Source organism: Massilia sp. S19_KUP03_FR1 (assembly GCF_036688685.1).
Taxonomy (GTDB): domain Bacteria; phylum Pseudomonadota; class Gammaproteobacteria; order Burkholderiales; family Burkholderiaceae_D; genus JALYUM01.
Genome location: NZ_JAQQPS010000021.1, coordinates 56,637 through 109,331, shown reverse-complemented (window position 1 = coordinate 109,331; position 52,695 = coordinate 56,637). Strand labels below are relative to the sequence as shown.

The following is a 52,695-nucleotide window of genomic DNA, read 5'->3' as shown; positions in this document are numbered from 1 at the left end:
GGCCCAGTTGGCGCCGCCGATGCCGCCAACCTGGTTGAAGACGCCAGCGTGTCGGGCAATCTGCTGACCAACGACAGTGATGCCGACGGCGACGCCCTGCGCGTTGACACCACGCCGGTCACGGGGCCTGCACATGGGACGGTGCTGATCGCTGCCGACGGCAGTTTTACCTACACCCCTGACGCCAACTATAACGGCGCCGACAGTTTTACTTACCGCGTCGTCGATGCCGACGGCGGTGTCGCCACGGCCACAGTCAGCTTGACCATTGCTGCTGTCAACGACGTGCCGCAGGCCGCACCGCTGGCTGATCACAGCGATACCACCGGGGTGGCCGTGTCGTTCAACGCCGGCGCCGCCTTCAGCGACGTCGATGGCGACACACTCAGCTACAGCGCCACTGGCCTGCCACCGGGGCTGACCATCGACGCAGCCAGCGGGGTCATCAGCGGAATACCTAGCGTACCGGGCAACTACAGCGTCACCGTCAGCGCAGCGGACGGGCAGGGCGGCGTGGCCAGCGCCGGCTTCATGTGGGGGGTGCAGGCGCCAGCCAACAATGGCCCAGCGCCTGTAGGCAGCCTGAGTGCGATGGCTGTGAACGACGCCGCCGTTCTCAGCATTGCCACTGCCGCCGCTTTCAGCGACGCCGATGGCGATACCCTGAGCTACAGCGCCAGTGGCCTGCCGGACGGAGTCAGCATCGATGCCGTCACCGGCGTCATCGCCGGCACACTGACATCAAGCGCCTCGAGTGTCGTCGCTGGTGGCGTGTACACCATCGTGGTCAGCGCAAATGACGGGCGCGGCGGCATCGCCAGCCAGGCCTTTACGCTCACAGCCAGCAATATCGGCCCGGTCGGCGCGGCCGATGCCGCCACCCTGGCGGAAGACGCCAGCGTATCGGGCAATCTGCTCGCCAACGACAGCGATTCGGACGGCGACGCCCTGCAGGTCGACACTACACCTGTCACGGGACCGGCACATGGCACGCTGTTGCTCGCCGCCGACGGCAGTTTTACGTATACCCCTGAAGCCAACTATAACGGTGCCGACAGTTTTACTTACCGCGTCATCGACGCCGATGGCGGCGTGTCCACGGCCACGGTCAGCTTGACCATTGCTGCTGTCAACGACGTGCCGCAGGCCGCACCGCTGGCTGATCACAGCGACACCACTGGCATGGCGGTATCGTTCAACGCCGGCGCTGCTTTTAGTGACGTCGACGGCGACACACTCAGCTACAGCGCCGCTGGCCTGCCACCTGGGCTGACCATCGACGCAGCCAGCGGCATCATCAGCGGTACACCTACCGTACAGGGCAATTACAGCGTCACCGTCAGTGGAGCAGACGGGCAGGGCGGCGTGGCCAGCGTTGACTTAATGTGGCGTGTGCAGGCGCCCATCGTTCCGCCACCTGCCGTGTCGGTTGCGGATGGCGGCCAGGCAGGCAATCCAAATGCAGGGGATAAGCCTGCATCTTCCGGGGTTTATCAGAGCGGCAACGTCGATATCGTCCTGCTCGAAGCGATCAACGCAGTCAAGACGCTCGATGGCCTCGTCGACCTTGGCAATAACCGTTCCCTGGTCGATGCGATTGGTGGCATCGAGTCGCTGGGCCGGGCAACGAGCATTGATGCTGCAGCGCGTCCGATTGCGGCGATCATAGGAGAACTTGGCGCGAGTTATCGAGATCCACTCACAGTTGGTTGGATGGGGGCAGATTCTGCCAGTGCAGCACCAGCCAGCGCTGCAGACGGTTCTCCCCCTGTCGCCGAACTTGACACGATTGGGCCGGTCCGCCCGTCCGACCTGGCGTCGTCCACACTGTTTGTACCGGAGCAGGTGCCATCGACGGGCACCACCGGAGCTAGCGTACAGCAGCAACTGTTCGAGATGCTCACTGCCAGACAGCGCGAGCTCGATGCGCTGAGAAACGCCTTGTTCGACACCTGATGTTGCAAAAAAATCCATGACAATCATGAACAGCACACCAATTCTTAATCCTTCGCTTCTTTTGTCGGAGAGGAAGCAGTCGCGTCGTCGATGTCTCGTGACCCTGCTGACAATGAGTGGATTGGGCCTGGCTGGCTGTTCTTCAGCCCCTGCGCGTGTTGATCTCGACGGCAACGCCAGCGCGTTGCAGGAGCGCTTGCGCGAACAGATTGAGTCCGAGGAAATGATCACGGCGCCCGTTTCGCTGTACGAGGCGATGGCCAGGGCGCTCAAATATAATCTTGATCAGAAGATCGAGCTGGCTGAAATCGCCATGCGGATAAAACAGGGGGAAGCGCGCAGCGCCGACATGTTGCCGACGCTGGTTGCCGGCATGGGCGGAACTTATCGCAGCAATGAGTCGGGCTCGCGCAGCAAATCGTTGCTTACCGGAAGGCAGTCGCTGGAACCGTCTACCTCCAGCGAACAGGCCAACACCAGTGCGGACCTGATGCTCAGTTGGGATGTACTGGACTACGGCCTGGCGCGCGCACGGCAGCGGCAGCAGGCCGACGAACAGATTATTTCAGTCGAGCGCAGGCGCAAGGTAATCAATCGTATCCTGGAAGATGTGCGCACCGCATATTGGCGTGCGGTCAGTGCAGACCGCACCTCGAAAAAACTGGCCAGCCTCGAGGTGATGACCAAGCGCGCATTGCGTCAGTCCGAAGAGCTCGAACAGCGGCGTATCGCTTCTCCCAGCATCCTGTTAGGCTTCCAGCGCGATCTGCTCCAGGTAAGTGGTGAAGTCCAGCGCCTCCAGCGGGAACTGGCAATGTCGAAAACCCAACTGGCCGCACTGATGAACCTCGCGCCCGATACGAGCTACCAGCTTTATCTGCCGGATCGCAGCGATTTTGTCCCAGGTTTGCCGGGTTCGGCCGACGCGATGGTGATGACCGGGCTGCGTTACAGGCCAGAGGTACGCGAATCGCTGTACCGCCAGCGTATCGTCAGGGGAGAAATTGATATTGCCTACCTGCGCGCCATGCCTTCCGTGCGCAGCGTACTGGGATTAAATCACGACAGCAACGACTTCCTTTACAACCAGCATTGGTTAAATATCAGCTCGCGCGTCAGCTGGAACCTGCTGGAGGCATTTCGCTATCCCAAGGTGAAGGCGGCAATCGAGGCAGAAAGCGCCGCCTTGCAACAGCGGGACCTCGCGCTGGCCATGGCAATCATGACCCAGATTTATGTGGCACGCTCGCGCTTCTTGCGCCTTTCCGAGGAGCTTGGCATTGCAAGTCGGGCGCAAATGGTGCAATTGCGCCTGGTCACGCAGGCGCAGGGAGCGTTCAAGGCGCGTGCGATCAGCCAGCAGCAGCTGGTGCGCGAAGAGATGAATTACATACTGGCCGAAATCCGTTATGACGTCGCTTACTCGGACGCACAAAATGCCTATGCAAACTTGTATGCATCGATGGGGCTGGATAATTTCGAAGTTGACACCAATAGTGACATTTCGGTCGCTGCCCTGGCGGCGTCCTTGCAAGAGTATTGGACCGAACGGACCTTCAGCTTGCCATCGCGCGACGTCCCCAAATCCTGATGCGCATACAAACGGAACAAGATGATTATTTTTAAGCGTATTAGTCGCGCTGTCCTGGCGCTCCATTTCATCATGGCGATGGTGCCGTTTGCCCGCGCTCAAACGGCGCGTAATAGCGCTGCGCTGGCGCCCGCCTCGATGGCCCAGGGTCCTGCCGTCGTCCGCAGCACCACACCGATGGGAGGGATTGCGCGCGGTGTGGTGCGCGCAATGCATGAAGCGACCTTGACTGCGCGCATCTCCGCGCGCATCGACGAGATGCCGTTTGCCGAAGGCATGGCGTTCAAGAAGGGCGCCAGGCTGGTGTTGTTCGATTGTGAGCGGCCGCTAGCCGAAGCGCGAGCGGCGTCGGCGGCGCTGGACGGGCAGAGCAAGCAAGTGGAGACGAACGAAGAACTCGACCGTTTCAATGCGATCGGTAAAAATGAATTGCAGATTTCCCTTTCCCAGCGCGACAAGGCCCGGGCGGAGGCGGAGGCGCTCGCCATTCAGGCGCGCCAGTGCGAAATTCTGGCTCCCTTCGCAGGGCGCGTCGCCGCCCGTCCGGCACGACAGTACGAATCGGTGCAGGCCGGCACGCCCTTGCTTAAAGTGGTCGACTCCGGCAGCACCGAACTTGACCTGATCGTGCCGTCGCAGTGGCTGGCGTGGCTGGTGCCCGGCACCGGTTTCCAGTTTCGCGTCGACGAGACCGGCGCGCAACTGGCGGCCAGGGTAACGCGTGTCTTGCCGAGCGTCGATCCGGTTAGCCGCACCATTCGAATCGTCGCCACGTTCACCAAGCCAGATGCCAGGGTGTTGCCTGGCATGAGTGGCACTGCGTCGGAATGGCAGGCTGCGAAATGAAGATTGCCGAGACAGCCCCCCCTAGCCAGCCGGCGCCATCTGCGAACGCGGACGCCGCGTTGCGCCTGCTGCAATTCGAGGCGGACGTGCGGCAGTTGCGGCAGGAGGGAGCATTGATGGTGCATCTGGTAAACGAAGTACGCAGCCTGGTACCGTATGACCAGGCCATCGTCTACCGCCGAGGTGCAGGCGGCAGCTGGCGCGCTGCTGCTGTTTCTGGCTTGCACAAGAGCGATCCCGACACGCCCTTGCTACATGCTCTCGGCGTGCTCATCGCCCGCCGCAGCGCGATGGACAGTGTCGGCGCGTTTGAACCCGCCGCGGCTGCCGCCGCTGTGGCACTGGCCGAGGAGCAACTTGCATCTATCCGGCAACTGCCGTTTTCACACGCGCTGTGGGCGCCGTTGCCGGACCTCGATGAACGGGTCGACGCGGGTGTTCTGTTCCTCAAAGAACTGCCATTCCAATCGGGCGCCCAGGTATTGCTCAAGCGCCTGGGCGAGACCTACGGTCATGCCTGGGTCGCCATTGCCGGGCGCCGGCGGCGCCAACTGCCGGCCATTCGGCGCCGCTGGACAGCCGGTGCGATCGTGCTGGTCCTGATCGCCTTGGGCGCCATGCCCGTCCGGCTCAGCGTGATGGCACCTGTCGAAGTGGTCGCCGCGCAGCCGCATGTGATGACCGCGCCGATCAGCGGGGTCGTCAAGCGTATCGCCGTTGCCCCTGGCACCATGGTGAAAGCGGGGGCGCTACTGGTCCATTTCGAGGACGTTGCACCGCGCAACGAGATGCTGCTGTCACAGCAACGACTGGCCGTTGCGGAGGCGCGCAACGCCCGCATCACTGCGGCTGCTTTCCAGGATCCCACGGCTGCGCACGAATTGGCGGCCGCGCGCGCCGAACAGGAACTGGCAAAGGTGACCTACGACTATGCCGTCGAAGTGCTGGCCAGGACTGTTATTCGCGCACCTGCCGACGGCGTGGTGTTGTACTCGGACCGGCGCGACCTGGAGGGGCGTGCGGTGCAGGTCGGGGAAGAAATTTTGCAAGTCGCCGCGCCGGCGCACGTGGCTTTACGCGCCGACCTGTCCACGTCGAACAGTTTGCCCTTGAAGGAGGGCGATCGGGCTGACGTGTTTCTCGAGAATGCTCCGCTGGGCGGACTGCCGGCGCGCATTCGCTACGCCACTTATACACCCAGGGTGTTGCCGGGGGGCGATACCGCTTACACGGTCATGATGGATCCCGAATTGGGCCAGGCCCCGCGCATCGGCGCTCGCGGCACGGTCCGATTGCACGGACCCGATGTGCCGCTGGCGGTGCAGTTGCTGCGCCGGCCATTGTCGGTTCTGCGCCAGACACTGGCACTTTGAGGCGAGCAAATCGAGCACAATCGAGATGGATAAATTCGACCAAGCCCTTACCGTTCTGCGACCCGAGCTCAGATTGACGCGCGTCGGCGCTGGCGCTGCCCTCAGCTGGCGGCTGGACGACCCGTTGCGCCAGCGTAGCTTTCTGCTCGCCGATGGCGATGCCGACATGCTCGCCTTGTGGCCGCTGGGCCATCGGGAAGCCATGCTTCGCGCCTGGCGCAAAAATTTCCCCGACCGTGATGGAAAACAATTTGTCAGTCAGTTCGAGCAATTGCGTGATTTTCTGCGCGAGCACCAACTGCTGCAGGCCCGGCCTGGCGACGATACGCGCGCGCTGATGGCAATGGCGCAGCGCGCCGGCAAGTCAAGCCTGGGGGGCTGGCTGCGCCGCTGGATGGGCTGGCAGATGCCCCTGATTCGACCCCAGTACTTTCTGTCGGGCGCGCTGCCACTGTTGCGCATGCTGTGTTCGGTGCCGCTGTTGGTGTTGTGGGCGCTGTCGTCCGCACTTGGTCTGTATCTCGTATCGCGCCAATGGGACGCATTTCTTGCTACATTTCAGGATTTTTCCCAGCCGGTAGACTGGCTGGTCTTTGCGGCAGCGCTGATGGGTTTAAAGCTGATTCATGAGTTAGGTCACGCTTTTGCCGCGGTTCATTATGGCGCACTGGTGCCAACCATGGGCCTGTCGGTGGCCTACGGGATACCCATGCTCTACACCGATACCAGCGACGCGTCGCGCTTGTCGCGCCGCGGCGCCCGCGTCGCCATTGGTGCGGCCGGCATGTTGGCCGAAACCCTGGTAGCTGGCCCCTGCCTGCTGGCATGGGCCGTGCTGCCGGATGGACCGCTGCGCGCTGCCTGTTTTGCGATCGCCACGTCGAGCCTGCTGACAACCCTGGTGGTCAATCTCAATCCATTAGGCAGGTTCGATGGTTACTACATCTTGTCGGACCTACTGCGCTACCCGAATCTGCAACAGCGTTCCTTGCAGTACGCCGCCTGGTGGCTGCAGCGCATCTTGCTGGGGCCGGCCGTGCCAGCGCCAGGCGCTGCACATGGCCCCGCGCTGATTGCACTGGTGGCGTTCGGGGTTGCGGTGTGGGTATTTCGCCTTGGCGCTGGCCTCGGGGTTGCCCAGGTCGCCTATGACTATTTGTTTCAGGCCGCTGGCATCGTGCTGGCAGCGCTGACCTTGTGGTGGACGGTGCTGGCGCCAATCCACGCAAGCTTGCTGGCGTGGCGGCGCGGTCCGCAGCACGCCTCAGCGCGCCGTCTGCTGGCACTCGGCGCCATGGCCGCACTGTCTGCGGCACTGCTGTTCATGCCGCTCGACCATAGCGTGGACGCGGCGGCAACCCTGGGCTGGGCGGACGAGCAAGTGTTACTGGCGCCGGAGATTGCGCTGGTCGAGGCGGTCCTGGTGCGACCCGGCGCCGCTGTCAAACAGGGGCAGACCCTGTTGCGCCTGCGCTCGACAGAGCTCGAGCGCAAAAGGCTGGAGGCCACCGCCCAGCAGACGCTCAACCAGGAGCGCGTCGAACGGATTGCGGGAGACGCCAGCGATCGCAGCCAGTTGCTGGTTCTCGAGCAAGAGCAAGGCGAGTCGATGGCCATGTTGGGCGGCATCGTTGAGCGTGAAAAACAACTCGAACTGCGCGCGCTTGCCGACGGCGTGGTGGTCGACATGATGCCGAATCTGACGCGCGGGCGCTGGGTGCGCAGCGATCAGCCCCTCGGACGGGTGCTGCAAGGCGGCAGACGGGAAGTCACAGGCTATATCGGGGACGCCGACCTGCTGCGGGTGCAGCATGGCGCGCGCGCCGTTTTTTATCCGGATGACATCAGTGTGGCGCCACTGAAATTACAGGTGCTCGCGATCGAGGCGGCGGCCGCCGAAGCAATTACCCCCTTCGCGCTCGCCTCAGTACACGGTGGCCCGCTGCCGTCGGCGCTCGATCGTCAGGGCCGCGCGGTGCCCAAGGCCTCGCTGCACCGCGTGCGTTTGAGTGCGCCCGCTGTGCACGGCGTGGCGGGCGATGTGCGATTGCAGCGCGGGCGTTTACGCATCGAGGCGGACCCCGAAAGCGTGTTCACCCAGGCAGGCCGCAGGCTGCTGCGGATCGTGCTGCGCGAGTTGCAAGGCTAAGGTCCGGACCACTGAAAAGCGCACGCATGCAGTAACGAAACAGGAGAACAGGATGATCCATCAGCAGTTTGAACGGCGCCGTGCGCTGCGCTTGCTCGGTGCGCTGGCACTGGCGGCGCAGATGCCGTCGAGCGCAGCACAAGGGGCGCCAGATGGTCGGCGTGCACGCATTCTGGTGGGCTTGCCGCCCGGCGGAACGGGAACCAAGATCGGCGACGGCATGGCGAAGGCACTGGGCCAACAGCGTCGTATCGACTACGTGCTGGAACACCTGCAGGGCAAGGACGGGCGGCGCGTGGTGGACGAACTGCGCCGCGCGCCGCCCGACGGCGGCACCTTGCTGGTGGCGCAGTCGTCCCTGGTGACGGTTTACCCTTCAATCTACAAGGATCTTGGCTTCGCACCCAAAACCGATCTGACGCCGCTTGCGGTGATCGCCGATTACACCTTCATGCTGGTGGTCGGACCGCGCGTGCCGCCTGAAGTGAAGAGCTTTGACAACTATCTTGAATGGCTCACCGAGAATCCGGCGTTTCGCCAGATTGGCGTCACTTCACGGGGCGGCGAGGGCTGGCTGATCGGTCAGCAGATGGGCTATATGAAGGACGCACCGCTGCAGGTAGTTGCCTATAGCGGGGCCGGGCCGATCATTTCTGACCTGCTCGGTGGGGCACTGGCTGCGGGAATTTTCATCACCGGCAATGCAGCCAATGCCAGGGCGGCGGGGCGCATCCGTGCGTTGGCTGTGAGTAGCGAAGAGCGTTGGCCTGGCTTGCCCGAGACGCCGACATTCATTGAGTTGGGTCTGTCTCAGATCAAGATTCGCGGCTGGTATGGCTTGTTTGGACAAGCCTCCTTGGACAATGCGCGCCGGCGCGCTCTCAGTGACGACGTCGAGGCGGCGCTTAACTCGGGCGGGATGCTCAGTGTGATAAAAGAGCTGTCGATGCAGTCCTCGCATCTCGACGCGAGGCATATCGCCGACAGGATCGACAGCGAAACCGCTTACTTTGCGGAGGCGGTGCGGATGGCGCGCCTGGAGCGGATCTGACAAACGTCTGAGCACGACCTGCGATGCGATCGCAACAGCGTTCTGCGGGTGCTGTTGGCACTGCCAGACAATTGCTTGCCAGACGCCGTCGTCGTTGGTATTTTGCTCGCGCAGGCTTGGATCACGCTGCCCACGGCGCGCCACCAATCGCGCGCCTGAACGATTCCTTGATGAATGCCTGAATCAGCCTGCCCTGCTGCGCACCCTGTGTGCATCAATCATGCGACTTCTTGGTGACCGGTTGCCGCTCACCCTCTATTTTTTTGCGTTCACTGGCGTATCCCTTGCGGTACAACTTTGCCAATGCAATGATTTTCTTTATCCCGATCGGCAGGCTGCGCGCTGCCGATGCGGGGGTGTCGTCTCGTTTCGATTTTTTTATGCCAGTCAACCAGGAGCTGGCAATGGGCATGATGAATCAGTTTAAGTAATTTGCAACGAAGGGAAATGTGGTCGACCTGGCCGATGGCGTGATCATCGGCGGTGCATTCGGCAAGATTGTCGATTCGCTGGTACAGGACATTATCATGCCGCCGATCGGGCGCTTGTTGGGCGGGCTGGACTTCGCGAATGACTAAATTGGGCTGAACGGCCATTCCGCTGGCTTGCCGCTGGCCGAAGCAAAGAATGCGGGCGCGGTGCTCGCTTACGGCAACTTTCTCACCATCCTGATCAACTTCCTGATTCTTGCATTCATTATTTTTCAGATGGTGCGCCTGATGAACCGCACGCGCCGCGCCGAGCCTGCGCTGGTGGTGGACGCGACGCCTCCCGCGGAACTGGTTCTGCTGACGGAAATTCGGGACGCGCTTCGTCAAAAATACTGACCATCGGCTTCCTGCATGACCGTTGCGCCAAATGTTGCGAGGTTCACCTTCGGTGGCGGTGATGGTTTTCCAGAACAGAATTCGGAGTAGTATCAGCAGTCGTGTGTGGGGCCATATAGATTCCCTTTGAAGGGTCAGGGGTAGTGTAGATCGTGCATATCAACCTTCGCAATTGCCGCGCTCGGTATGTGGTGCAGCTCGCCGCAGCCGCGGCGGTGCTGGCGAGCGTCGTCGGCGCTCTGATCACGCTGGCCGGCCAGCGCGAGCACGAACGTACCTTGGCCGCCCTGGCGCCTCGCATGGTGTCGTCGGCGCAGCTGCGCGCGGCGGCACTGCTGGCCGACATCGACGACCTGCGCAGCGATACCTTGTTTCTGCGCCAGGTGCCGCACGTTGCCGATCTGGTGCAGGCGGCCGGCGATGGTGCTGGCGACCGCGCCGGGCTGACCACCGACCCGCTCTGGCGCAGTCGGTCCCATGCCATCCTTGCTGCTTTCATGGAAAGCAACAAGGACATTCGCCAGATCGTCCTGTTCGGTGTGGCCAGCCCTGGCCCGGTCCTCGGCGGCGTGCGCCGCGCCCATGGCAGGATCGTCGCAGTGGAGGAGGGCGCAGCACAAGCGCCCGCACTGGTTGAAGCGGTCGCGGGTGCTTCCAGTCTGCGCGCCGGTCAGGCCTGGGTCTCGCCGCTGTCGGCGACCGTCTCCGGCCTGTACGCCGCCAGTCCGGTATTCGACGCGGATGGCGCGCGCGCGGGAACCCTGGCTGTCTCTTACGATAGTGCACCTGCGCTGGCGCGGCTGCGCACGGCGCTCAGCCCTGAATTCGTCCTGTACCTGCTCGATGCTCAGGGACGCGACTTGCTGACCAGCGGCGCCACTGCCACCGATCGCTGGGATCGTGCCCATCCGCCCCTGCCGCAAGACGAGCGCGAACCGGCAGCACTACGCCGGGTGGACGACGCGGGAACCATACTCCATGTGCGCACGGTTGCGCTCAGTTCGGGTATGCACGGTGCAGCGTCGCGCCTGATCCTGGGCCTGCCGGACAAGGCGCTGGCGCCGGCGGTGCGGCAGGCGCAGTTATGGGCCGGCTTCGCGCTTGGCGTGGCCTTGCTGCTTGCCGCCGCCTTGTTCATGGCGTTCCGGCAGATGCGCCGGCGTGAGACGGTGCAGCGCGCCGAACTGGCCGCCATCGCCGACCATGCCTACGACGCCATCATTGGCCAGGATGGGAGCGGGCGCATCACCAGCTGGAACCGTAGCGCTGCATGCCTGTTCGGCTACCCGCACGACACGGCCATTGGCCAGTCGGCCGATGCGCTGTGCGTGCCGCCAGCCCTGCGCGAGGAACAGCGGCGCGCACGTGGGGCGGTGCTGGCGGGTGGTGCCGCGCAGTCGTATGGCACGGTGCGCTGTCGCGCCGATGGCAGTCAAGTGCAGGTGATGACGACCCTGTCGCCGCTGCCCGGCGTGCGGGGGCGCATTGCAGGTGTCGTCGAAACGATCCGCGACCTCACTGCCGAGCAGGAATATGCACATCAGATCGAAGCGAACAACTTGTCGTTGGAACAGCAAGTCGTGCAACGAACCGCCCAGATCGCCAGTGCCATGGCGCTGCAGCGTGCCATTCTCGACCATGCCGGCCACGCGGTCATCGCGACCGACTTGCAGGGTCTGATCACGGTGTTCAACCCGGCTGCCGAGAGCATGCTCGGCTACCATGCGGCAGCGCTGATCGGACAGGCCACGCCGGCGCTGTTGCATGACCCGGCCCAGCTGCAGGCGCGCGCGAGCCTGTTTGCCGCCGAGCTGGGTGACAGCATCGAAGCGGGCTTTGCCGTGATTGTGGCCAAGTCGCTGGGCGGCCTGGCCAATGAACACGAATGGACCTACATCCGCGCTGACGGCAGCACGCTCACGGTGATGCTCTCGGTGACAGTGTTGCGCGGTGCCGATGGCGGCGTCAGCGGCTTTCTTTGCATGGCGGTCGACGTCAGCGCCCAGCGTGCGCAGGAACAGGCGCTCAGCGCGCGTCACCGCTTTCTCGACATCGTGTCACAGGGCTTGCCTGGGATGGTGGCGTACTGGGACGACGGACTGATCTGCCGTTTCGCCAATCACGCCTACCTCGACTGGTTCGGGCGTTCGCGTGAAGACATGCTGGGCCTGCACCTGCGCACCCTGTTGGGAGAGAAATTGTTTCTTGCCAACCAGGCACCGATCAGCGCCGCGCTGGCCGGCGCGGCCCAGCACTTTGAGCGCGAGCTGACCATGGCGAATGGCGAAAAGCGCCAGACCTGGGCGCATTATATTCCCGATATCGACCAGGGCAAGGTGCGCGGCTTCATCGTGCTGGTATCGGATGTCACGGCGCTGAAGTCGGCGCAGATGAAGGTCGAGGCGCTCAATCGCACGCTCGAGGCCCGCACCGAACAGGCCGAAAGTGCCAGCCGCGCCAAGTCGACCTTCCTGGCCAACATGAGCCACGAGATCCGCACGCCCATGAATGCCGTGCTGGGCATGTTGCAGCTGCCGCGGCTGAGTGACCTGGACGAGCGTCAACACGACCATGCCGGCAAGGCCGACACGGCAGCGCGCGGCCTGCTCCGGGTGCTGGACGACATCCTCGACTTTTCGCGGGTCGAGGCCGGCAAGCTGGCGCTGGACCCGCAGCCGTTCGAACTCGACGCGGTCTTGCGCAATGTGGCGGTGATTCTCGCCGACGGCGTGGGCGACAAGCCGATCGAACTGGTGCTGCTGGTGGCGCCGGACGTACCGCACGCGTTCATCGGCGACGCCATGCGGCTGCAGCAGATCCTGATTAATTTATGCGGCAACGCAATCAAATTCACCGCCGCCGGTGAAGTGGCGCTGCGGGTGTGCCGCGCCGCGGACAGCGACACGCCGCTCACGCTGGCGTTCACCGTCGCCGATACCGGTATCGGCATTCCAGCCGACCAATGCGCGCGCATCTTCGACGGTTTTTCGCAGGCCGAAACGTCCACCGCGCGCCGCTACGGCGGCTCCGGCCTGGGCCTGGCGATCAGCCAGCGTCTGGCCCACCTGATGGGCGGGACGCTCAGCGTGACCAGCACGCCCGGGGTCGGCAGCCGCTTCGATCTGAGCGTTCCGCTGCAGGCGCTGCCAGCGCAACGGCCCGCGCTGGCGGCACCCGGTGGCATCTTGCTGGTGGAATCGCATCCAACTGCGCGCTACGTCCTGGCTGGCTATTTTGAAGCGGCGCGCTGGCCGCTGCAGACGCTCGACAGCGGCGTCGCCGCGCTGGCACTGTGCGCAGAGGCGACGCCGGCGGTCGTCTATCTGTCAGTCGCGATCGATGATGTTGCGCCGCGCGCGTTGGTGACGCGCTTGCGGCGGCAGGCGCAGGACCGGCCGCTGCGCGTAATCGGTCTGATGGCCAGCCACGCCGCCGAATTGCAGGCGCGTCGGACTGGCGTGGCCGCACTGTTCGACAGCGTGCTGGTCAAACCGGTGGTGCAGCGCGATTTGCTCGCCGCAGCCAGTGCGTCGCCATCGTCCTTGCGGGGCAGCCCGCGCGCGCCCTTGGCCGGCATGCGCGTGCTGCTGGTGGAAGACAATCCGCTCAACCAGCAGGTGGCAGGCGAGTTGCTGCGCATCGCCGGTGCCAGTGTCGAAGTGGCATCGAGCGCGCCCCAGGCCCTCGATGCACTGCGCGCAGGTCCCGCCTACGACGTGGTGTTGATGGACGTACAGATGCCCGACATGGATGGCTACACCGCAACCGGCCTGATTCGCAATACAGCGGGCCTGGCGCAGCAGATTGTGATCGCCGTGACCGCGAATGCGATGGCCGATGACCGCGGCGCGGCGCTGGCAGCCGGCATGAACGACCACCTGGGCAAGCCGTTCGACCTGCAACGCTTGTGCGAGGTGATTTTGCGCCATACCCGCCCTGGCGCCGTGCCGGCCGCCAGTTGCAAGGCGCCGCCAGTGCTGCCGTCGTTGCAGACGGCCGGCCCGGCGCCGCTCGCGCCAGATGCAGCACTGGCGCGCATGGACGGCAGCCGGCCGGTGTACCTGCGCGCCCTGGCGGGTTTTGCGGCCGAGCTGGACCGTTTTGAAGTCGCTGCAGACGCGGCCTGCGCGGGTGCCGATGCGGCCGCTTTGATGGCGTGTTGCCACACCGTCAAAGGGGTCAGCGCCATGGTGGGTGCCGATGAAATGGCCGCCCTCAGCGGCGCGGCAGAGGCGGCACTGCGTGGCGGCGCAGCGGCCGCGACGATCGACTGCCAGGCATTGCGGCAGGCCGCGGTGCGGGCACGCGCTGCAGCACGGCAGGCGCTCGGGCCGGCGCAGGAGACAGTTGCCGATGACGGCGCGTCAGCGGATCTGCCGCCGGCGCTGGAGCGGTTGCAACAGCAACTGCTGGCATCGAACCTGGCGGCGCTCACCACCTTCGAGAGCGTGCGTGCAACGCTCGCCCGACAGGCGCCTGAGCACTATGTGGCGCTGGCTGCGGCGATCGGGCAATTGCAGTTCAGCCGCGCCGCCACCCTGTGCGGCCAGTTGCGGGCCGACATCCCGATTTGAAGAAAGCACGATAAGGTATGAACCAACTGAACCCAGCAGCCGCAGCCTATCCGGGCGCGACGCCGCCGATACTCATCGTCGACGACGTCGTCGCCAATATCGAGCAGCTTGGCAGCGCGCTGACAGGGCTCGCGCCCGTGTTGTTCGCCACCAGCGGTCCGGCGGCGCTGGCGCTGGCCGAGCTGCACGTGCCCGACGTGATCCTGCTCGATATCGAAATGCCAGGCATGGACGGCTATGCGGTCTGCCGGGCACTGCAGGCGTCGCCGCGCACCGCCCGTTGCGCCATCATTTTCGTCACCAGCCACGCAGCGGCGCGGCACGAGCTGCTGGCGCTGAACGAGGGCGCCATCGATTTCCTGCAAAAGCCCTTCGATTTCGCGGTTGCCCGTGCGCGCGTACGCAACCAGCTGGCGCTGCAGGCGCGCACCCGCGAACTGCGCGCCGTGCGGCGCGATCTGACCGAGCTGCTGCACGCCTTGCCCGCGTTTGTCGCCTACTGGGATGCCGACTTCATCAATCGATACAGTAACGACCGCGACGGGCGCTGGTTCGGTCTGACCCCGGACGGCATGCGCGGCCAGAGCCTCGAACGGGTGGTCGGCGCCGACAACGGCGCGCGGCTGCGCGCGCTGGCGCTGTCAACCGGTACAGCAGGCGATGCGCAGCTGGAGGTACGCATCGGCGCGGAAGGCGTCGCGCCCTTGTATTGCCAGGCAGCGCTGGTGCGCCGCGATCGCGCCGGCGAGGGCGCGGGTTGGCTGCTGCTGCTCACTGACGTGAGCGCGGCCCGGATGGCGCAGATGGCGCTGGACGAGGAGCGCGAAAAGTTTCGCATCACGCTGACCTCGATCGGTGACGCGGTCATCGCGACCGATTGCCAGGGGGTGGTAACGTTTATCAACCCGGTGGCGGAAATCATGACTGGCTATTGCGCCAGCGAGGCGCTGGGCGCGCCGGTGGAAACGGTCATGCCACTGTGCATAGGTGCCAGCGGGCAGGCCAGCGTCAACCCGGTCCGCGTGGCCTTGCGCGAAAACCGCATTGTCGGCATGGCCTTCGATTCACAGCTCATCCGGCGCGACGGCCGCCGTTATGCGGTCGAAGATTCGGCAGCGCCGATTCTCGACGCCAGCGGCGTGCAAAGCGGCGCCATCATCGTGTTTCACGACGTCAGCGAAGCGCGCGCAATGGCATTCAAGATGACCCACCTGGCCCAGCACGACGCACTCACCGATTTGCCCAACCGCGTCTTGCTGCGTGACCGCACCAGCCAGGCGCTGGAACATGCCAGCCGCAGCGGCATGCGGGTGGCGCTGCTGTTGCTCGACCTGGACAACTTCAAGGCCATCAACAGCGCCATCGGCCACGCGATCGGCGATGCCCTGCTCAAGCAGCTGGCCGAGCGTCTGCGCGGCGCATTGCGGGTGAGCGACACCATCAGCCGTCAGGGTGGCGATGAATTCATTATCCTGATGCCGGCCCTCGATGCAGTGTCCCACGCTGACCATGTGGCGCGCGCATTGCTGGCGCTGGTCGCAGTGCCGCTGTGGCACGAAGGCGCGCGCTACGACCTGACCGCAAGTATCGGCCTGAGCCTGTACCCGGACGATTGCGTGGAACAGGACGCCATGTACCGCCATGCCGATGCGGCGATGTACAAGGCCAAGCAGGAAGGCAAGAACCGGCATCGTTTCTTCGCCGCAGACATCGAGGAAAAATTGCTTGCACGCAATTCTCTTGATCGCAATCTGCGCATCGCGCTTGACGAACGGCAGTTCACCATTGCGTACCAGCCCAAGGTGGACGCACGCAACCGCCGTATCCTCGGGCTGGAAGCGCTGATTCGCTGGCACCGTAGCGTCGGCATGCTGGTCTCGCCTGCCGAGTTCATTCCGCTGGCCGAGGAAACCGGCATGATCGTACAGATCGGCGCTTTTGTGCTGGAGCAGGTATGCGGCGCGCTGGCGGAACTGGTCAATGCTGGCTGCGCGACCCGCATCGGCGTGAATATCTCCGGTAAAGAATTTCAGGAAGAGGGCTTTGCCGACCGGGTCGAGGCGGCCATCGCGCTGGCCGGTGTGCCTGCCGCCTTGCTGGAACTGGAGATCACGGAAGGCACGCTGATGCAGGACATCGTGCGCTCGCGCGCCAACCTGCTACGGCTCAAGCAGATCGGCGTCAGTATCAGCATCGACGACTTCGGCACCGGTTATTCCAGCCTGGCCTACCTGAAGAACTTCCCCATCGATGTGTTGAAGATCGATCAGTCGTTTGTGCGCGACATGCTGGGCAACCGCAGCGACGCCTCGATTATTTGCGCAATTATTCACCTGGCCAACAGTCTGGGCATGACGCTGCTGGCCGAAGGGGTCGAGCAGCAGGCCCAGGCGGACGCGCTGGTGCAGATGGGCTGCACCAATATGCAAGGCTATCTGTACGCGCGTGCGCTGCCGCTGGCGCAGTTGCGCGTCATGCTGGCAGCCGGTTCGCTCGATGCCTGAGGCCGATCCTCAGGACTGATCGGGCAGGCAGCAGACGCGCCCGCGCCCTTCGCGCTTGGCGCGGTAGAGGTGGGCATCGGCGGCGCTCACCAGGCTCGCTACACTGTCGCCTGGATCCTGCCTGGAAACGCTGGCAACCCCGATGCTCACTGTGATGATGCCTTCCGGGGCATCGGCATGCGCCAGCGCTAGCTTGCGGATCGCCTGTTCGATCTCCCTGGCCTTGGTCAGCGCGCCATGGCGCCCTGTATCGGGCAGGATGCAGGCGAATTCCTCGCCGCCGTAGCGCGCTGTCAGATCGTGTGGACGGCGCACGGTGGCCTTGATGACGCCGGCGATCGCGCGCAGGCAGACGTCGCCCTGCTGGTGGCCGTAGTGGTCATTGTATTTCTTGAAATGATCGACGTCGATCATCAGCAGTGAAAGTGGCTGGCCGCTGCGTCCACAACGGCGCCACTCGGCGTCCAGCACGTGATCGAACTGGCGCCGGTTGGCTACGCCGGTCAGTCCGTCGACCAGCGCCAACAGCCGCAGCAGGTCGGCCTGGCGCTTGATGGTCAGCTGGGTCTGGACCCGGGCGCGCACGACGGTGGCATGAAACGGCTTGGTGATGAAGTCGGCACCGCCCACCTCGAAGCCCTGCACCTCGTCGAGTGGATCGGCGTTGCCTGTCACAAAAATAATCGGGATATCGCAGTTGCGTGAATCTTGCTTGAGTGCTTCGCACAGGGCGTAGCCGCCGATGCCGGGCATGACAACGTCGAGCAGGATCAGGTCGGGCCTGCGCAGGGCGCAGAACGCCAGTGCTTCGATCCCATTGACCGCCATGCACACTTCGTAGCTGTCCTGGAAGATGGCGTACAAGGTCTGAATATTGCTGGGCTGGTCGTCGACCACCAGCAACAACGGGGCTGACTCTGTGGTGCCGCTGAGCTGGTCGCTGACATAGTGAAAATCATGCATTAATTCAGATCCTTGCGCAGTGCCTTGCTGCAGGTGAGGGCGGTCTTGAAGTCCAGTGTGGACATGGCCGCGGCGAGTGGTTGCAGATGCCGACCCAGATGCGCGCCAAAATTGCTCTCGAGTTTAGCAAATACGGCGGTTGCACGCATATTCGATTGCCCTAGTAGCATCTCGAGTTCATCCATGGTTGCGGGCAGGTCGGACAGGGGCGCAGAGGGCCGTGGCGACGCTGGCCGGTTGGCCTGTTCGATCAGCTGCAATTCCAGCACGATCTCGTCAGATGCCGCGCTCAGCTGGGACAGCGCCTCGGTGCAGTCGAGCGCGCCAGGCGCCGTGCGCAGGGCTTGTTCCAGCTTGCCCGCCAATTGCTGCAGGGCGTCGGCGCCGACCATGCCGGCGCTGCTTTTGAAGATATGCAGGCAGTCGGCCGCGGCGTCCCATTCTGCCAGGGCGAACATGCTGCGCAACTGCGGCAGCAAGGCCGCGCTCTGGCTGGCAAAGCCGTCGCCGGCCGAGAAGTACAGCGCAGCATTGCCGCCGACGCGGCGCAGTGCGCCTGCATAATCGATGTGCGCCGCGGCGTCCCGGGACAGCGGCTGTGGTGCAGGCCCGGCGGGCGGCGCCTGCTGCCGGCAATGGCGCAGCAGCGCCGCCACCACCTGGTCGAGATCGATCGGCTTGTTCAGGTGATCGTCCATGCCGGCCGCCAGCGAACGTTCGCGGTCGCCCTGCATGGCATGCGCGGTCATTGCCAGAATCGGCAGGCGGCTGGCGCCGGGTGCGCCGGCACGGATCGCCTGGCAAGCTGCGTAGCCGTCCATGCCCGGCATTTGCACGTCCATCAGGATGGCGTCGAAGTCCGCCGCGGGCGCCAGCGCCAGATTCAGCGCAGCCTGGCCGCCATCGGCCACGGTAACCAGCGCCCCGCGCATGACCAGCAGCGCGCGCGCCACCTGCTGGTTCAGGGGATTGTCGTCGACCAGCAAAATATGCAGGCCGGACAGTGGCAGCGCCTTGACGTCGATGACGCGCCGGCTTTCTTCGTGTGGTGCGCTGGCAGCCCGGTTGACCGGGCTGGCCAGCGCCGCCTGCAGCGGCAGCGAAAAACTGAACACACTGCCGATACCGGGCGTGCTCCGGACGTTCAGGTGGCCACCCATCAGGCCGACCAGGCGCTGGCTGATCGCCAGGCCGAGTCCGGTGCCACCGTAGCGGCGCGTGGTCGATGCCTCGCCCTGGCTGAACGGGTCGAAGATCGCGTCGATCTGCTCGTGGGCGATGCCGATTCCGGTGTCGCTGACGGCAAAGGCGATGGCGCCATGCTCGCCCTGGGCGATGGTCAGGCTGACGCTGCCGGCAGGCGTAAACTTGATGGCGTTGCCGGCCAGGTTGATCAGGACCTGACGCAGGCGCAGGGCGTCACCGCACAAATATGCTGGCAGGCTGGGGTCGATGTTGATCAGCAGATCGAGGTCCTTGTCGCCGATCAGGCCACCCAGCACACTGGAGAGCTCGGTTGCCAGCTGTGCAGGCGCGAATGGATGCAGGTCCAGGGCCAGGCCGTCGGCCTCGATGCGGGACAGGTCGAGGATGTCGTTGAGCAGGGTCAGCAGCGAACCCGCAGCCGCCAGTGACTTGTCGATATAGTCCTGTTGCACGGCATCGAGTTCGGTGTAGTCGAGCAACTGCAACATGCCGATCACCGCATTCATGGGGGTGCGAATTTCATGACTCATATTCGCCAGGAAGTCGCTCTTGGTGCGGCTGGCTGCCTGGGCTGCATCGCGCGCGGCGATCAGTTCGTGCTGGCGCCTTTGCTCGGGACCCACATCGCGTGCCAGGCCGAGAAAGCCGAGCGCTTCACCATCTGCGCCGGTGACGGCCGAGACTGTGAGGCTGACCGGCAACTGGCTGCCATCCTTGCGGCAGTATGTCCATACTTGCGCATCCGACCCAACGTTGCGCACCTTTTGCAATACTGCATCGTAGGGATTCTGGTGGCCCCCGGCGGCGGCGCGCTCGGCCAGTTCCAGCGGGTCGTGCAGCAGCGCCGGGCTGGTCTGGCCAACCAGTTCGGCGGCGCGATAGCCGAGCATGCGTTCGGCGCCGGCGCTGAACAGCTCGATGGTGCCGTCAACGCCGGTCAGGATGATGGCCACGTCGCGGGCGGCATCGACCACCCCGCGCAGTTGCGCCAGCGCCGCGGCCTGGCCGGCCTCGGCCTGGCGCAAGGCGCTGATGTCGCTGACAAAGCCATAAAACCCCTTGACGGTGGTTCCATCCAGATCGGGAATGTAGGAAAACAGTGCCTGACGGACGGTGCCGTCGGCCATGCCCACTTCCGCTTCATACAGCGCCGGTCGGCCTTGCAAGACCTCGGCCACGCGCGGCTGATGGGCGGCAAAACGTTTTTTTCCAATCAAGTCGAGCATGCTGCGCCCGCGCAGCGCTTCCGGGGGCAGGCCCAGCCAATCGCGTGCCGCACCGTTGGCGAACTGGTTGACCAGGTCGCGGTCCCAGTACACCACCAGCGCGGGGGTGTGATCGAGGATGGCTTGCAGGTCCGCGCGCGCGCGGTGCAGCGCGCTGATGCTTTCCTCCAGCGACTGCTGGGCCTGCCGGCGCGCGGCGATTTCCTGTGCGGCCACTGCGCCGCTGTGTTCCAGGCGGCCGGTCATCGTATCGAAGGCCTGTGCCAGATAGCCCAGTTCGTTTGAGGATTGCATGCCGGCGCGCGCCGCCAGGTTACCGGCGCCCACGGCCTCCATGGCAGACTTGAGCGTGTCGATCGGCTGCAGCACGCGCCAGCGGATGGCAATGCTGCCAAGCGCAATCAGTCCCCCGAGCGTGACCACGTTGACCAGCATCAGGATCAGCAACTGGTAGTGCGAGTTGTCCAGCGCTTCGCGGCTGATACGGGCCAGCGCGAAGGCGTCGTCGGTCATCGCCTGGGTCGCCACCAGCAGCGCAGCAATCACCGGCGCCGCCGTTTCCCGTTCGGCGCCACCAGCGAGCAACGGCGCCACGCCCGGTGCGGTGAGGCTGGCATACAGGCGGTCGATGACCTCGAGATTGCTGCGTTCGCGCGCCTGCAAGGACCGCGCCGTGGGCGTGCCGGGCGACAGTTCGTCCAGTGCGGTGCGAAAGCTGTCGACGCGGCGGCGCCATTGGTCATCGGTGCGCGCCTGCTGGTAGAGGGCCGTCTCGATGCCGAGATAGCGGAACTGGCTCACGGCGCGCGCCACGGCTTCGGCTTTGGCGGCCTGGGCCGCCTCCGCCTTGACCAGCCTGCTCGCGTACAGGGTGATCGACAGGCACGCTGCCACGGCAGCGGCAGCAAACAGCATGAACCAGGTGGTTTGGCGATGGAATGTCATGCGTTCAATGGATAATCGTGACCGCGGCCGGCGCCACCGCCGCCAACGGGCGCGGGTCGAGCGCATCGAGATAGTTAGGCACCGTTCCCGCCGCGATCAGGCCTTTGCGCACGGCCCAGCGGGTCTGGTCGTCCAGCGACAATAGCAGCGTCTGGTCGAGCGAAAGCGCGAAGTCTTCGGGACGGAAGGACGCTTTGAGCTGCTGCGGCCGCAAACCGACCGCCGCGGCAATCAGGCTCGCGGCCTGGCCCGGCTGCTGCTGGATGTCGCCAACCGCCGCCGCCATCGCCTGCAGCGCACTGCGCACGGCCTCGGGATGGGCTTCGATGAAGCTGCGTTTTCCAACCAGCAGGGAGCGATAGACATACAGGTCGGGAAGACGCATGACGACGGCGTTGTTTCCCTGTTCGTGCAGAATATTGGCCAGCATCGGGGTCCCGGCCGTGACGGCGTCAACTTCGCCCTCGCTCAGCGCTGAAGCGACCTGGTCTGGCTGCAGCTGAACGATGGCGGGCGGACCCGATGGCATGCGGCCGGTGCCGATCATCAGATCCAGAAAATATTCTGCATTCGTGCCTCTGACAGTGCCGACGTGCCTGCCGCTGATATCGCCAAGGGCGGTGATGCCACGGTCGCGCCGGCCCACCAGCGCCATCACCTGGCGTGACGCATACACGGTGGCGATCGCCGCAATCGGTGCACCACGCTGGCTGGCCAGCATGAACGGCACGTCGGCCACCAACGCCAGGTCGGCCTGGTCGTCGAGCACGGCCTGCAATGCCTGCTTTCCCAGGGTGTAGGAGCGCACGTTGACGGCGATCGACCGGGCGTCAAAATGGCCATGGTCGCGCGCGACAAAGACGGCGCCGCTACTCAGTTGGCGCGGCACGGCGATCGTCATCCCGGATGGCGCCGCGCCGGGCGCAGGCGCGGACGTCGTCGCATACCATCCCAGCACCAGCGCAGCGAGCAGGATGCCCGCCACAGCGATGATCATACGGCGCTGTTTCAGCATACCGGCTCCGTGTTTTGTTCCACCATGAAGCAGCCATCGACGATGCCAGTGCTGTTCCTGCTCGACAGGTAGGCGGCGCGCCAGGCGCCGGCGGCGGCGGCGACCTGCGCCGCGTTGCAGTCGTCATCGCCGCGCAAGGCTGCTTCGAGGTGGCCGCGGTGCTGCGTGCAAGTCGCCGCATCGAACACTTCGTGCCACGCACAATTTTCCAGGCTGGGCAGGCTGCGCCCGGTCAGCATGGCAAAGCGGATGCTGGCGAAGCGGCAGCGTGCCGCCAGATCGAAGAAGGCAATCGCGCGGCCGCTGGCGTCGGCCAGGCGCTGGGTGAAACGCCGTTGCACATCGGCCAGTTCGGCGCTCGCTTCGCTGCGGTTGCGCGATTTGATCAGTTCTGCTTCGAAGCGACTGCGCTCGTGCGCCACGAACAATGCCCACACGTAGCAGGGCGTGCCCGCCAGCGTGCCACTGGCGATATTGACCATCACTGGCAGCCGCTCGCCCTGTTGGGTGCGCAGGTGCAGATAGATTTCACGCACTTGTCCTTCGCGCATCAGCATCGGCAACAGATGGGTCTGCAGAAAAATGCGGCTGGCCGGCGGCATCATCTGCTCGACTGCGGCAGGTCGCGTCGCACCGCCAACGGCGCCGATGGTGCGCAGCAGTTCCTGGTTCATCTGCAAAATGGCGCCGCTGCTGTCTGTGTGCAAGATGGCGCAGGGCAGATCATCGAAGGTGTTCATGGTACCCGCACGCCCGGCTGACTCCCGCCGGCCGGCAAGAATGCGCGCATGGCCGTCACCACCTGCTCCGGGTGGCTCATGTGGGCACAGTGGCCGGTGACATCGAGTACTTGCATCTTGCTGCCGGCCAGCTGACCGTGGACAAAATCGCCCACGGACAAGGGGGCCAGCGTATCTGCGCGGTGCTGCAGGATCAGCGAGGGGACGGTGACCTTTTCCAGATCGGTGCGGTTGTCGGCAAAAAACGTCGCGCGTGCGAACAGGCGCGCCGCGTCCGGATCGGTGGTGCAGAAACTGGCTGCAAGTTCGCGCCCGGTGGTGGCCGCTTGCGGCGCGCCGGCGACCACCGGTGCCAGGTAGTCGGCCCAGCCAATGTAGTTGTGGTCCATCAGATCGAGCAGGCCATCGAGGTCTTCCCGCTCGAAGCCGCCGTGATAGGACGGCGGATGATTCAGGAAGCACGGCGAGGGGCCCAGCAGGATCATTTGTGCGAACAGGCGAGGGCGCGCGATCGACGCCAGCCAGCCGATGCTGCAGCTGACCGAATGGCCGACAAAATGCACGCCCTCGTGCAGGCCGAGGGCGTCGCACACGCCAAGCAGATCGTCAACGTAGCCGGCCAGTGAGCTGTAGCGCTCACGGTCGGGCGTCAGCGCCGCGACCCCGCTGCCGGAATAGTTGAACAGCACTTGCCGATACTGCTGGTCGAAGGCGGGCGTGATGCGATGCCACATGTCCTGGTTGCAACCAAAGCCGTGTGCATACAAAATGGTGGGTCCGCTGCCTGGGAGGTCCCTGACCTGGTGCCGCGCGATGATATCGGACATTTGCCGTTCCTTAAAACCGGGTTCAACGCACTAGTACGTGCGGTGCCGCGCGTCGGCCAGACTCGGCGCAAAAAGCGCGGACACGGGCGGACATGCTTGGCGAAAAACCTCGGGCCTGGGAGGCGATTCTTGCGCTTGAATGCAGCGTTCGGGGCTGCCGGTAAATTGCTGGCCGCCGGGTTGGGCGGCGCATTTCACAGGCTCTTTTATTCTAGACCAATGGGCAGCGAGTGACAATCAAATGTTACCTTTGAATAAGGTAGAAACTGTTGTGCCGGAATCGCCTGCGCTGTACCACCACCTTCGACCGGTCGCTCATGCGACTGAACCGTACGACACGCCGCAACGTTGAAGTGTAACATCGAGTTAGTCTCTGCCATCTCCATTGAGTAACAGATATTTCCCCACCGTGAACGCCGGTGTAGGCAACGCCTCGCCGTGCAAAACGCTTAAATCTAAGGACTATATGAACATTGGAATCATCGGAGCCGGCCACATCGGCAGCGCCCTCGCCACGCGCCTGGTCATCCTGGGGCACTCGGTCTACATTGCCAACTCGCGCGGGCCTGACACGCTCAAAGAGGTCGCCCAAAAGACCGGCGCGAAGCCGGTGACAGCCCAGGAAGCTGCCCGCCACGGCGACATCATCGTGGTCACCATTCCGCTCAAAAACATACCCGACCTGCCGAAAGATCTGTTCGCGGACGTGGCGGCCGACGTTCCGGTCATCGACACCAGCAACTATTACCCAATATTGCGCGACGGCCACATCCCTGAGCTGGAGACGGGTGACCTCACCGAAAGCGAATGGGTGCAGCAGCACCTGGGACGCCCGCTGGTGAAGGTATTCAACAACATCTATGCCGACCATCTCCAGAACAAGGGCCTGCCCGCCGGCACGCAAGGTCGCATCGCGCTGCCGGTGGCCGGCGACGACCCGGCGACCAAGCAGAAAGTGATGGCCCTGGTCGAGGCATTGGGCTTTGACGCCGTGGACGACGGCAGCCTGCACGAGTCCTGGCGGCAGCAACCCGGTACGCCCTGCTACGGTGCAGACCTGCCCGCTGACAAACTGCGCGCGCATTTCACCGAGCTGGGCCCCCAGCGCACCGAGGCCCAGCACGCCGAGTACCTGGCCAACCACGCCAAGCAGGAGCGGGCAATGGCCGCGCAAGGGGAGCAACTGAAGTAGCGACCTGCCGCATCACTGGCCAGGCAGAACGCCTGCGCCAGGCACGGCCGGGACGGCACCACCAACGGCATTGTTCGTCGGTAAAGCAATATTTTTATATTTATAAAAAACCACGTTGACGTGCCGGTTCCGGGCGCGATATATTGGCAACGAAGCAAGCGATAGTGCGTGCAGGCGATCAACGATCGCTTGCACGCAGTTGACGGGCGAGCGGGCGGGAAGGGCATCAGGCTCTTTTCTTTTTTCTGCGAATGTCTTTTATATATAAAAACCGAGTATTGCGTCTACAGGAAGCGAGATAGCGATGAGAACAGTGGTCTGTGACACGCCCGGCAGTGTCCGCATGGAAGAGCGCCCGGTTCCGGTGCCCGCCGATGGCGAGGTGCTCATCCGCATTCGCCGTATCGGCATTTGCGGCACCGACATGCACATTTTTCGCGGCACCCAGCCTTTTCTCAGTTATCCACGCGTCATGGGCCATGAATTGTCGGGCCAGGTGGAATCGGCGCCGTCGGGCTCCACGCTGGTTGCCGGCGACCAGGTTTACGTGATGCCCTACCTGTCATGCGGCAGCTGCATCGCCTGTCGTGCGGGCAAGACCAACTGCTGCACCCGCATCGAAGTTCTGGGCGTGCACCGCGATGGCGGCATGACCGAATTGATTGCCTTGCCCGAGTGCTTCGTGGTGAAGACCGAAGGGATATCGCTGGACGAAGCCGCCATGATCGAGTTTCTCGCCATTGGCGCCCACGCGGTGACGCGCGGAGCCGTCAAGGCGGGCGCCAACGTGCTGGTCGTTGGCGCAGGGCCGATCGGCATGGCGGTCATGCTGTTTGCCAAGCTCAAGGGCGCGAACGTCACGGTGCTCGATGCCCGCGCCGATCGCCTGGCATTTTGCCGCACCACCTTCGGGATCGAGCGCACGGTGGCAACCGGCCCGGAAGACAAGGCGGCGCTGGCCGCGTACACCAACGACGAGTTCTTCGACCTCGTGTTCGATGCCACCGGCAACATCAAGGCCATGGAGCGTGGACTGGAATTTGTCGCCCACGGCGGCACGTACGTGCTCGTTTCGATCGTGCGCGACATGCTGTCCTTTTCCGATCCGGAATTTCACAAGCGCGAAACCACCCTGCTCGGCAGCCGCAACGCCACCGTTGCCGACTTCGAGGAAGTGGTCGCCGCCATGAAGGCCGGCCTGGTGCCGACCACACTGCTCAATACCCACCGCACCACACTCGACGCCTTCACCAGCGTGCTGCCGTTGTGGATGGAGCCGTCGAGCGGTGTCATCAAGGCGATCGTCGAGGTCTGAGGCATGCACAATCCGATCCTCCAGTTCGGTACCAGCCGCTTCCTGCAGGCCCACGCCGACTTGTTCATCAGTGAAGCGCTCACCCGCGGCGACGCGCTCGGCCACATCACCATCGTGCAAAGCACCGACAGTGCGCAGAGCGCCCGCCGCGTTGCCGCCTTCAACCAGCCCGGCGGCTTTCCGGTCCATATTCGCGGCTGGGAAGGCCAGGCGGCGGTGGCACGAGAGCACCAGGTCACGTCGGTGACGCAGGCGCTGCAGGCGCGCGGCGACTGGGCGCACATCCGCGCCGCTGTGGCAAGCGATGTGCAAGTCATCCTGTCGAACACCGGCGATGCCGGGTACGTGCTCAGCGCCGCCGACCATGCCGGATTGCTCGACGGCGCGGTCGCGCCGCGCAGCTTTCCGGCCAAGCTGCTGGTACTTTTGCACGGGCGCTATCAGCATGGCGCCGCAGCGCTGTCGATTTTTCCCTGCGAACTGGTGACCGACAACGGCACCGTCCTGCGCGACCTGGTGCTGCAGCTGGCGCGCGACTGGGCGCTCGACGCCGCCTTCCTCGCGTGGTTGCGCGCCGACTGTATCTGGGTCAATTCACTGGTGGACCGGATCGTGTCCGAGCCGCTCGAACCAGTCGGTGCGGTGGCCGAGCCGTACGCGCTGTGGGCGGTGGAAGCGCAAGCGGGCATGGTGCTGCCATGCGTGCATCCGCAATTGATCGTGACGAGCCGGCTCGAGCCATTCGAACGGCGCAAGCTGTTCCTGCTCAATCTCGGCCACAGCTTCCTGGCCGAGCAATGGCTCGCTGCGGGCGGACCGGCCGATTGCACCGTGCTCCAGGCCATGTCGGACGAGACCATGCGGCGTTCTCTTGAAGCAGTCTGGATCGAAGAGGTGCTGCCGGTGTTCGCGGCGCTGGGCGAGGCGCTGTCCAGCGCCGCCTACCTGCAGCAGGTGCGCGACCGCTTCAGCAACCCCTACCTGGCGCATCGGCTGGCCGATATCGCGCAAAATCACGCGCAAAAAAAGCAGCGCCGCTTCGCGCCTGTGCTCACGCTTGCCAGGCAGCTCGGTCTGAACCTGCCGCAACACCGTCTGCAAGCCGCACTGGACGGGGCGACAGCATGCGCGCCGCCGTTGATGAATACCCATGGATGTTATCGACTAAAATGATTCCCCAACATTTATTCTCCGGCGCCGCTGCCGCAGTGGCCGCCAATACCGATGCCGAAACCAGCGACCGTCTTCAAACGGTGTACCAATTTGTTGCTCCATTATCTGGCCGAAAACGTGGCGCTGGACCAGGCGCTGCCGACGGAGCAGCATCTGACCACGGTCTGCCAGGGCAGCCGGACGGCCGTGCGCAGTGCCATCGCCTACCTGGCAACGCGGCGCCTGATCGCCAGCCTGGCCGAGCGGCGCCTGTTGCGCAAGCCGGTTCCGGGCGACTACTTCGACGTCGCCGAATTGCAGTCCGGCGCGGACCGCATCCAGCAAGTCCTGATGGAACGGGTGTACCAGCGCGACATGCCGCCGGGCGCCGAATTTTCGGAAACCGAACTGGCGCGCGAGGCCGGCGCCAGCACGGTCAGCGTACGCGAATTCCTGATCGGCTTTTCGCGCTTCGGCCTGATCGAAAAGAAGCCGCGCGGTGGCTGGCGCCTGTGCGCCTTCGATCTCTCGTTCGCGACCGAACTGGCCGACATGCGGCGCATGTTCGAACTGGCCGCAGTGGAGAAGTTTGCCAGCCTGCCCCCGGCCGATCCGGCCTACAAGCAGCTGGCCCGCTTGATCGTGGCGCACGAAAAGATGGAAGCAAAAATCGATACGCGCCACAGCGCCTTTCCGGCGCTCGACCGCGAGTTCCACACCTTCCTGATTGGCCTGCTGGAGAACCGGTTTGCCCAGGGCTTCTACGATATCGTCTCGTTCGTGTTCCATTATCATTACCAGTGGGACAAGCGCTCGGAGATGGGACGCAACAAGTACGCGCTGCAGGAACACCTGGCGATCCTGCGCGCGCTGGCGGCGCACGACGGGCCGCGCGCGGTGGCGTGCATGCAGGAACACCTGGCTTCCTCGCGCCGCACCATGCTTGCGGCAATCGGCGAGCGCGGCAACGCTGCCAGGGCCGCGTAAGGTCCCGCGCCGCTGCACGGCGCCCGTTTCACGAGGTGGCGCCATGCTGAACGATATTTCTTCGGAACCGGCGGCAGTGTTGTTGATGGCGCCCGCGGACAACTGCGTCATCGCGCGCACCGCGCTGGCACGCGGCACGCGCATTCTCATCGACGCTGCACCGGTCGTGCTGTCCCAGGACATCGCCATTGGCCACAAGCTGGCGCGCGTCGAGCTGGCCGTGGGCGAGAAGGTACTGCGCTATGGCGCCATCATCGGCAGCGTGACCCAGCCGATCGGCATCGGCGAGCACATCCACACGCACAATCTGGCCAGCGACTACATTCCGACCTTCACCCTGGGCCAGGACGGCCACCATTTCCTGGAAAAGGACGGCGCCAAATGAATGCTCCTGCAAGCCTCCCCGAACTGTCCGGCTACCTGCGCGCCGATGGCCGCAAGGGTATCCGCAACATCGTTGTCGTCGCCTATATGGTCGAGTGCGCGCATCATGTGGCGCGCCTGATGGTGGGCGCTTTTCCTGGCCAGCCGGTGCACCTGATCGGCTTCACCGGCTGCTTTCCCAACGACTACGCCGACCAGGTGATGCGGCGCCTGTTGACGCACCCGAACGTGGGCGCGGTGCTGCTGGTGTCGCTCGGCTGCGAAGGTTTTAACAAGTACGGCCTGGCCGACGCGGTGAACGATAGCGGCCGGCCGGTGCACACCATCACCATCCAGGAGAACGCCGGCACGCGCCCGAGCGTGCAGAGCGGCGTGGAATGGATAAGCTGGGCGCTCGCCGCGCTGGCGCAGCAGGAGAAGGTGCCGATGCGGCTCGACGAACTCGTGGTGGCCACCATCTGCGGCGGGTCCGACAGCACCAGCGGCATCACGGCCAACCCCGCCGTCGGGGTTGCCTTCGACACCCTGATCGCGGCCGGCGCGCCCTGCATCTTCGAGGAGACCGGCGAACTGGTCGGCTGCGAATACCACATGCAGCGGCGCGCGGTCAGCCCGGCCCTGGGCGACGCCATCGTGGCCACCGTGGCCAAGGCGGCGCGCTACTACACCATCATGGGCCACGGCAGTTTTTCGCCGGGGAACGCCGATGGCGGCTTGACCACGCAGGAAGAAAAATCGCTCGGCGCCTACGCCAAAAGCGGCTCCTCGCCGATCGTCGGCATCCTCAAACCGGGCGACCAGCCGGCTGGCGGTGGCCTGTACCTGCTCGACGTGGTGCCGGACGGCGAGCCGCGCTTCGGCTTTCCGAATGTCTCGGACAATGCCGAAATTGTCGAACTGATTTCCTGCGGCGCACACATCACGCTGTTTACCACCGGCCGCGGCTCGGTGGTCGGTTCGGCGATTTCACCGGTCATCAAGGTGTGCGCCAATCCGCAAACCTTCCTGCGCATGGCCGACGACATGGACATCAACGCCGGCAAAATTCTGACCGGCGAGGCGACGCTGGAACAGGTCGGCGCCGAGATCGTCGCCGCCATCGTCAACGTGGCGGGCGGCGCGCCGAGCCGCTCCGAGGATCTCGGTCACCAGGAGTTTGTGCTGACCTACAAACAATTCAGCGCGGTGGGGCCTGGCTGTTTCCCGCTGCGCGCGGCCTGAACGGAGCGAACATGCAAGCCAATGAACTGGTGACCCTGGCGCGCAGCGGCGTCAAATTGACGCGCCTGGGCATGGGCGGCGCGGCCATCGGCGGCCTGTACGAAGCGTGCAGTGCCGCCGCGGCGCGCGCGGCGGTCGAAGGTGCGTGGGCGCTGGGCCTGCGCTATTTCGACACCGCGCCGTTTTACGGCTACACCCTCTCCGAACACCGCCTTGGCGAGGCCCTGCGTGAGCGCCCGCGCGGCGAATTTACCATCAGTACCAAGGCCGGGCGCCTGATGCTGCCGGACGCCAGCGTGCAGCCGGGCGCCGATGGCTGGGCCGCGCCGCTGCCATTTCGCCCCCACTACGATTACACCTTTGATGCCATCCTGCGCTCGCACCAGGACAGCTTGCAACGCCTCGGCATGGCCTACGTCGACATCCTGTTCGTGCACGATATCGGCGCCGTCACGCATGGCGCGGCGCACGCGCATTACTGGGCGCAGCTGACCACCGGCGGCGGCTTTCGCGCACTCGAGCAATTGCGCAGCAGCGGCCAGGTGAAGGCGATCGGGCTGGGCGTGAACGAGGCCGAGGTGGTGGTCCAGGCGATGCAGGAATGCGACCTCGATTGCACCTTGCTTGCCGGGCGTTACACCTTGCTCGAGCAGGCGGCGCTGTCCCCCTTGCTGGCCGCGTGCAGCCGCCAGGGCAACGCGATCGTCATCGGCGGGCCGTTCAACTCGGGCGTCCTGGCGGGCAATGGCAAGTTCAATTATGCCGACGCACCCGACGCCGTGCGCCAGCGCGTCGCCCGCCTGGGCGCCGTGTGCGAGCAGTTTGGCGTGCCCTTGCAGGCGGCGGCGCTGCAGTTCCCGATGGCGCATCCGGCCGTGGTGGCGTGCATTCCCGGCGGGCGCGACGTCGCGCAGATGCGCCAGAATGCCGCCTGGTTCGAGCAGCCGATCCCGGCCGGACTGTGGCCGGCGCTCAAGCAGGCCGGCCTGGTCGATGAACGTGCACCGGTACCCGCACCATGAAGCGCATCGACGCCCACCAGCATTTCTGGCGCCTGGCCGCGCGTGCCGGTAGTTGGCCGCCGCCGGCACTGGCGCCGATTTACCGCGATTTCCTGCCGCCCGAGCTGGCGCCGCTGCTGGCGGCCAATGGCATCGACGCGACCGTGCTGGTGCAATCGCTGCCGACCCGCGCCGATACCGACTTTCTGCTGCAACTGGCGCGCGAAACGCCGTTTGTTGCCGGCGTGGTCGGCTGGGTCGATTTGAAAGCGCCGGATGCGGCCAGGCAGATCGACGCGCTGGCCCAGGACCCCCGTCTGAAAGGCCTGCGTCCGATGTTGCAGGATATCGAAGACGAAACCTGGATCGACGATCCGGTGCTCGATCCCGCCATCGACGCCATGGTGCGCAACCGGCTCGTGTTCGACGCGCTGGTGTTGCCCCAGCACCTGCCGGCGCTGCTGGCGTTTGCGCGCCGCCACCCGGCGCTGACCATCGTCATCGACCATGCAGCCAAGCCGGCGATCGCCAGCGCCGCCGTGGATGACTGGGCGGCGGGTCTGGCGGCGCTGGCCGCACTGCCGCAGGTGTGCTGCAAATTGTCCGGCCTGGTGACCGAAGCGCGCCCGGACTGGTGCGAGGCCGACCTGGAACCCTACGCGCGCGTGGTGCTGGCGGCCTTCGGCCCTGAGCGGGTGATCTGGGGCAGCGACTGGCCGGTGCTCAACCTGGCGCTTGACTACGCCGGCTGGATCGACACCAGTGCGGCCTTGCTGGACGCACTTAGTCCAGCCGCGCGCGACCAGGTACTGGGCCTGAACGCGATGCGCATCTACCGACTCGGAGGCAAGCAATGAGCATGCAAAGAATGGGCATGGTGATCGGCATCCTGCCCAAGCATATTGACCAGTACAAGGCGCTGCACGCGGCCGTGTGGCCACAGGTGCTGGCGCGCCTGCGCGAGGCCAACGTGCGCAACTACACGATTTTCCTGCGCGAGCCGGAAAACCTGTTGTTCGGCTACTGGGAATACCACGGCACCGACTTCGCTGCCGACATGGCGCAGATTGCGGCCGATCCCGAAACGCAGCGCTGGTGGACGTTTTGCGCACCGTGCCAGCTGCCGCTGGCGTCGCGCGCGCCGGGCGAACACTGGGCGCCGATGGAGAACGTGTTTCACATGGATTGACCAGCACTGACAGGCAAGCACCACTGCGCCGCAGAGCGCGAGGAGACCGCATGACAGCAAGACTGCAAGGCAAAACAGCGCTGGTGACAGCGGCAGGGCAGGGCATCGGGCGCGCCACCGTGGCGGCGTTCCTGCGCGAAGGCGCGCACGTGATCGCCACCGATATCGACGCCGCCCAGCTGGACCAGCTGGCACGTCTGGAGAACTGCAGCGTGGCCCGGCTCGACGTGACCGACGGCGCCGCGATCCTGGCGCTGGCCGCGACGACCGGCCCGCTCGACGTGCTGTTCAACTGCGCCGGTTTCGTCGCCGGCGGCACCATCCTCGACTGCGATGAAGCGGAATGGGCGTTTTCCTTCGACCTGAATGCGCGCGCGATGTATCGCACCATGCGCGCGTTTTTGCCCGGCATGCTGGCGCACGGCGGCGGCAGCATCATCAATATGGCGTCGGTGGCCTCGAGCATCAAGGGGGCGCCGAACCGCTTCGTCTACGGCGCCTCCAAGGCCGCCGTGATCGGCATGACCAAGTCGGTCGCCGCCGATTTCGTCACGCACGGGATCCGCTGCAATGCGATCTGTCCGGGCACGGTGGCCTCGCCGTCGCTCGACCAGCGCATTGCCGCGCAGGCGCAGGCGAGCGGCCAGAGCATTGCCGAGGTCGCAGCGGCCTTCATCGCGCGCCAGCCGATGGGGCGGGTGGGGCGCGCGGAGGAAGTCGCTGCGCTGGCGCTGTACCTGGCCTCGGACGAGTCGGCGTTTACCACTGGCATGGCACACGTGATCGACGGCGGCTGGACCACCTGACGCCATGCTGCGCGAGCACCCTTTTTTTTGATCGACCAACTGGAAAGAACAAATGAAATTGATGCGCCATGGCCCGAAAGGGGCTGAACGACCTGCACTCATTGACGCCGCCGGCGCGTTGCGCGACCTGTCTGGCGTCCTGCCCGACATCACCGCCGCCACGCTGAGCCGGGCCGGGCTGGCGGCCCTGGCCGCGCTCGATGTCGACAGCCTGCCGCTGGTGGCGGCGCCGGGACGGATCGCGCCGCCGTATGCCGGCATCGGCAAATTCATCTGCGTCGGCCTGAACTATGCCGACCACGCCGCCGAGTCGGGGCTGGCGGTGCCGTCCGAGCCGGTGCTGTTCATGAAGGCCACCAGCGCGGTGGTCGGCGCGAACGACGCCGTGGTCTTGCCCCGGCACGCCGAAAAGGGCGACTGGGAAGTCGAGCTGGGGGTGGTGATCGGCACCACCGCCAGGTATGTTCGGGAGCAGGATGCGCTGCTGCATGTGGCCGGCTATTGCGTGGTGAACGATTTGTCCGAGCGTGCCTACCAGCTCGAGCGCGGCGGCACCTGGGACAAGGGCAAGGGTTGCGACACCTTCGGGCCGGTGGGCCCGTGGCTGGTCACCGCCGACGAGGTGCCCGACCCGCAAAACCTGGGCCTGTGGCTGGAGCTGAATGGTCGCCGTATGCAGGACGGTAACACCGCGACCATGGTATTCGGCGTGGCCAGCCTGATCAGCTACATCAGCGGTTTCATGTCCTTGTACCCGGGCGACATCATCAGTACCGGCACCCCGCCCGGGGTGGGCATGGGACAAAAGCCGGTGCCGGTCTACCTGAAACCGGGCGACCGGCTGCGGCTGGGAATTACCGGCCTGGGCGAGCAGAACCAGCAGGTGCACGCCTGGGATCCCGCCCTGATCGATGGTTGACCGCGGCACGGGGCGTGCGCAGGAAACAGTTGTTAGTCGTGCACGATTGCCGTATTGTTCATCAATTCGATTGTCTTTTAATTATATAAAACTTGAAGCGTTTGCCCGCGAGAAACCGATGCACAGACATCGCCGCGCGCCAACCCTTGCCCCATCCTTGGAGGAGACCCATGCAAAATGCGACCATTTTGGCGCCCGACCGGCCCGCGCCAGGCGGTGCACCACCCGACATACTCACCCTCAAGCACGTCTCGAAGCGCTTCCCCGGCGTGCTGGCGCTGGACCGCGTCAGTTTCAGCCTGCGCCGCGGCGAGGCGCATGCCCTGTGCGGTGAAAACGGGGCCGGCAAGTCGACCCTGATGAAGGTGATGAGCGGCGTGTACCGCGCGGACGAAGGCGAGGTCGTCTACAAGGGGCAATGCTGCAATTTTGCCAGTAGCGTCGATGCGGAAGCGGCCGGCATTGCCATCATCCACCAGGAGCTGAACCTGGTGCCGCACTTGAGCGTTGCGGAAAACATTTTTCTGGCGCGTGAACCGCGCTGGGGGCCGTTTGTCCAACGCGCCAGGCTGCGCGCCGATGCCCAGGCGCTGCTCGAGCGCCTCGGGCTGCGCATCGATCCCGACCAGCTGGTCAAGACGCTCTCGTGCGCCGAGCAGCAGATGGTCGAAATCGCCAAGGCCTTGTCGCTGAACACGGAAGTGCTGATCATGGACGAGCCGACTTCGTCCCTGACCGAGAGCGAGACCGTGCGGCTGTTCGAGATCATCAACGGCCTCAAGCGCGAGGGTGTCAGCGTGGTCTACATTTCGCACCGCCTCGACGAATTGCAGCACATCATCGACCGCGTGACGGTCATGCGCGACGGCAAATTCGTCTGCACCGACGACTTTGCCGCGACCTCGCTCGACGCCATCGTGGCGAACATGGTTGGTCGCACGCTCGATGAAAAATTCCCGGAGCGCACCTCGCAGCCGCAAACCGAGATTCTTCTGCGCGTCGATGCGCTGACCCGCCCCGGCGTGTTCGGGCCGGTCAGCTTCGATCTGCGGCGCGGCGAAATTCTCGGTTTCGCCGGCTTGATGGGCGCCGGCCGCACCGAAGTGGCGCGCGCCATCTTTGGTGCCGACCCGGTCGCCAGCGGGGCAATTTTCCTGGGCCAGGATGCGGTGGACATCCAGTCGCCGGTCGACGCCATCGCGCTGGGCATCGCTTACCTGTCCGAGGACCGCAAGCAGCATGGCCTGGCGATCCGGATGTCGGTGGCGGCCAACCTCACGCTGACCAATATGGCGGCGGTGTCGAACCGCTTCGGCTTCATCGATTTTGCGCGCGAGAAGGCGGTGGCGCAGCGCTACATCGATGCGCTGGGCATCAAGACGCCGTCGTCGAAACAGGTCGCCAAGAATCTATCGGGCGGCAACCAGCAAAAGATCGTCATCAGCAAATGGCTGTTCCGCGACTCGAAGATCATCTTCTTCGATGAGCCCACGCGCGGTATCGATGTGGGCGCCAAATTCGCCATCTACCAGTTGATGGACAAACTCGCCGCCGACGGCATCGGCGTGGTGCTGATCACCTCCGAGTTGCCTGAAATCATGGGCATGACCGACCGGGTCGCGGTATTTCATGGCGGCAAAATCAGCGGCATCGTGAATACGCGCGAGACCACCCAGGAACACATCATGCACCTTGCCTCGGGCAGCGGTGCGCGGAGCCAGACATGAACAAACGCCTTGATATCGTCGCAAGCGCGCAGGAAACCGCACAGCCCGCTGTTTCGCGCCGGCCGCAGTTGCGCATGAATAAAGAGATGATCCAGAAGTTCGCGGCGCTGGGCAGCCTGTCGATCCTGCTGCTGGTGTTTTCGCTCACCAGCAATGCATTTTTCACGGTCAGCAACGGCATGAGCGTGGCGCTGCAGGTGACCTCGATCGGAATCCTCGGGATTGCCGCCACCTGCGTCATCATCACTGGCGGGATCGACCTCAGTTCCGGCTCGGTGCTGGCGCTGTCCGGGGTGGCTGCCGCGCTGCTGGTGAAGGCGGGCATGCCGGTGGCGCCGGCCATGCTCGGCGGGGTGCTCACGGGCGCCGCCTGTGGCGCCGTCAACGGTTTTTGCGTGACGCGGCTGCGCCTGCCGCCGTTTATCGCCACGCTCGGGATGATGCTCATTGCACGCGGCGTGGCCTTGCAGCTGACCGGCGCGCGCGCCATTTCAGGTCTGGGCGAAAGCTTCGGCGTGCTGGGCAACGGGGTGCTGTTTCGGATCGAGTCCGATACCGGGGGGCCGTTTCCCGATGTGATTTTTCCCGGTATTCCGTATCCGGTCGTGCTGATGGGCATTCTCGCGGTCATCGTTTCGGTCATGCTCAGTCGTACAACGTTCGGGCGGCATATCTACGCGGTGGGCTCGAATGCCGAAGCGGCGCGCCTGTCCGGCGTGAAGGTCAACCGGGTGACGATGCTGGTGTATGTCCTGTCGGGCGCACTGTCGGGACTGACCGGGTGCGTGCTGATGTCGCGCCTGGTCACGGCGCAGCCGAACGAGGGCGTGATGTACGAACTCGACGCCATTGCCAGCGCGGTGATCGGCGGCACCTCGCTGATCGGCGGCATCGGGAGTATCTCCGGCACCGTCATCGGCGCATTTGTCATCGGCATCCTGCGCAACGGCCTGAACATGAACGGCGTGTCGAGTTTCGTGCAGCAAATCATTATTGGATTGGTCATCCTGATGACCGTCTGGATCGACCAGAAACGCAACCGCAGTTGAGCCACCTGCAACACCCCGGCAAGCGCTTTACCCACCACTAAAACCAAGACAAAGGATGACAATGAATACCGCAAAATACCTGTCGCACGGCCTGCTGGCCGCTGCCATTTCCCTGGCCGCCGGCAGCGCGCTGGCCGCCCCGGAAATTGCCGTGATCGTCAAGACCACCAATTCGAATTACTGGCAAAACGTGCAAAAAGGCGCCGCCGCCAGCGCGGCCCAGGCCAAGGGCTACAGCATGACGTTCCAGGGACCCGCATCGGAGTCGGCCATCGCCGACCAGGTCAGCATGGTGGAAAATGCCGTTACCCGCAAGGTTGCCGGCATCGTGCTGGCCGCCTCCGATCCGGACGCGCTGGTGCCGGCCTTGAAAAAAGCCTGGGAAGCAAAAATTCCCGTGGTGCTGATCGATTCGATGGTCGCCGACAGCGGCAAAAAGTATTACCAGTCGTTCCTGTCGACGGACAACGAGGCGGCTGGCGAAGCCAGTGCCAAGGCGCTGATCGGCAAGATCGGCACCACCGGCAAAATTGCCGTGATGTCCTACGTGGCCGGCGCCGGTTCCGAAATCGGCCGGGTCGGCGGCTTCAAAAAATACATCGCCGCCCACTCGAAACTGCAAATCGTGGGCACCTATTATTCGCAGTCGCAAATGGCCACGGCGTTGAACCAGACCACCGACGTGCTGGCATCGAACCCGGACCTGAAAGGCATCTTCGGCGCCAACGAGCCGACCGCGGTGGGCATGGGCCGCGCGCTGGCGCAGTCCGGCAAGGTGGCCAAGGTGGTCGCGGTGGGCTTCGATGGCAATGAAGACCTGAAAAATTTCGTCAAGGACGGCACCTTGTATGCGACCGCCGTGCAGGGCTCCTATTCGATGGGCGCGCTCGGCGTAAAAACGGTCATCAGCATCATCGAAGGCAAAAAGGTCGCGCCGTTCGTCAACACGGGCGTGGTCATGGTGACCAAGGCCAATGTCGATCTGCCAGAGGCCAAAAACGTTTTATATTAAAAACACTTTCGAGAAGGCCATCAGCGTGAGCAGCGCTTTTGCGCCTTCTTCGGACCAGGCCGGATTCTTACCGGTAATCAGCGTGCAATCCGTGAGCAGGCAGGACGGCTGTCTATCTACCGAACTCAAGCTGCGGCGGCCGCTGCGCGGATGTTTGCGCGTAGGTCCTCGACAAGTCGCTTGCGGCTGCTCGAAGTGTACTCAATGGGCGAGAAAGGCATGGACGCAGCCGCATAGGCATCGATCAATTCGTGCGTCGCCTGCGCCAGCTGCGGTGAGAACACCGTCTTGCTCCCGTTATCACTAATTTGTGTGAGTTTTTCCTGCAGCACCTCCTTGTATGCGATATGCGCCTCCGAAATCGGATTGGCAACGCACAAGGCAAATGTCCCGTTCAGAAAATACTCCCACGCAGCATCGGTACGTACGCGCAGGCCGGCGTCAATCGGTGCGCCATCGTCGCCGAAGCTGTCGCGCAAACGCCAAGTGGACAGATTAAGCGTTGCGAGCGCGGTGGCGAATTTGACTGTGAACTGTGCCTTCAAGCTCGGCTCAATGTCTTCTGTCGCGCCGCCTGCGATGACGTGGCGTGCTCGATCGATCCAGACTAATTGCGATGGAGGGAAGTAGCGGCCGGGCGTGGCGCCGGGCGCGCTCATCTCGCCGAACACAAATGAACATAGGGTTCCCGCATTGGTGACCACATACGATGGCGCGGGAATGAATCGATTGTGTATCAGCGCATCAAGCTCATCGACATGCATGGCACTTGCGCTTGCAAGCTGCATGTCGTTAAGGAAATGTTTTCCGAGGTAATTATTTAGTTCTGTCATGTGGTGGTTCCATTGGTGCTGCGTGGCGTATTTTGACGAGCGCGACCGTTTCGTCGCATGCGATGTGGCATTGGCAAATTCCATACTGGGTATTTGTACAGTATGATGCCACGTGCTCGTGTATGCAATGTGGCAATCAGGCGGGCATTCGGATGTGGGATTGCCATTGAATCAAGTTCTGCGCAAACCGCTCCTATCACGCATCAAGATTTTAAAAACAGCTCTTGACAAGGTTAGCGTTTCGCCCGCCATGTCGTTACCGTCATTGTTCACCTCGACCCGGCGGCATTTCCGTGCGCCGAGTTCGTCGACCTCTATCACCAACGTTGGCGTAACGAGGAGGCCTTCAAGCGCCTCAAGCACCGGCTCAAACTCGAACACGTCTCCGGCCTTTCCCAGCAGGCGGCGATGCATGACTTCGCCGCGAAAATCGTCTGCGACAACCTCCAGTCGCGCGCCACGGAGACCGCCCCGCGCGAGGCGTCGTTGCCGCCGACGCTGCGCATCAAGCAGGCCGCAGCCCACGCCATCCTGAAACCGCTGCTGCCAGCGCTGCTGCTCGATGCGCATATCGCCACCCGTCTGCCCGACGCGCTACAGTTAATCGCCGGCCGGACCTACTCTCACGGCCCTGGCATCATCAAATCCACGCCCCGAGTCGCGCGCCCGAAACCGCACAAATCCATGAGTCAGAAGCCATGCCGATGGGCGGCGCCGCCAAGCGCGGTGGATTGGGAGTGCGGCGGGTAGCGCCGTCGCAGCGCTAAACCGCGGGCATCGCCCGAACGATGGGTCGAGTTTGAATCGGCATGGTGGCGCAATTTCAGGTCGGCGCTAACCCGTCACGCCCCCTGCCGGATGCCATAAACTATCTCGAAATTTTGCTGCGGGAAAAGTAAAAAATCTTGAACACCATCCTGGCGATGATATGTCTTCGATGCTGATGAAACAGATCCTTCAAACGACGCACCCGTCCTGCCCACCATGTGCCAAGCGCGGAATCGATTTGACGCAGTACCCCGATGCGTGACCGGTATATTTTTATCTCATCCATTTCGACTAAATTGCCCAGCAACTGGGTCTTGAAATCGAATGCGCCACCGCCCAGATAAAATTTTCTCCCGCCTCGGGAAATGCTTTCGCAAATGGTTTGATAGACGCATATCTTGCCGAGTCCATATTTCTTGTACTCAGGGTCTTGCCCCAGAACTTCGCCGAAAAAGCTGGCGCCGACACGGTAGTTTACCGTTCCCGCACAAACCCTGCCCTCAATGAAAATAATATGCACGAAACCGCATTTTTTCGCCAGTTGGCATATGGCCCTGGCATCGTAGGAAAAAGAGGGGTCGTCCGAATTGATTCTCGATTCACTCAGTCTGATGATTTCAATAATATGGGCTTCGTCGATTTCTTCGTCATGGTAGGTTCTTGATGAGAGTGAAGGAAATGTTTTCTTTGCTTTATTTGTTTGGTAGCGTATGCCTGTCATCGTCTTCCTGCTCATACTCGAATTATATTTTTCGATGGATGCGGGCAGGGCGATGAGGTAGGTATGTTTCGAATTCTGTTTTTGGATCGGGCGTGGGAATTGATGAAGTTCGGCGCGCACTGCTTTGAAATGGATGACGTCGATGTCCGGGAGGCGTTCAAATATATACTGAGCAAAGCGCTTGATTTCTGTCTCGCCCAATTCAATCATCTCGTTCAGCACATCGACCCGCCGGCGGCTGCGGACAAATAACAGGACAACTTTTACGGTCTCATCTTTCGATGCTACATAGCAATTAACCTCTCTCAGTTCCCTAAAGGATTGCATGAACGCCAGGGAAGACTGAAGGACTTCGTACAGACGGGCTAATTCATGGTCTACAAAGGCTGGGATCGCGTCGAAATAACATGTAACCAATTCTTCACTTTTTTCCGCTACATTGCTTGTATCCATGAGTTGTATCCATGTATATTTAATTTTCGAATGACTGTAGAGGGAAATTTCGATCGGCCCAGGTAATTAATCGGTAAGCCCATAGTCGCTGTATTTTTCCTGCGTCGACGGGCCGGAATCCCAGGGCGCCACGGTCGATATGTCGATACGTACTTCACCGATCTTTACGACGGCGCCACGCGGGGCGTTGTCGCCACCGACCTGTAGCAGGGAGATGGTCACTTCCTGCAGTTCAAAAACAGACAGCCGCGACAGCACTTCGGTAGCCTGGTATTCCAGGGTCGCCGCACCATGATGTGAGGCAGCTGCGATTTCAAACGGCCCCACGGTTCCCAGGAAATATTTTTGGGCGCCGATTGCGTCGGTGACATAGGGAAGATTGAGATAAATATGATAGAAGTAGCCGCCGTTTTTTCCCCCGCTGAGAACCTGTATCTGGTCCATCACGACGACGACCGATCTGAAACTTTGCGGCGATGTTCGCGCCGACGGACCGACCGCAACCGACAACGCATCTTGCAGCGACTGGAGGCTGGACGCGCTCAGTCGCAAATGCCCGCTGACTGGCACGTCGGTGAGCACCATTCCCGACACGCCGCCCAAGGCGCGCCGCGTCGCGGAAATAGGGCGCGCTGACGTTGTGGCGAAATTGCCCACTGGCGGTCGGGTCAGAACGGCGAGGCTTTGCGTCTGCACCCGCCGGATCGGACTGTCTGGTGTCGCGCGTGCCGAGGGTGGGAGGTAGGTGGGGAGCGTAAGGTCGGCGTAGCTTACGTTCAACCACGCCGGGTCATATGTTTTATAGCGTGGTAGGGTCAGGTCGGATGCGTAAGTAAATGAATTTGCCCAATACGAGGCGCTCACTGCAGCATTGTATGGATTGCTTGTAACAGGCATGCTTTTGCCGCCCGACAGCGCCCATGCCTGCCAAAGACGGTCGATGTTTGCGTGGTGCAGGTAAAAAATAGGATCCCGTGGCGATGTCATATTTGCCATTTCACCGCCGATCAAGTCGTGTACCGGATTATGCGGTGCCGTTTCAAGTTGCGGTTCAAAAGCATTGACGGTTCCACGCTGAAAATTCTTGACTTTTGACGCAAACGGCGACAAGGTCAGTGCTTGAAACACACTTGTGTTGACGCGCGGGACATATAAAGGATTGGTGGCAGACGGATCGGTGAATTCTATCGGTATTTTAGGATATTTGTAATAGTCCCAATAAGGCAGGCACAGCGTGTTGTCACCGGAGACAAGGCGCAAACGCTGTTCAAAATAGTAGAGATAACCCCGATGCCATGCAAGAAAATAGCTGGTGCCATGCAGACAATAATTCACATGAACATTTGTCCAATAAGCCCACGAGGACGGACTGGCGGCACTGGTGTTCGCTTTCATTTTCTTCACAGCATTAATGAATGAAGCGTATTGCGGCATCGTCTTGAACTTCTGCCACTCAACGCGGCGGTAAGGCGCCGACTGGGCAAAACCGATGCGCGGTATATTCAGGTACGCTGCAGCCAGAGCAGAACAACGAATGAAGGCGCGACGACGAACAGAAAGGGGAGGCATGCTCTATCTCCAGGATTTTGCAAGGCATGAAACCGGCGACCAGATTGAGCGTAATTTCTTTTTCTGCCGCGCGTCTGATATGCATCAATCAAGACATATTGCTAAATCGCGCTGAATGGCATTGCCCTGAATAGTTGCCTCGCAATACGCGAATAGATGGAATGAATCGCCACGACAATTGCACGCCAATCAGCGTAAAACGATCGGCGCAATACAGAACGATTAACGGCTAGGCGGCCACCACCAGCCTGACCTTGGCCTGCTGCAGCACCCGCTTGAATGCCGGTGTTGGCGCGGCATCGGTAAATAACACGTCGATCTGGGTCAGGTCAGCCATGCGCACCAGCGCCTTGCGGCCGAACTTGTCATGGTCGGCCACCAGCCACACTTCGCGCGACTGTTCGATGATGGCTTGCGCCACCTTCACTTCGCGGGCGTCGAAGTCGCGCAGGCTGCCGTCTTCGTCGATGCTGGAAATGCCGATGATGCCGATGTCGACCTTGAACTGACGGATAAAGTCGATGGTCGCCTCGCCCACGATGCCGCGGTCGCGCCCGCGCACGACGCCACCGGCCACGATCACTTCACAGTCACCGTTGTCGGCCAAAATGGCCGCCACGTTCAGGTTGTTGGTGACCACGTGCAAGCCCTTGTGACAGGCCAGGGCGCGCGCCACTTCTTCCGTGGTGGTGCCGATATTGATCAGCAAGGAACAGCCGTTCGGCACCTGCGCCGCCACTGCGCCGGCAATGCGCCGCTTGGCGTCGCTGCCCAGCACCTGGCGCTGGCTGTAGTCAATATTTTTTACCGACGACGGCAAGCCGACGCCGCCGTGATAGCGCGCTAGCAGACGCGCTTGCTCCATCTGTTTCACGTCGCGCCGGACGGTCTGCGCCGTCACGCCCAACTGGATTGCCAACTCTTCCACCGAGATGGTGCCTTTCAGCCGGACAGCATCGAGCAGGCTGCGTTGTCGTGGGTTCAGTGTCATGGTGCAGCGATCTTAGACGAAACGCAAAACGAACACAAACGAAAATAAATTTATGAAATTTTGTATTTATCGGTTCGATTTGTGTCATATTTCATTATCTTAAGTTTAAACCATTATCGTTCCGATAAGCAACGTAGACAACATTCAGGCCGAGGCGAGAGTTCAGATGGCAGTTATGCAAACAGGGTTCGATTGCGACGTATTGATCGTCGGCGGCGGCATCAACGGTGCCGGCATTGCGCGCGACGCGGCCGGGCGTGGCCTGTCGGTGCTGCTGTGCGAACAGGACGACCTGGCCGCGCACACCTCGTCGGCTTCCACCAAACTGATCCACGGCGGCCTGCGCTACCTCGAGTATTACCAGTTCAACCTGGTGCGCAAATCGCTGATCGAGCGCGAGGTGTTGCTGCGTTCGGCCCCGCACATCATGTGGCCGCTGCGTTTCGTCATGCCCCATGCACGCGGCCAGCGCCCGGCGTGGCTGATCCGCGCTGGTCTGTTTCTCTACGACGTGCTGGCGCGGCGCGAGCTGCTGCCCGGTTCACGTGGTGTCGATCTGACCACGCACCCGGCCGGCAAGCCGCTCAAGGGCGAGTATGCGCGCGGCTTTGTGTATTCGGACGGCTGGGTCGACGATGCCAGACTGGTGGTGTTGAATGCCATCGCGGCGCGCGAGCACGGCGCCACCATCCTCACGCGCACCACCTGCACCGCCGTGCGGCGCGAACCGGCGCAAGGTGGCGCACCGGCACACTGGCGCGCCACCTTGCGCGGCCAGAATGGTGCCGAGCGCACGGTGCGCGCAGCGCTGCTGGTCAACGCAGCGGGGCCGTGGACGGCCGCATTCCTGCACGGCGCGGCGCCCCAGGCCCAGGGCAAGACCCTGCGTCTGATCAAAGGCTCGCATATCGTGGTGCGCCGCCTGTTCGAGCACGATCACGCCTACATCTTCCAGCATCCCGACGGCCGGATCGTGTTCGTCATTCCCTACGAGACCGAGTTCACCCTGATCGGCACCACCGACCTTGACTACACCGGCGATCCGGCCCAGGTCGCCATCGACAGCACGGAAATTGCCTACTTGTGCGAGTTGTCGAGTTATTATTTCAGGCAGCCGATCGTGCCGGATGACGTGGTCTGGAGCTATTCCGGCGTGCGCCCGCTGGTGGAAGATGCCGCGGCCGACGCCAAGGCAGTCACGCGTGACTACCGCTTCGAACTGGATCGCGATGGTGCGCCGCTGCTGAGTATTTTTGGCGGCAAGATCACCACCTTCCGCAAGCTGGCCGAAGAAGCCGTCGATCTGCTGGCACCACTGCTGGACAACCGTCACGGCGCCTGGACGGCCGCGGCCTGCCTGCCTGGCGGCGATCTGTTCGGGGAAAAACCGCAGAACCGCGCGGTGCTCGGCTTTAACGAATATGTGCATGATCTGCAACGCCAGTATGGCTGGCTGCCGGCGCGCCTGGTGCAGCGCTATGCACGGGCTTACGGCACCCGCATCCACGTGCTGCTGGCCGGGAAGACGGCGCTCGCGCAGATGGGTGAAGAAATTGCCAGCGGGCTGTACGCGGTCGAAGTGAATTATTTACGTGAGCAGGAGTGGGCAGTCAGTGCGCGTGACATCCTGTGGCGCCGCTCGAAGCTGGGCCTGCATCTGCCGGCCGCTACCGAGGCCCGGCTCGATGCCTGGCTGGCGGCGCATCCGCTGGCTTCCTGAGGCCGCAGTCAAGCATTCAATCCGGCCAACGCGGCGACGACCGCGCGGAGTTCAAAGAGCCAACCTGGAGGAGACGCAATTGCAACTTGTACTGGAGAAGGTCAGCAAGAAATACGGCGCTGACGATCATTTATATCCGCTTTCGCTCGCGCTGGTGCCAGGGACCATCAACGTCCTGCTTGGCACAACCCGCGCCGGCAAAACCACCCTGATGCGCCTGATGGCAGGGCTGGACCGGCCCAGCGCCGGCAAGATCGTGGTCGATGGGCGCGACTGTACCGGCGTCCCGGTCAGCAAGCGCAACCTGGCCATGGTGTACCAGCAGTTCATCAACTATCCGGCGTTCACCGTATTCGACAATATCGCTTCGCCGCTGCGCATCCGTAAAGTGCCGGAAGCGCAGATCCGTGCGCGCGTGCTGGACCTGGCCGAGCGGCTGCATATCACGCCGTATCTGCAGCGCCTCCCGGCCGAGCTGTCCGGTGGCCAGCAGCAGCGCACCGCGCTGGCACGGGCCCTGATCAAGGATGCCGACCTGCTGTTGCTCGACGAGCCGCTGGTCAACCTCGACTACAAGCTGCGCGAAGAACTGCGGCGCGAACTGACCGAGCTGTTCTCGGAAGGGAAAACCACCGTGGTCTACGCCACCACCGAGCCGCTCGAAGCGCTGCAACTGGGCGGGCACTGCGCGGTGCTGCACGAAGGCCGCCTGCTGCAACAGGGCCCGACCCTGGACGTGTTCAACGCGCCGGCCTCGATTGCGGTGGCGCGTACCTTCAGCGACCCGCCCATCAACCTGATGCCGGCCCGCATCGATAGCGCCGGCATGGCGCAACTGGACGGCGCCCTGGCGCTGCGCTTGAGCCCGGCGCAGCGCCAGGCCGCCGCCGGCCACGCCGAGGTGGTACTCGGACTGCGCGCCCACAGCCTGCACCTGACGCAGCACTCGGCGCAAGATCACGCGATCGGAGTGGTAGTCGACCTGGCCGAAATCGGCGGCTCGGAGACCTTCCTGCACGCCCACAGCGGCCCGATTTCCCTGGTCGCGCAGTTAAATGGTGTGCACGACCTGGCAATCGGTGCAAGCTGCGTCATGTACTGCCAGGCGGATGCGCTGTTTGTGTTCAGCCCCGATGGTGCGCTGCTGTTTGCGCCATCCCAGTCGGTGATGGGAGCATAAGGTGGCACGTATCGACCTGATCGAACTGGGCCATGCCTACCGTCCAAACCCGGCGGCGCCGGGCGACTACGCCCTGCAACCCATGACCAAAACCTGGGACGATGGCGGCGCCTACGCGCTGCTCGGTCCTTCCGGCTGCGGCAAGACCACGCTGCTGAACATTATCTCCGGCCTGGTCAAGCCGTCGCACGGGCGCGTCCTGTTCGACGGCAAGGACGTGACGACGCTGCCCACCGAGGCGCGCAATATCGCCCAGGTGTTCCAGTTTCCGGTGATTTACGACACCATGACTGTGTACGACAACCTGGCTTTCCCGCTGCGTAACCGTGGCTGGAAAGAGCGCGAAACCCGGGTCCGGGTGCAGCAGGTGGCCGCCATGCTGGAACTGTCAAGCGACCTGAAACTGCGCGCCAGCGGCCTCTCGGTCGACGCCAAACAGAAGATTTCGCTGGGCCGCGGCCTGGTGCGCCCGGATGTGGCGGCGGTGCTGTTCGACGAACCGCTGACGGTGATCGACCCGCACCTGAAATGGCTGCTGCGCCGCAAGCTCAAGGAAATTCACCATGAGCTGAAACTGTCGCTGATCTACGTCACCCATGACCAGGTCGAGGCACTCACCTTTGCCGACCAGGTGGTCGTGATGACCCAGGGCGAAGTGGTGCAGACCGGCAGCGCCCAGGCCTTGTTCGAAGCGCCCGAGCACACCTTTGTCGGCTACTTCATTGGCAACCCCGGCATGAATCTGCTGCCGTGCACTGTGCAGGATGGCGCGGCGTGGGTGGGCGGGCATGCGCTGGCCTTGTCTGGCGCGGCCAAGGCCGCGCTGGCGGGCGCCGACGGCAAGATCAGCCTCGGCGTACGGCCCGAGTTTGTCGAATGTGCGGCAGATGCGGATGCCGGCGCCGACACGGTACCTGCGACCGTGCTATCGGTGCGCAATATGGGCACCCACTTCCTGGCCGAGTTCCGGGTCGGCGACCAGCGCGTCGCGGCCAAGCTGCGCGCCATGCAGGCAGTGGCAGGGAACACGGTCCGGTTGCGCTTTCCGCAGCAGCGCACGCTGTACTACGTCAACGATCAACGGGTGGCCTAAGGGTGACATGACATGAAAACCTATAACAACCGCGCCTGGTTCCTGATTTTGCCGGTGCTACTCTGCGTGGCGTTTTCGGCGATTTTGCCGCTGATGACGGTGGTCAACTACTCGGTGCAGGATATTCTCAGCCCGACGCAGTCGGTCTTCGTCGGCACCGAGTGGTTCAAGACCGTGCTGCGCGACGCCGATCTGCACGGCGCCCTGGCGCGCCAGCTGATTTTTTCGCTGGCGGTGCTGGCCGTGCAGATCCCGCTTGGCATCCTGATTGCCCTGTGCATGCCGGCCAGCGGCTGGCGCGCTTCGCTGGCGCTGGTGTTGATCGCGCTGCCGCTGCTCATTCCCTGGAACGTGGTCGGCACCATCTGGCAGATTTTCGGCCGTGGCGATATTGGCCTGATGGGTTACACGCTGAACTGGCTGGGCATGAACTACAACTACAACGGCAATTCGATGGACGCCTGGCTGACGGTGCTGGTGATGGACATCTGGCACTGGACGCCGCTGGTGGCGCTGCTGTGCTATGCCGGCCTGCGCGCCATTCCGGATGCGTATTACCAGGCCGCGCGCATCGACGGCGCGTCCCGGTTTGCCGTGTTCCGCTTCATTCAATTGCCGAAAATGCGCAATGTGCTGATGATCGCCGTGCTGCTGCGCTTCATGGACAGCTTCATGATTTATACCGAACCGTTCGTGCTCACTGGCGGCGGGCCCGGGAATGCCACCACCTTCCTGTCGCAATACCTGACCCAAAAGGCGGTCGGCCAGTTCGACCTGGGCCCGGCATCGGCGTTCTCGCTGATCTATTTCCTGATTATCTTGCTGTTTTGTTTTGTGCTGTACACCTGGATGCAACGGGTCGGTACGGGAGACGCCAAATGATGGACAAACGAATCAGTACCACCTTACTGGTGGGGTTCCTGCTGCTGTCGATGCTGCCGATTTACTGGATGCTGAACATGTCGCTCAAGACCAACGAGGAAATCGTCGGCACCCTCAGCCTGTGGCCGCAGCAACTCACCTTCGCCAACTACAAGACGATCTTCACCGACCCGTCCTGGTACAGCGGTTACATCAACTCGATGATCTACGTCGCCATGAACATGGTGTTGTCGGTCACGGTGGCGCTGCCGGCAGCCTATGCCTTTTCGCGCTATAACTTCCTGGGCGACAAGCACCTGTTTTTCTGGCTGCTGACCAACCGCATGACGCCGCCGGCCGTGTTCTTGCTGCCATTCTTCCAGCTGTATTCCACCGTCGGTCTGATGGACACCCACCTGGCCGTGGCGCTGGCGCACATGGTGTTCAATGTGCCGCTGGCGGTGTGGATCCTGGAGGGCTTCATGTCCGGCATTCCAAAGGAGATCGACGAAACGGCGTATATCGACGGCTACAGTTTTCCGCGCTTCTTCGTGAAAATTTTTCTGCCAATGATCAAATCCGGGATTGGCGTCACGGCGTTTTTCTGCTTCATGTTCAGCTGGGTCGAACTGCTGCTGGCGCGCACGCTTACCTCGGTCAACGCGAAACCGATTGCCGCCACCATGACGCGCACCGTGTCGGCCGCCGGCATGGACTGGGGCGTGCTGGCCGCGGCAGGGGTGCTCACCATCGTGCCGGGCGCGCTGGTGATCTGGTTTGTGCGGCATTACATCGCCAAGGGTTTTGCGATGGGGAGGGTATAAAACATGGATAGCACCGCGTCTCTTTTTGGCTGGATGGCCTGGACCCCACCGGTGGCCATTTTCTTCGTTGCGATATTGCTGATGCTGGCTGGGATGACGATCTGGCAGATCCGCTCGCCGAGCATCGAACGCAAGGGATTCCTGCCGATTCCCACCACGCGCGGCGACCGCCTGTTTATTGGTTTGCTCACTGCGGCCTATGTCAACCTGGCATGGACCGGCCTGACCGACCTGCCACAGGCGATCGGCGCCGGACTCAGTTTTGTGTTGTTGTTGGTGATGATGCGTTGGGGCTGACGCCCAGCGTTTGCGAGTCGAAGTTCATAATAATGGAGATGAAATGAAAGCAAAGTTATCCGTACTGGCCGCTGCCGCCATGCTGCTATCCGGCGCTGCATGGGCCGATCAGAAATCGGCCGAAACCTGGGTCGACAAGGAGTTTCAGCCATCGAGCCTGAACCGCCAGCAGCAGCTCGCGGAAATGAAATGGTTCATGGATGCGGCCGACAAGCTCAAGAAGAAGGGCATCAAGGAGATTTCCGTGGTGTCGGAAACGATCGACACCCACGTCTACGAATCGAAAACCCTGGCCAAGGCGTTCGAGGAAATCACCGGCATCAAGGTGCGCCATGACATCATCCAGGAAGGCGACGTGGTCGAAAAACTGCAGACCTCGATGCAGTCCGGCAAAAGCATTTATGACGGCTGGATTTCCGATTCCGACCTGATCGGCACCCACTACCGTTACGGCGCCATCGAGCCGCTGTCGGACTACATGCAAGGCGCCGGAAAGGAATTCACCAATCCGGGCCTGGACCTGAAAGATTTTATTGGCATCAGCTTCACCACCGCGCCGGACGGCAAACTGTACCAGCTGCCGGACCAGCAATTCGCAAACCTGTACTGGTTCCGCGCCGACTGGTTCGCACGCAAGGACCTGCAGGCCAAATTCAAGGCCAAGTATGGCTATGACCTGGGGGTGCCGCAAAACTGGTCCGCGTATGAAGACATCGCCGAATTCTTCACCAATGACGTCAAGGAACTCGACGGCAAGAAGGTGTACGGCCATATGGACTATGGCAAGAAGGACCCGTCGCTGGGCTGGCGTTTCACCGATGCCTGGCTGTCGATGGCTGGCGCGGCCGACAAGGGCATCCCGAATGGCTTGCCGGTGGACGAGTGGGGCATCCGGGTTGCCGCCGACAAGTGCACCCCGGTGGGCGCCTCGGTGTCGCGCGGCGGCGCCACCAATTCGCCGGCGGCTGTGTTTGCGCTGACCAAGTACATCGACTGGATGAAAAAGTATGCGCCGCCGCAGGCCAACGGCATGACGTTCTCGGAAGCGGGGCCAGTGCCGGCCCAGGGCGAGGTCGCCCAGCAGATTTTCTGGTACACCGCCTTCACCGCCGGCATGACCAAGCCCGGCCTGCCGGTCGTGAACAAGGACGGCTCGCCGAAATGGCGCATGGCGCCGTCGCCGCACGGCCCGTACTGGAAAGAGGGCATGCAGAACGGTTACCAGGACGTCGGCTCCTGGGGCCTGTTCAAGTCGACCCCGAGCGACCGCAAGGCGGCGGCGTGGCTGTACGCCCAGTTCGTCACCTCGAAAACGGTCTCGCTGAAAAAATCGATCGTGGGCGTTACCTTCATTCGTGATTCCGACATCCGGCATGACTACTTCACCAAACATGCGGCGGAATACGGTGGCCTGGTCGAGTTTTACCGCAGCCCGGCGCGGGTGGCGTGGACGCCAACCGGCAGCAACGTGCCGGACTATCCGAAACTGGCGCAGCTGTGGTGGAAGAACGTCGCCACCGCCGTCACCGGCGAGCGCACCCCGCAGGCGGCGATGGACAACCTGGCCGAGGAAATGGACAACGTCATGGCGCGCCTGCAACGCGCCGGCATGAAGGCGTGCGCCCCGAAGCTCAATCCGAAGGGTGACCCGAACAAGTATCTGTCCGATACCGCCGCCCCTTGGAAAAAGCTGGCCAACGAAAAGCCGAAGGGCGAGACCATCAGCTACGATAAACTGCTGCAGGCCTGGAAGGAAGGACGCGTCAGGTAACACCAGGCACTTGCCGCACCCGCCGCCGCGCCCGGGCCGCTTTGCTGCGCACCCCGGGCGCGGTTGTTCCATGCATCATTGAATCCTATGACCAATTACATACTCGCCCTGGACCAGGGCACGACCAGTTCGCGCGCCATCCTGTTTGACCATGATGGTCATCCGCATGCCTGCGCGCAGCAGGAATTTCCCCAGATTTTTCCGCAGCCGGGCTGGGTCGAGCACGATGCCAATGACATCTGGCGCTCGCAGCTCGCGGTGGCGCAGCAGGTCATGCGCGAACACGGCGTCACGGCCGCCCAGATCGCGGCGATCGGCGTGACCAATCAGCGCGAAACCACCGTGCTGTGGGACCGCGCCAGCGGTGAACCGGTGGCCAACGCCATTGTCTGGCAGGATCGGCGCAATGCCGCGCTGTGCGAGGAGATGAGCGAGCAGGGCCTGGCACCGCTGGTGCAGCGCAAAACCGGGCTGGTACTCGATGCGTATTTTTCGGCAACCAAGCTGAAATGGCTGCTCGACAACGTGCCGGAGGCGCGCGCCCGCGCCGAGCGCGGCGAACTGGCCTTCGGCACGGTCGACTCCTGGCTGATCTATAAAATGAGCGGTGCGCACATCACCGACACCAGCAACGCGGCGCGCACCATGCTGTTCAATATCGAGACGCTGGACTGGGACGATGAACTGCTGGCGCTGATGACAATTCCGCGCAGCCTGCTGGCGCAAATTGTGCCCAGCAGCGCCGTCTCGGCGCATACCCGGCCCGAGCTGTTTGGCGCCGCTCTGCCGATCGCCGGCATCGCCGGCGACCAGCAGGCGGCCACCTTCGGCCAGGCCTGTTTGCAGCCGGGCATGGCAAAAAATACCTATGGTACCGGCTGCTTCATGCTGATGAACGTCGGCCAGCAGCCGATCGCGTCACGCAACCGGCTGTTGATGACGGTGGGCTGGACGCTGGAACAACCGGGGCAGGGCAGGCCGGCGCGCACCGACTATCTGCTCGAAGGCAGCGCCTTCATCGCCGGCGCCGCCGTGCAGTGGATGCGCGACGGCCTGGGCATCATCCGCAATGCGTCGGAAGTCGAGGCGCTCGCCATGAGCGTGCCGGATACCGGCGGCATGGTGTTCGTGCCGGCGTTTGCCGGCCTGGGCGCACCCTACTGGGACCCGTACGCGCGCGGCACCCTGGTCGGCATCACGCGTGGCACCGGGCGCGGCCACATCGCCCGGGCGGCGCTGGAAGGGGTGGCCTGCCAGAATGTCGATGTGCTGACGGCGATGCAGAAAGACGCCGCGATTCCCCTGACCGAATTGCGGGTCGATGGCGGCGGCGCGCGCAACGACATGATGATGCAGTTCCAGGCCGACATCCTGAACGTGCCGGTGGTGCGTCCGGTGGTGACGGAAACCACGGCGCTGGGCGCGGCGTATCTGGCCGGACTGGCGGTCGGATTCTGGGCTTCGCTGGAAGAAATCCAGGGCCAGTGGCGCCTGGCGCGCCGGTTTGAGCCGACCATGGGCGCGGACGAGCGCGAGTGCCGCCTGGCCACCTGGCAGCGCGCCGTGGACCGCTCGCGCGACTGGGAAAAATAGGATCGCTCGATCTGTCCATGGGCTGAGGGACCTGCATGCGCCACCTCACCCGAAAGGCACCCCTATGTTGTCCCCCCAGCACCGCGCCATCGTCAGCGCCACCGTTCCCCTCCTTGAGACCGGCGGTGAAGCGCTGACGCGCCAGTTCTACCTGACGCTGTTCGACGACTATCCCGAAGTCATCCCGTACTTCAACCAGTCCAACCAGAAAGACGGCGTGCAGCAGCGCGCGCTGGCCAACGCGGTGCTGGCGTATGCGCGCAATATCGAGCGC

41 protein-coding genes and 3 pseudogenes (1 of these 44 cut by a window edge) are annotated in these 52,695 nt (G+C 63.3%); 34 read left to right on the top strand and 10 right to left on the bottom strand.

Translation table 11 applies throughout. The features are described 5' to 3' along the window. The 6 genes from V6M87_RS21500 to V6M87_RS21475 all read left to right on the top strand — a co-directional run. A partial coding sequence (locus V6M87_RS21500; protein WP_332878708.1) for an Ig-like domain-containing protein occupies window positions 1-1,956 on the top strand: 1,956 nt, incomplete at its 5' end. Window positions 1,957-1,972: 16 nt separating this feature from the next. Continuing rightward, on the top strand, window positions 1,973-3,547 hold the full coding sequence (locus tag V6M87_RS21495) for a TolC family protein (RefSeq protein ID WP_332878707.1): 1,575 nt from the start codon (window positions 1,973-1,975) through the stop codon (window positions 3,545-3,547). 21 nt (window positions 3,548-3,568) lie between these two features. Further along, complete coding sequence (locus V6M87_RS21490) at window positions 3,569-4,393, top strand: efflux RND transporter periplasmic adaptor subunit (RefSeq protein ID WP_332878706.1); 825 nt, start codon at window positions 3,569-3,571, stop codon at window positions 4,391-4,393. 116 nt (window positions 4,394-4,509) lie between these two features. Further along, entirely contained in the window at window positions 4,510-5,766 is a 1,257-nt protein-coding gene (locus V6M87_RS21485; RefSeq protein WP_332878705.1) for an HlyD family efflux transporter periplasmic adaptor subunit, read from the top strand. Between the two features lie 25 nt (window positions 5,767-5,791). Then, window positions 5,792-7,915 carry an HlyD family efflux transporter periplasmic adaptor subunit gene (locus V6M87_RS21480; RefSeq protein WP_332878704.1) on the top strand — a complete coding sequence of 708 codons (2,124 nt, stop codon included), beginning with the start codon at window positions 5,792-5,794 and terminating at the stop codon, window positions 7,913-7,915. 52 nt (window positions 7,916-7,967) lie between these two features. Next, window positions 7,968-8,966, top strand: coding sequence for a tripartite tricarboxylate transporter substrate-binding protein (locus tag V6M87_RS21475; protein WP_332878703.1), 999 nt, complete (start codon window positions 7,968-7,970; stop codon window positions 8,964-8,966). A gap of 214 nt (window positions 8,967-9,180) precedes the next feature. Here V6M87_RS21475 and V6M87_RS21470 read toward each other — a convergent pair whose 3' ends face one another. After that, a complete protein-coding gene (locus V6M87_RS21470; RefSeq protein WP_332878712.1) occupies window positions 9,181-9,378 on the bottom strand; it encodes a hypothetical protein in 198 nt (65 codons plus the stop codon). Between V6M87_RS21470 and mscL the strand changes: the two are divergent. From mscL to V6M87_RS21455, 3 genes and pseudogenes are all read left to right on the top strand, one after another. Continuing rightward, a pseudogene (mscL, locus tag V6M87_RS21465) lies at window positions 9,371-9,793 on the top strand (large conductance mechanosensitive channel protein MscL). The gene V6M87_RS21470 and the pseudogene mscL overlap by 8 nt on opposite strands. 152 nt (window positions 9,794-9,945) lie before the next feature. Next, entirely contained in the window at window positions 9,946-14,367 is a 4,422-nt protein-coding gene (locus V6M87_RS21460) for a PAS domain-containing hybrid sensor histidine kinase/response regulator (protein ID WP_332878702.1), read from the top strand. Between the two features lie 17 nt (window positions 14,368-14,384). Next, complete coding sequence (locus V6M87_RS21455; RefSeq protein ID WP_332878701.1) at window positions 14,385-16,871, top strand: two-component system response regulator; 2,487 nt, start codon at window positions 14,385-14,387, stop codon at window positions 16,869-16,871. Between the two features lie 9 nt (window positions 16,872-16,880). Here the strand turns inward: V6M87_RS21455 and V6M87_RS21450 are convergent, their stop codons facing one another. The 5 genes from V6M87_RS21450 to V6M87_RS21430 are packed head-to-tail and all read right to left on the bottom strand — an operon-like array spanning window position 16,881 to window position 23,793. Further along, a complete protein-coding gene (locus tag V6M87_RS21450) occupies window positions 16,881-17,834 on the bottom strand; it encodes a diguanylate cyclase (protein WP_332878700.1) in 954 nt (317 codons plus the stop codon). Then, entirely contained in the window at window positions 17,834-21,211 is a 3,378-nt protein-coding gene (locus V6M87_RS21445) for an ATP-binding protein (protein WP_332878699.1), read from the bottom strand. Before V6M87_RS21445 ends, V6M87_RS21450 begins: the two co-directional genes overlap by 1 nt. Window positions 21,212-21,215: 4 nt before the next feature. Continuing rightward, window positions 21,216-22,226 (bottom strand): ABC transporter substrate-binding protein, encoded by a 1,011-nt coding sequence (locus V6M87_RS21440; RefSeq protein ID WP_332878698.1) that lies wholly within the window; start codon window positions 22,224-22,226, stop codon window positions 21,216-21,218. Continuing rightward, window positions 22,220-22,966 carry a hypothetical protein gene (locus V6M87_RS21435; protein WP_332878697.1) on the bottom strand — a complete coding sequence of 249 codons (747 nt, stop codon included), beginning with the start codon at window positions 22,964-22,966 and terminating at the stop codon, window positions 22,220-22,222. Before V6M87_RS21435 ends, V6M87_RS21440 begins: the two co-directional genes overlap by 7 nt. Beyond that, a complete protein-coding gene (locus tag V6M87_RS21430) occupies window positions 22,963-23,793 on the bottom strand; it encodes an alpha/beta fold hydrolase (protein WP_332878696.1) in 831 nt (276 codons plus the stop codon). The genes V6M87_RS21435 and V6M87_RS21430 overlap by 4 nt, the downstream gene beginning before the upstream one ends. Window positions 23,794-24,259: 466 nt before the next feature. Here V6M87_RS21430 and V6M87_RS21425 point away from each other — a divergent pair, with 466 nt between their 5' ends. From V6M87_RS21425 to V6M87_RS21360, 14 genes are all read left to right on the top strand, one after another. After that, window positions 24,260-24,985, top strand: coding sequence for an NADPH-dependent F420 reductase (locus tag V6M87_RS21425; RefSeq protein ID WP_332878695.1), 726 nt, complete (start codon window positions 24,260-24,262; stop codon window positions 24,983-24,985). Window positions 24,986-25,289: 304 nt separating this feature from the next. Continuing rightward, window positions 25,290-26,300, top strand: a complete 1,011-nt coding sequence (locus V6M87_RS21420) for a zinc-binding alcohol dehydrogenase family protein (protein ID WP_332878694.1) — start codon at window positions 25,290-25,292, stop codon at window positions 26,298-26,300. Between the two features lie 3 nt (window positions 26,301-26,303). Then, complete coding sequence (locus V6M87_RS21415) at window positions 26,304-27,473, top strand: mannitol dehydrogenase family protein (protein ID WP_332878693.1); 1,170 nt, start codon at window positions 26,304-26,306, stop codon at window positions 27,471-27,473. A 90-nt stretch (window positions 27,474-27,563) separates the two neighbouring features. Beyond that, window positions 27,564-28,439 (top strand): GntR family transcriptional regulator, encoded by an 876-nt coding sequence (locus tag V6M87_RS21410; RefSeq protein WP_332878692.1) that lies wholly within the window; start codon window positions 27,564-27,566, stop codon window positions 28,437-28,439. A gap of 43 nt (window positions 28,440-28,482) precedes the next feature. Then, entirely contained in the window at window positions 28,483-28,824 is a 342-nt protein-coding gene (locus V6M87_RS21405) for a UxaA family hydrolase (protein ID WP_332878691.1), read from the top strand. After that, complete coding sequence (locus V6M87_RS21400) at window positions 28,821-30,044, top strand: UxaA family hydrolase (RefSeq protein WP_332878690.1); 1,224 nt, start codon at window positions 28,821-28,823, stop codon at window positions 30,042-30,044. Before V6M87_RS21405 ends, V6M87_RS21400 begins: the two co-directional genes overlap by 4 nt. 11 nt (window positions 30,045-30,055) lie before the next feature. Then, window positions 30,056-31,066, top strand: coding sequence for an aldo/keto reductase (locus tag V6M87_RS21395; RefSeq protein WP_332878689.1), 1,011 nt, complete (start codon window positions 30,056-30,058; stop codon window positions 31,064-31,066). Continuing rightward, complete coding sequence (locus tag V6M87_RS21390) at window positions 31,063-31,902, top strand: amidohydrolase family protein (RefSeq protein WP_332878688.1); 840 nt, start codon at window positions 31,063-31,065, stop codon at window positions 31,900-31,902. Before V6M87_RS21395 ends, V6M87_RS21390 begins: the two co-directional genes overlap by 4 nt. A 2-nt stretch (window positions 31,903-31,904) precedes the next feature. Beyond that, complete coding sequence (locus V6M87_RS21385) at window positions 31,905-32,234, top strand: L-rhamnose mutarotase (RefSeq protein WP_332878711.1); 330 nt, start codon at window positions 31,905-31,907, stop codon at window positions 32,232-32,234. A gap of 50 nt (window positions 32,235-32,284) precedes the next feature. Beyond that, on the top strand, window positions 32,285-33,040 hold the full coding sequence (locus V6M87_RS21380) for an SDR family oxidoreductase (protein ID WP_332878687.1): 756 nt from the start codon (window positions 32,285-32,287) through the stop codon (window positions 33,038-33,040). 52 nt (window positions 33,041-33,092) lie between these two features. Continuing rightward, window positions 33,093-33,959, top strand: coding sequence for a fumarylacetoacetate hydrolase family protein (locus tag V6M87_RS21375; protein ID WP_332878686.1), 867 nt, complete (start codon window positions 33,093-33,095; stop codon window positions 33,957-33,959). Window positions 33,960-34,129: 170 nt separating this feature from the next. Continuing rightward, window positions 34,130-35,686, top strand: a complete 1,557-nt coding sequence (locus V6M87_RS21370) for a sugar ABC transporter ATP-binding protein (RefSeq protein WP_332878685.1) — start codon at window positions 34,130-34,132, stop codon at window positions 35,684-35,686. A 74-nt stretch (window positions 35,687-35,760) separates the two neighbouring features. Then, window positions 35,761-36,735, top strand: a complete 975-nt coding sequence (locus tag V6M87_RS21365) for an ABC transporter permease (protein ID WP_332878710.1) — start codon at window positions 35,761-35,763, stop codon at window positions 36,733-36,735. A gap of 61 nt (window positions 36,736-36,796) precedes the next feature. Beyond that, window positions 36,797-37,747, top strand: coding sequence for an ABC transporter substrate-binding protein (locus V6M87_RS21360; RefSeq protein ID WP_332878684.1), 951 nt, complete (start codon window positions 36,797-36,799; stop codon window positions 37,745-37,747). Window positions 37,748-37,872: 125 nt separating this feature from the next. Here the strand turns inward: V6M87_RS21360 and V6M87_RS21355 are convergent, their stop codons facing one another. Next, window positions 37,873-38,580 carry a DUF6058 family natural product biosynthesis protein gene (locus V6M87_RS21355; RefSeq protein ID WP_332878683.1) on the bottom strand — a complete coding sequence of 236 codons (708 nt, stop codon included), beginning with the start codon at window positions 38,578-38,580 and terminating at the stop codon, window positions 37,873-37,875. 264 nt (window positions 38,581-38,844) lie between these two features. Between V6M87_RS21355 and V6M87_RS21350 the strand changes: the two are divergent. Both V6M87_RS21350 and V6M87_RS21345 read left to right on the top strand, forming a co-directional pair. Further along, a pseudogene (locus tag V6M87_RS21350) lies at window positions 38,845-38,958 on the top strand (hypothetical protein); the annotation flags it as partial. Window positions 38,959-38,988: 30 nt separating this feature from the next. Further along, window positions 38,989-39,330, top strand: coding sequence for a hypothetical protein (locus V6M87_RS21345; RefSeq protein ID WP_332878682.1), 342 nt, complete (start codon window positions 38,989-38,991; stop codon window positions 39,328-39,330). A gap of 118 nt (window positions 39,331-39,448) precedes the next feature. On the opposite strand, the gene V6M87_RS21340 is transcribed toward V6M87_RS21345, so the two are convergent. From V6M87_RS21340 to V6M87_RS21330, 3 genes are all read right to left on the bottom strand, one after another. After that, window positions 39,449-40,522 (bottom strand): GNAT family N-acetyltransferase, encoded by a 1,074-nt coding sequence (locus V6M87_RS21340; RefSeq protein WP_332878681.1) that lies wholly within the window; start codon window positions 40,520-40,522, stop codon window positions 39,449-39,451. 66 nt (window positions 40,523-40,588) lie between these two features. Further along, complete coding sequence (locus tag V6M87_RS21335; protein ID WP_332878680.1) at window positions 40,589-42,091, bottom strand: tyrosinase family protein; 1,503 nt, start codon at window positions 42,089-42,091, stop codon at window positions 40,589-40,591. Between the two features lie 229 nt (window positions 42,092-42,320). Further along, complete coding sequence (locus tag V6M87_RS21330; RefSeq protein ID WP_332878679.1) at window positions 42,321-43,082, bottom strand: DeoR/GlpR family DNA-binding transcription regulator; 762 nt, start codon at window positions 43,080-43,082, stop codon at window positions 42,321-42,323. Window positions 43,083-43,248: 166 nt separating this feature from the next. On the opposite strand from V6M87_RS21330, the gene glpD reads away from it, so the two are divergent. The 9 genes and pseudogenes from glpD to hmpA form a co-directional block, all read left to right on the top strand. Next, window positions 43,249-44,802 carry a glycerol-3-phosphate dehydrogenase gene (gene glpD, locus V6M87_RS21325; protein WP_332878678.1) on the top strand — a complete coding sequence of 518 codons (1,554 nt, stop codon included), beginning with the start codon at window positions 43,249-43,251 and terminating at the stop codon, window positions 44,800-44,802. A 79-nt stretch (window positions 44,803-44,881) separates the two neighbouring features. Continuing rightward, window positions 44,882-45,982, top strand: a complete 1,101-nt coding sequence (locus tag V6M87_RS21320) for an ABC transporter ATP-binding protein (RefSeq protein WP_332878677.1) — start codon at window positions 44,882-44,884, stop codon at window positions 45,980-45,982. Between the two features lies 1 nt (window position 45,983). Further along, window positions 45,984-47,075 (top strand): ABC transporter ATP-binding protein, encoded by a 1,092-nt coding sequence (locus V6M87_RS21315; RefSeq protein ID WP_332878676.1) that lies wholly within the window; start codon window positions 45,984-45,986, stop codon window positions 47,073-47,075. Between the two features lie 12 nt (window positions 47,076-47,087). Then, window positions 47,088-47,957 (top strand): carbohydrate ABC transporter permease, encoded by an 870-nt coding sequence (locus V6M87_RS21310; protein WP_332878675.1) that lies wholly within the window; start codon window positions 47,088-47,090, stop codon window positions 47,955-47,957. Further along, a complete protein-coding gene (locus tag V6M87_RS21305) occupies window positions 47,954-48,760 on the top strand; it encodes a carbohydrate ABC transporter permease (RefSeq protein WP_332878674.1) in 807 nt (268 codons plus the stop codon). Before V6M87_RS21310 ends, V6M87_RS21305 begins: the two co-directional genes overlap by 4 nt. A gap of 3 nt (window positions 48,761-48,763) precedes the next feature. Beyond that, complete coding sequence (locus V6M87_RS21300) at window positions 48,764-49,057, top strand: DUF2160 domain-containing protein (RefSeq protein ID WP_332878673.1); 294 nt, start codon at window positions 48,764-48,766, stop codon at window positions 49,055-49,057. 43 nt (window positions 49,058-49,100) lie between these two features. Continuing rightward, a complete protein-coding gene (locus tag V6M87_RS21295) occupies window positions 49,101-50,828 on the top strand; it encodes an ABC transporter substrate-binding protein (RefSeq protein ID WP_332878672.1) in 1,728 nt (575 codons plus the stop codon). An 87-nt stretch (window positions 50,829-50,915) separates the two neighbouring features. Next, window positions 50,916-52,421 (top strand): glycerol kinase GlpK, encoded by a 1,506-nt coding sequence (glpK, locus tag V6M87_RS21290; RefSeq protein ID WP_332878671.1) that lies wholly within the window; start codon window positions 50,916-50,918, stop codon window positions 52,419-52,421. Window positions 52,422-52,485: 64 nt separating this feature from the next. Next, window positions 52,486-52,695, top strand: a pseudogene (gene hmpA, locus V6M87_RS21285) (NO-inducible flavohemoprotein); it runs 974 nt beyond the window's last position.

What these genes read in the sequence shown, in the direction of transcription:
- V6M87_RS21495 (WP_332878707.1), top strand. Translation starts at nt 1,973, where the DNA reads ATGACAATCATGAACAGCACACCAATTCTTAATCCTTCGCTTCTTTTG.
- V6M87_RS21490 (WP_332878706.1), top strand. Translation starts at nt 3,569, where the DNA reads ATGATTATTTTTAAGCGTATTAGTCGCGCTGTCCTGGCGCTCCATTTC.
- V6M87_RS21485 (WP_332878705.1), top strand. Translation starts at nt 4,510, where the DNA reads ATGGTGCATCTGGTAAACGAAGTACGCAGCCTGGTACCGTATGACCAG.
- V6M87_RS21480 (WP_332878704.1), top strand. Translation starts at nt 5,792, where the DNA reads ATGGATAAATTCGACCAAGCCCTTACCGTTCTGCGACCCGAGCTCAGA.
- V6M87_RS21475 (WP_332878703.1), top strand. Translation starts at nt 7,968, where the DNA reads ATGATCCATCAGCAGTTTGAACGGCGCCGTGCGCTGCGCTTGCTCGGT.
- V6M87_RS21470 (WP_332878712.1), bottom strand. Translation starts at nt 9,378, where the DNA reads ATGCCCATTGCCAGCTCCTGGTTGACTGGCATAAAAAAATCGAAACGA.
- V6M87_RS21455 (WP_332878701.1), top strand. Translation starts at nt 14,385, where the DNA reads ATGAACCAACTGAACCCAGCAGCCGCAGCCTATCCGGGCGCGACGCCG.
- V6M87_RS21450 (WP_332878700.1), bottom strand. Translation starts at nt 17,834, where the DNA reads ATGCATGATTTTCACTATGTCAGCGACCAGCTCAGCGGCACCACAGAG.
- V6M87_RS21445 (WP_332878699.1), bottom strand. Translation starts at nt 21,211, where the DNA reads ATGACATTCCATCGCCAAACCACCTGGTTCATGCTGTTTGCTGCCGCT.
- V6M87_RS21440 (WP_332878698.1), bottom strand. Translation starts at nt 22,226, where the DNA reads ATGCTGAAACAGCGCCGTATGATCATCGCTGTGGCGGGCATCCTGCTC.
- V6M87_RS21435 (WP_332878697.1), bottom strand. Translation starts at nt 22,966, where the DNA reads ATGAACACCTTCGATGATCTGCCCTGCGCCATCTTGCACACAGACAGC.
- V6M87_RS21430 (WP_332878696.1), bottom strand. Translation starts at nt 23,793, where the DNA reads ATGTCCGATATCATCGCGCGGCACCAGGTCAGGGACCTCCCAGGCAGC.
- V6M87_RS21425 (WP_332878695.1), top strand. Translation starts at nt 24,260, where the DNA reads ATGAACATTGGAATCATCGGAGCCGGCCACATCGGCAGCGCCCTCGCC.
- V6M87_RS21420 (WP_332878694.1), top strand. Translation starts at nt 25,290, where the DNA reads ATGAGAACAGTGGTCTGTGACACGCCCGGCAGTGTCCGCATGGAAGAG.
- V6M87_RS21415 (WP_332878693.1), top strand. Translation starts at nt 26,304, where the DNA reads ATGCACAATCCGATCCTCCAGTTCGGTACCAGCCGCTTCCTGCAGGCC.
- V6M87_RS21405 (WP_332878691.1), top strand. Translation starts at nt 28,483, where the DNA reads ATGCTGAACGATATTTCTTCGGAACCGGCGGCAGTGTTGTTGATGGCG.
- V6M87_RS21400 (WP_332878690.1), top strand. Translation starts at nt 28,821, where the DNA reads ATGAATGCTCCTGCAAGCCTCCCCGAACTGTCCGGCTACCTGCGCGCC.
- V6M87_RS21395 (WP_332878689.1), top strand. Translation starts at nt 30,056, where the DNA reads ATGCAAGCCAATGAACTGGTGACCCTGGCGCGCAGCGGCGTCAAATTG.
- V6M87_RS21390 (WP_332878688.1), top strand. Translation starts at nt 31,063, where the DNA reads ATGAAGCGCATCGACGCCCACCAGCATTTCTGGCGCCTGGCCGCGCGT.
- V6M87_RS21385 (WP_332878711.1), top strand. Translation starts at nt 31,905, where the DNA reads ATGCAAAGAATGGGCATGGTGATCGGCATCCTGCCCAAGCATATTGAC.
- V6M87_RS21380 (WP_332878687.1), top strand. Translation starts at nt 32,285, where the DNA reads ATGACAGCAAGACTGCAAGGCAAAACAGCGCTGGTGACAGCGGCAGGG.
- V6M87_RS21375 (WP_332878686.1), top strand. Translation starts at nt 33,093, where the DNA reads ATGAAATTGATGCGCCATGGCCCGAAAGGGGCTGAACGACCTGCACTC.
- V6M87_RS21370 (WP_332878685.1), top strand. Translation starts at nt 34,130, where the DNA reads ATGCAAAATGCGACCATTTTGGCGCCCGACCGGCCCGCGCCAGGCGGT.
- V6M87_RS21365 (WP_332878710.1), top strand. Translation starts at nt 35,761, where the DNA reads ATGAATAAAGAGATGATCCAGAAGTTCGCGGCGCTGGGCAGCCTGTCG.
- V6M87_RS21360 (WP_332878684.1), top strand. Translation starts at nt 36,797, where the DNA reads ATGAATACCGCAAAATACCTGTCGCACGGCCTGCTGGCCGCTGCCATT.
- V6M87_RS21355 (WP_332878683.1), bottom strand. Translation starts at nt 38,580, where the DNA reads ATGACAGAACTAAATAATTACCTCGGAAAACATTTCCTTAACGACATG.
- V6M87_RS21345 (WP_332878682.1), top strand. Translation starts at nt 38,989, where the DNA reads ATGCATGACTTCGCCGCGAAAATCGTCTGCGACAACCTCCAGTCGCGC.
- V6M87_RS21340 (WP_332878681.1), bottom strand. Translation starts at nt 40,522, where the DNA reads ATGGATACAAGCAATGTAGCGGAAAAAAGTGAAGAATTGGTTACATGT.
- V6M87_RS21335 (WP_332878680.1), bottom strand. Translation starts at nt 42,091, where the DNA reads ATGCCTCCCCTTTCTGTTCGTCGTCGCGCCTTCATTCGTTGTTCTGCT.
- V6M87_RS21330 (WP_332878679.1), bottom strand. Translation starts at nt 43,082, where the DNA reads ATGACACTGAACCCACGACAACGCAGCCTGCTCGATGCTGTCCGGCTG.
- glpD (WP_332878678.1), top strand. Translation starts at nt 43,249, where the DNA reads ATGGCAGTTATGCAAACAGGGTTCGATTGCGACGTATTGATCGTCGGC.
- V6M87_RS21310 (WP_332878675.1), top strand. Translation starts at nt 47,088, where the DNA reads ATGAAAACCTATAACAACCGCGCCTGGTTCCTGATTTTGCCGGTGCTA.
- V6M87_RS21305 (WP_332878674.1), top strand. Translation starts at nt 47,954, where the DNA reads ATGATGGACAAACGAATCAGTACCACCTTACTGGTGGGGTTCCTGCTG.
- V6M87_RS21300 (WP_332878673.1), top strand. Translation starts at nt 48,764, where the DNA reads ATGGATAGCACCGCGTCTCTTTTTGGCTGGATGGCCTGGACCCCACCG.
- V6M87_RS21295 (WP_332878672.1), top strand. Translation starts at nt 49,101, where the DNA reads ATGAAAGCAAAGTTATCCGTACTGGCCGCTGCCGCCATGCTGCTATCC.
- glpK (WP_332878671.1), top strand. Translation starts at nt 50,916, where the DNA reads ATGACCAATTACATACTCGCCCTGGACCAGGGCACGACCAGTTCGCGC.